The organism is Pseudomonas sp. CFBP13528 (genome assembly GCF_005233615.1).
Taxonomy (GTDB): domain Bacteria; phylum Pseudomonadota; class Gammaproteobacteria; order Pseudomonadales; family Pseudomonadaceae; genus Aquipseudomonas; species Aquipseudomonas fluorescens_AM.
In genome coordinates this window covers 576717-633748 of sequence record NZ_QGAJ01000003.1, presented here as the reverse complement: position 1 = coordinate 633748, position 57032 = coordinate 576717, and the positions used below count along the sequence as shown (strand labels likewise).

The 57032-nt window shown below is 62.5% G+C and carries 50 protein-coding genes (2 of these 50 cut by a window edge); 28 read left to right on the top strand and 22 right to left on the bottom strand.

What is annotated here, in order from left to right:
- Positions 1 to 794, bottom strand: partial view of a LysR family transcriptional regulator gene (locus tag PspCFBP13528_RS09450; RefSeq protein ID WP_101221022.1) — the 5' portion only. Its footprint begins 133 nt before the window's first position; only the first 794 of its 927 coding nucleotides appear in the window; it begins with the start codon at positions 792 to 794; its stop codon lies beyond the left edge, outside the window.
- Positions 795 to 911: 117 nt separating this feature from the next.
- Between PspCFBP13528_RS09450 and PspCFBP13528_RS09445 the strand changes: the two genes are divergently transcribed.
- From PspCFBP13528_RS09445 to PspCFBP13528_RS27580, 3 genes are all read left to right on the top strand, one after another.
- Positions 912 to 1205, top strand: coding sequence for a putative quinol monooxygenase (locus PspCFBP13528_RS09445; RefSeq protein ID WP_065886502.1), 294 nt, complete (start codon positions 912 to 914; stop codon positions 1203 to 1205).
- A gap of 67 nt (positions 1206 to 1272) precedes the next feature.
- Complete coding sequence (locus tag PspCFBP13528_RS09440) at positions 1273 to 2286, top strand: zinc-binding alcohol dehydrogenase family protein (RefSeq protein ID WP_065951404.1); 1014 nt, start codon at positions 1273 to 1275, stop codon at positions 2284 to 2286.
- A 145-nt stretch (positions 2287 to 2431) separates the two neighbouring features.
- Positions 2432 to 2605, top strand: a complete 174-nt coding sequence (locus tag PspCFBP13528_RS27580) for a hypothetical protein (RefSeq protein ID WP_164485079.1) — start codon at positions 2432 to 2434, stop codon at positions 2603 to 2605.
- Between the two features lie 7 nt (positions 2606 to 2612).
- On the opposite strand, the gene PspCFBP13528_RS09435 is transcribed toward PspCFBP13528_RS27580, so the two are convergent.
- Together PspCFBP13528_RS09435 and PspCFBP13528_RS09430 are read right to left on the bottom strand one after the other, a co-directional pair.
- Entirely contained in the window at positions 2613 to 3812 is a 1200-nt protein-coding gene (locus PspCFBP13528_RS09435; RefSeq protein WP_065951405.1) for a multidrug effflux MFS transporter, read from the bottom strand.
- An 85-nt stretch (positions 3813 to 3897) separates the two neighbouring features.
- Entirely contained in the window at positions 3898 to 4089 is a 192-nt protein-coding gene (locus PspCFBP13528_RS09430; protein ID WP_137200049.1) for a cation transporter, read from the bottom strand.
- Positions 4090 to 4235: 146 nt separating this feature from the next.
- Here PspCFBP13528_RS09430 and PspCFBP13528_RS09425 point away from each other — a divergent pair, with 146 nt between their 5' ends.
- The 3 genes from PspCFBP13528_RS09425 (at position 4236) to cueR (ending at position 7275) form a co-directional block, all read left to right on the top strand.
- Positions 4236 to 4604 carry a hypothetical protein gene (locus PspCFBP13528_RS09425; RefSeq protein ID WP_065951407.1) on the top strand — a complete coding sequence of 123 codons (369 nt, stop codon included), beginning with the start codon at positions 4236 to 4238 and terminating at the stop codon, positions 4602 to 4604.
- Between the two features lie 80 nt (positions 4605 to 4684).
- A complete protein-coding gene (locus PspCFBP13528_RS09420) occupies positions 4685 to 6877 on the top strand; it encodes a heavy metal translocating P-type ATPase (RefSeq protein ID WP_137200048.1) in 2193 nt (730 codons plus the stop codon).
- A complete protein-coding gene (gene cueR / locus PspCFBP13528_RS09415; protein ID WP_065951409.1) occupies positions 6874 to 7275 on the top strand; it encodes a Cu(I)-responsive transcriptional regulator in 402 nt (133 codons plus the stop codon). Before PspCFBP13528_RS09420 ends, cueR begins: the two co-directional genes overlap by 4 nt.
- A 544-nt stretch (positions 7276 to 7819) precedes the next feature.
- On the opposite strand, the gene PspCFBP13528_RS09410 is transcribed toward cueR, so the two are convergent.
- Both PspCFBP13528_RS09410 and PspCFBP13528_RS09405 read right to left on the bottom strand, forming a co-directional pair.
- Entirely contained in the window at positions 7820 to 8716 is an 897-nt protein-coding gene (locus PspCFBP13528_RS09410; protein ID WP_065894635.1) for a PA4780 family RIO1-like protein kinase, read from the bottom strand.
- A gap of 134 nt (positions 8717 to 8850) precedes the next feature.
- Entirely contained in the window at positions 8851 to 10128 is a 1278-nt protein-coding gene (locus PspCFBP13528_RS09405) for an acetyl-CoA C-acetyltransferase (RefSeq protein WP_065951410.1), read from the bottom strand.
- 105 nt (positions 10129 to 10233) lie between these two features.
- Between PspCFBP13528_RS09405 and PspCFBP13528_RS09400 the strand changes: the two genes are divergently transcribed.
- The 4 genes from PspCFBP13528_RS09400 to PspCFBP13528_RS09385 all read left to right on the top strand — a co-directional run bounded on the left by PspCFBP13528_RS09400 (position 10234) and on the right by PspCFBP13528_RS09385 (position 16229).
- A complete protein-coding gene (locus PspCFBP13528_RS09400) occupies positions 10234 to 11586 on the top strand; it encodes a 3-oxoacyl-ACP reductase (RefSeq protein ID WP_065951411.1) in 1353 nt (450 codons plus the stop codon).
- Positions 11587 to 11588: 2 nt separating this feature from the next.
- Positions 11589 to 12437, top strand: coding sequence for a MaoC/PaaZ C-terminal domain-containing protein (locus PspCFBP13528_RS09395; protein WP_137200047.1), 849 nt, complete (start codon positions 11589 to 11591; stop codon positions 12435 to 12437).
- A 302-nt stretch (positions 12438 to 12739) separates the two neighbouring features.
- The gene (locus PspCFBP13528_RS09390) at positions 12740 to 14425 is read left to right on the top strand and encodes a collagen-like triple helix repeat-containing protein (protein WP_137200046.1); all 1686 of its coding nucleotides are present in this window, start codon (positions 12740 to 12742) and stop codon (positions 14423 to 14425) included.
- Between the two features lie 121 nt (positions 14426 to 14546).
- A complete protein-coding gene (locus PspCFBP13528_RS09385; RefSeq protein ID WP_137200045.1) occupies positions 14547 to 16229 on the top strand; it encodes a POTRA domain-containing protein in 1683 nt (560 codons plus the stop codon).
- Between the two features lie 60 nt (positions 16230 to 16289).
- Here PspCFBP13528_RS09385 and PspCFBP13528_RS09380 read toward each other — a convergent pair whose 3' ends face one another.
- Together PspCFBP13528_RS09380 and PspCFBP13528_RS09375 are read right to left on the bottom strand one after the other, a co-directional pair.
- A complete protein-coding gene (locus PspCFBP13528_RS09380; RefSeq protein ID WP_137200044.1) occupies positions 16290 to 16703 on the bottom strand; it encodes a response regulator in 414 nt (137 codons plus the stop codon).
- A 31-nt stretch (positions 16704 to 16734) separates the two neighbouring features.
- Positions 16735 to 16926 carry a Flp family type IVb pilin gene (locus PspCFBP13528_RS09375; protein WP_101221013.1) on the bottom strand — a complete coding sequence of 64 codons (192 nt, stop codon included), beginning with the start codon at positions 16924 to 16926 and terminating at the stop codon, positions 16735 to 16737.
- 329 nt (positions 16927 to 17255) lie between these two features.
- Between PspCFBP13528_RS09375 and cpaB the strand changes: the two genes are divergently transcribed.
- Genes cpaB through PspCFBP13528_RS09335 form a run of 8 tightly spaced genes read left to right on the top strand, consistent with a single transcriptional unit; the run spans position 17256 to position 24671 of the window.
- Positions 17256 to 18185: a Flp pilus assembly protein CpaB gene (gene cpaB / locus PspCFBP13528_RS09370; RefSeq protein ID WP_101221012.1), complete on the top strand. Its 930-nt coding sequence runs from the start codon at positions 17256 to 17258 to the stop codon at positions 18183 to 18185.
- Positions 18186 to 18200: 15 nt separating this feature from the next.
- On the top strand, positions 18201 to 19421 hold the full coding sequence (locus PspCFBP13528_RS09365; RefSeq protein ID WP_101221011.1) for a type II and III secretion system protein family protein: 1221 nt from the start codon (positions 18201 to 18203) through the stop codon (positions 19419 to 19421).
- A complete protein-coding gene (locus tag PspCFBP13528_RS09360) occupies positions 19418 to 20614 on the top strand; it encodes a pilus assembly protein (protein WP_065951419.1) in 1197 nt (398 codons plus the stop codon). The genes PspCFBP13528_RS09365 and PspCFBP13528_RS09360 overlap by 4 nt, the downstream gene beginning before the upstream one ends.
- A complete protein-coding gene (locus PspCFBP13528_RS09355; protein WP_101221009.1) occupies positions 20611 to 21873 on the top strand; it encodes a CpaF family protein in 1263 nt (420 codons plus the stop codon). The genes PspCFBP13528_RS09360 and PspCFBP13528_RS09355 overlap by 4 nt, the downstream gene beginning before the upstream one ends.
- Before the next feature lie 19 nt (positions 21874 to 21892).
- Entirely contained in the window at positions 21893 to 22774 is an 882-nt protein-coding gene (locus PspCFBP13528_RS09350) for a type II secretion system F family protein (RefSeq protein WP_137200043.1), read from the top strand.
- A gap of 1 nt (position 22775) precedes the next feature.
- Positions 22776 to 23669 carry a type II secretion system F family protein gene (locus tag PspCFBP13528_RS09345; protein ID WP_083217989.1) on the top strand — a complete coding sequence of 298 codons (894 nt, stop codon included), beginning with the start codon at positions 22776 to 22778 and terminating at the stop codon, positions 23667 to 23669.
- 10 nt (positions 23670 to 23679) lie between these two features.
- Positions 23680 to 24399 carry a tetratricopeptide repeat protein gene (locus tag PspCFBP13528_RS09340; protein WP_101221007.1) on the top strand — a complete coding sequence of 240 codons (720 nt, stop codon included), beginning with the start codon at positions 23680 to 23682 and terminating at the stop codon, positions 24397 to 24399.
- A 2-nt stretch (positions 24400 to 24401) separates the two neighbouring features.
- Entirely contained in the window at positions 24402 to 24671 is a 270-nt protein-coding gene (locus PspCFBP13528_RS09335; protein ID WP_065951423.1) for a DUF3613 domain-containing protein, read from the top strand.
- 124 nt (positions 24672 to 24795) lie between these two features.
- On the opposite strand, the gene PspCFBP13528_RS09330 is transcribed toward PspCFBP13528_RS09335, so the two are convergent.
- Both PspCFBP13528_RS09330 and PspCFBP13528_RS09325 read right to left on the bottom strand, forming a co-directional pair.
- Positions 24796 to 25578 carry a response regulator transcription factor gene (locus PspCFBP13528_RS09330; protein WP_065951424.1) on the bottom strand — a complete coding sequence of 261 codons (783 nt, stop codon included), beginning with the start codon at positions 25576 to 25578 and terminating at the stop codon, positions 24796 to 24798.
- Positions 25579 to 25703: 125 nt separating this feature from the next.
- Positions 25704 to 26177, bottom strand: a complete 474-nt coding sequence (locus PspCFBP13528_RS09325) for a prepilin peptidase (protein WP_137200042.1) — start codon at positions 26175 to 26177, stop codon at positions 25704 to 25706.
- A gap of 72 nt (positions 26178 to 26249) precedes the next feature.
- Between PspCFBP13528_RS09325 and PspCFBP13528_RS09320 the strand changes: the two genes are divergently transcribed.
- On the top strand, positions 26250 to 26690 hold the full coding sequence (locus PspCFBP13528_RS09320) for a TadE family protein (protein WP_065951425.1): 441 nt from the start codon (positions 26250 to 26252) through the stop codon (positions 26688 to 26690).
- Positions 26687 to 29419 carry an ATP-binding protein gene (locus tag PspCFBP13528_RS09315; RefSeq protein ID WP_101221005.1) on the top strand — a complete coding sequence of 911 codons (2733 nt, stop codon included), beginning with the start codon at positions 26687 to 26689 and terminating at the stop codon, positions 29417 to 29419. Before PspCFBP13528_RS09320 ends, PspCFBP13528_RS09315 begins: the two co-directional genes overlap by 4 nt.
- On the opposite strand, the gene PspCFBP13528_RS09310 is transcribed toward PspCFBP13528_RS09315, so the two are convergent.
- The 3 genes from PspCFBP13528_RS09310 to PspCFBP13528_RS09300 all read right to left on the bottom strand — a co-directional run bounded on the left by PspCFBP13528_RS09310 (position 29416) and on the right by PspCFBP13528_RS09300 (position 33303).
- Positions 29416 to 31401 carry a pilus assembly protein TadG-related protein gene (locus tag PspCFBP13528_RS09310; protein WP_065951427.1) on the bottom strand — a complete coding sequence of 662 codons (1986 nt, stop codon included), beginning with the start codon at positions 31399 to 31401 and terminating at the stop codon, positions 29416 to 29418. The two genes, PspCFBP13528_RS09315 and PspCFBP13528_RS09310, sit on opposite strands and share 4 nt — an antisense overlap.
- Before the next feature lie 178 nt (positions 31402 to 31579).
- Positions 31580 to 32383, bottom strand: a complete 804-nt coding sequence (locus tag PspCFBP13528_RS09305; RefSeq protein ID WP_065951428.1) for an NAD(P)H-dependent oxidoreductase — start codon at positions 32381 to 32383, stop codon at positions 31580 to 31582.
- Positions 32380 to 33303: a DMT family transporter gene (locus PspCFBP13528_RS09300; protein WP_206666793.1), complete on the bottom strand. Its 924-nt coding sequence runs from the start codon at positions 33301 to 33303 to the stop codon at positions 32380 to 32382. Before PspCFBP13528_RS09300 ends, PspCFBP13528_RS09305 begins: the two co-directional genes overlap by 4 nt.
- Before the next feature lie 194 nt (positions 33304 to 33497).
- Between PspCFBP13528_RS09300 and PspCFBP13528_RS09295 the strand changes: the two genes are divergently transcribed.
- Complete coding sequence (locus PspCFBP13528_RS09295) at positions 33498 to 34415, top strand: LysR substrate-binding domain-containing protein (RefSeq protein ID WP_137200065.1); 918 nt, start codon at positions 33498 to 33500, stop codon at positions 34413 to 34415.
- A gap of 504 nt (positions 34416 to 34919) precedes the next feature.
- Here the strand turns inward: PspCFBP13528_RS09295 and PspCFBP13528_RS09290 are convergent.
- The 5 genes from PspCFBP13528_RS09290 to pbpC all read right to left on the bottom strand — a co-directional run bounded on the left by PspCFBP13528_RS09290 (position 34920) and on the right by pbpC (position 39690).
- Positions 34920 to 35477: a DUF4136 domain-containing protein gene (locus PspCFBP13528_RS09290; protein ID WP_065951430.1), complete on the bottom strand. Its 558-nt coding sequence runs from the start codon at positions 35475 to 35477 to the stop codon at positions 34920 to 34922.
- A 44-nt stretch (positions 35478 to 35521) separates the two neighbouring features.
- Positions 35522 to 36124, bottom strand: a complete 603-nt coding sequence (locus PspCFBP13528_RS09285; protein ID WP_137200040.1) for a DUF4136 domain-containing protein — start codon at positions 36122 to 36124, stop codon at positions 35522 to 35524.
- 24 nt (positions 36125 to 36148) lie between these two features.
- Complete coding sequence (locus PspCFBP13528_RS09280; protein ID WP_065951432.1) at positions 36149 to 36898, bottom strand: methyltransferase; 750 nt, start codon at positions 36896 to 36898, stop codon at positions 36149 to 36151.
- The gene (locus PspCFBP13528_RS09275) at positions 36891 to 37199 is read right to left on the bottom strand and encodes a MazG-like family protein (RefSeq protein WP_065951433.1); all 309 of its coding nucleotides are present in this window, start codon (positions 37197 to 37199) and stop codon (positions 36891 to 36893) included. Before PspCFBP13528_RS09275 ends, PspCFBP13528_RS09280 begins: the two co-directional genes overlap by 8 nt.
- 160 nt (positions 37200 to 37359) lie before the next feature.
- Positions 37360 to 39690: a peptidoglycan glycosyltransferase PbpC gene (pbpC, locus tag PspCFBP13528_RS09270; RefSeq protein ID WP_065951434.1), complete on the bottom strand. Its 2331-nt coding sequence runs from the start codon at positions 39688 to 39690 to the stop codon at positions 37360 to 37362.
- 90 nt (positions 39691 to 39780) lie between these two features.
- On the opposite strand from pbpC, the gene PspCFBP13528_RS09265 reads away from it, so the two are divergent.
- Positions 39781 to 40074, top strand: a complete 294-nt coding sequence (locus tag PspCFBP13528_RS09265) for a hypothetical protein (protein ID WP_065951435.1) — start codon at positions 39781 to 39783, stop codon at positions 40072 to 40074.
- Positions 40075 to 40150: 76 nt separating this feature from the next.
- Here the strand turns inward: PspCFBP13528_RS09265 and PspCFBP13528_RS09260 are convergent, their stop codons facing one another.
- Complete coding sequence (locus PspCFBP13528_RS09260; RefSeq protein WP_137200039.1) at positions 40151 to 45049, bottom strand: alpha-2-macroglobulin; 4899 nt, start codon at positions 45047 to 45049, stop codon at positions 40151 to 40153.
- Between the two features lie 546 nt (positions 45050 to 45595).
- Between PspCFBP13528_RS09260 and PspCFBP13528_RS09250 the strand changes: the two genes are divergently transcribed.
- A complete protein-coding gene (locus tag PspCFBP13528_RS09250) occupies positions 45596 to 46939 on the top strand; it encodes an MATE family efflux transporter (protein WP_137200038.1) in 1344 nt (447 codons plus the stop codon).
- Positions 46940 to 46987: 48 nt separating this feature from the next.
- Here PspCFBP13528_RS09250 and speA read toward each other — a convergent pair whose 3' ends face one another.
- The 4 genes from speA to PspCFBP13528_RS09230 all read right to left on the bottom strand — a co-directional run bounded on the left by speA (position 46988) and on the right by PspCFBP13528_RS09230 (position 51111).
- Positions 46988 to 48901, bottom strand: coding sequence for an arginine decarboxylase (gene speA / locus PspCFBP13528_RS09245; RefSeq protein ID WP_065883466.1), 1914 nt, complete (start codon positions 48899 to 48901; stop codon positions 46988 to 46990).
- Between the two features lie 143 nt (positions 48902 to 49044).
- Positions 49045 to 49416 carry a translation initiation factor Sui1 gene (locus PspCFBP13528_RS09240; protein ID WP_057724111.1) on the bottom strand — a complete coding sequence of 124 codons (372 nt, stop codon included), beginning with the start codon at positions 49414 to 49416 and terminating at the stop codon, positions 49045 to 49047.
- 88 nt (positions 49417 to 49504) lie between these two features.
- Positions 49505 to 50041, bottom strand: coding sequence for an NUDIX domain-containing protein (locus tag PspCFBP13528_RS09235; protein ID WP_065951438.1), 537 nt, complete (start codon positions 50039 to 50041; stop codon positions 49505 to 49507).
- A gap of 2 nt (positions 50042 to 50043) precedes the next feature.
- Entirely contained in the window at positions 50044 to 51111 is a 1068-nt protein-coding gene (locus tag PspCFBP13528_RS09230; RefSeq protein WP_065951439.1) for a DUF2333 family protein, read from the bottom strand.
- 299 nt (positions 51112 to 51410) lie between these two features.
- Here PspCFBP13528_RS09230 and PspCFBP13528_RS09225 point away from each other — a divergent pair, with 299 nt between their 5' ends.
- From PspCFBP13528_RS09225 to accC, 5 genes are all read left to right on the top strand, one after another.
- Positions 51411 to 53081 carry a PleD family two-component system response regulator gene (locus PspCFBP13528_RS09225; protein ID WP_065951440.1) on the top strand — a complete coding sequence of 557 codons (1671 nt, stop codon included), beginning with the start codon at positions 51411 to 51413 and terminating at the stop codon, positions 53079 to 53081.
- Between the two features lie 53 nt (positions 53082 to 53134).
- Positions 53135 to 55096, top strand: a complete 1962-nt coding sequence (locus PspCFBP13528_RS09220) for a methyl-accepting chemotaxis protein (RefSeq protein ID WP_101218858.1) — start codon at positions 53135 to 53137, stop codon at positions 55094 to 55096.
- A 232-nt stretch (positions 55097 to 55328) separates the two neighbouring features.
- The gene (aroQ, locus tag PspCFBP13528_RS09215; protein WP_065951442.1) at positions 55329 to 55784 is read left to right on the top strand and encodes a type II 3-dehydroquinate dehydratase; all 456 of its coding nucleotides are present in this window, start codon (positions 55329 to 55331) and stop codon (positions 55782 to 55784) included.
- A 24-nt stretch (positions 55785 to 55808) separates the two neighbouring features.
- Positions 55809 to 56270, top strand: a complete 462-nt coding sequence (accB, locus tag PspCFBP13528_RS09210; protein ID WP_065894602.1) for an acetyl-CoA carboxylase biotin carboxyl carrier protein — start codon at positions 55809 to 55811, stop codon at positions 56268 to 56270.
- Positions 56271 to 56287: 17 nt separating this feature from the next.
- Positions 56288 to 57032 carry the 5' portion of an acetyl-CoA carboxylase biotin carboxylase subunit gene (gene accC / locus PspCFBP13528_RS09205; RefSeq protein WP_003188188.1) on the top strand. It continues 617 nt past the right edge of the window, so 745 of the gene's 1362 nt are visible here — the first part of the coding sequence; its start codon is at positions 56288 to 56290; its stop codon lies beyond the right edge, outside the window.

Here is a 57032-nt window from a genome sequence, read left to right as displayed (position 1 = left end):
TCACCGCGCAGCTCCGGCAGGATCAAGCGCAGACGTCCGGCCACGACGTCGGTACTCACATCCAGCCAGGATTTGTAGGCAATGCCGACGCCCGCCACCGCCCAGCGGCGTACCACGTCGGCGTCGTCACTGACGCGATCGCCCGAAACCGTCAGGCTGACCTCGCGCTTGCCGTCATAGAAACGCCAATGGTCGTGTACACGGTCAGCGAGCATATAGAGCAGGCAATTGTGCTGGGCCAGTTGCTCCAGATGCCGCGGTTCGCCGTACCGGGCCAGATAACTGGGCGCCGCGCACAGCACCCGGACGTTTTCCGGGGCGATGGGCAGCGCAACCAGGCTGGAGTCCTCGGGTTCGCCATAACGCAAGGCGATGTCCACCGGCTGACGGTACAGGTCGGCAATGCGATCCCCCAGCAACAGGCGCACGCTCAGTTGCGGGTATTCACGCTGGAAATCATCCAGCCAGGGCAACAACTGATTGCGACCGAAATCCGAAGGCGCCGACAGTTGCAGCATGCCGCTGACATGGTCCTGCCCACTGGCCAGCAGGCGCCGCCCTTCATCCAATGAACTCAACGCGGCGCGGGCGTAGGTGAGAAAACCCTCACCTTCAGCGGTCAAGCGCAGACTGCGGGTGGAGCGTGCCAGCAGACGCGCGCCCAGCTGTTGTTCTATGCGCTTCAACGCAGCACTGGCCACCGCCGGGGACAGGTCCATCACCCGCGCGGCCGCCGACAGACTGCCCAGGTCCGCTGCCCGGACAAACAACTGCAAATCATCAAAGCGCAGCATCCATTTCTACCAATTATCAATTTTCTATTGAAACAGACCTTTGTTTTAGCCGCTTTTATCTGCGCTGGAAATAGCCAATCATCTGGCCATCCCGTTCCCTATCGACCCGGAGTTGATATGTCCACCGCCTTTAACGTCATCGCCACGCTGATCGCCAAGCCCGGCCAACAGGCCACCCTGGAAACCCTGCTGCGCGGTCTGCTCGAACCGACGCGCCTGGAAGCCGGTTGTGAACAGTACGACCTGCATCAGGATCTGCAACATCCCGAGACTTTCTACATGCTCGAGCGCTGGAGCGACGACGCGGCCCTGGCCGACCACGACCAGAGTGCGCATATCCAGGCGTTCCGGACCAAGGCCGCCGACGTGATCGAACACTTCGAACTCAAGCGCCTGAAGTTTCTCGCCTGACCACGCCCCTTTTTTGTAGGCGCGAGCTTGCTCGCGCCTACATTGACCGCATTTACTTGGAGAAATCATGAAAGCCATCGCCTATTACACCTCCCTGCCCATCAGCGACGTGAACGCCCTGCAAGACATCGAACTGCCCGAACCCGTCGCCGGGCCGCGTGACCTGCTGGTGGAAGTCAAAGCCATCTCGGTCAACCCGGTGGACACCAAGGTGCGCCAGAACGTCGCCCCGGAAAACGGCGCCGCCAAGGTGCTCGGCTGGGACGTGGCCGGCGTGGTCAAGGCGGTCGGTAGCGAAGTGACGCTGTTCAAGGCCGGTGACAAGGTGTTCTACGCCGGCTCCCTGGTTCGCCCGGGCGGCAACAGCCAATTGCACACCGTGGATGAACGCATCGTCGGCCATATGCCCAAGAGCCTGGGCTTTGCCGAAGCCGCGGCGCTGCCGTTGACCGCCATCACCGCCTGGGAGCTGCTGTTCGAACGTTTGCAAATACCCGAGGGCAAACAGGACCAGGGCCAGAGCCTGTTGATCGTCGGCGCAGCGGGTGGCGTGGGTTCGATCCTGACCCAACTGGCCAGCCAGCTCACCGCGCTGAAAGTCATCGGCACCGCTTCGCGCCCGCAGACCCAGGAATGGGCCAAGGCTCTGGGCGCCGACCTGGTGATCGACCATAGCCAGCCGCTGAGCGAGGCGCTCAAACACGCCGGTCACCCGCAAGTGACCCACGTCGCCAGCCTGACCCAGACCGACCTTCACCTGGACCAGTTGGTAGAAGCCCTGCAGCCCCAGGGCAAGCTGGCGTTGATCGACGACCCCAAGGCGCTGGACGTGAGCTCGCTCAAGCGCAAGAGCCTGTCGCTGCACTGGGAGTTCATGTACACCCGCTCGATGTTCGAGACCCCGGACATGATCGAGCAGCACAACTTGCTCAACCGCGTGGCCGCGCTGATCGACGCCGGCACCCTGAAAACCACACTCGGCGAGCACTTCGGCGTGATCAATGCGGCGAACCTGCGCCGTGCCCACGCGCTGCTGGAAAGCGGCAAGGCCAAGGGCAAGATCGTGTTAGAGGGGTTCTAGAAAACGGCTGTCAGTGTCGTCTGTTACTTATGTAGGTAATGGACGACACCATTAGTCCGAGAGTTGACCTTTGTCATCTCTGGGAGCGCATACGGGTTTATATTGGCCGCCTTTGCCACGATTCTTTTACGTGAGGAAGTCAGCAATGAAGATCCTGATAAAAGCGTTAGCAAAAAAATCCCAATGGGAGGTCCGCCTGGACCAGCGGTCGATTATTTTTCACACCGAAGCCGAGGCCCGTGCCTTTGTCGACACCTTGCAAGCCCGCATCCAGGCCCCCCACCGTTTTCCACTCAGCCAGCAACGCGCCGCCGGCTGATCGCCCTTCAGACCTGCGCCTGCGCCTGCGCGGCCCTTGCCCGTTGCAGGCGCAAGGTCGCCATCGCAATCGTCACCGCCAGCACCCCGCACAGGCTGATGACCATGGCCATCGGCATCGCCGTGCCGTCGTGCAACACCCCGACCAACGATGCCGCCCCCGCCGCCACACCGAATTGAATGCAACCGAGCAACGCCGAGGCGCTGCCGGCGCGCGCGCCTTGCCCATTCATGGCGCACGCCGAAGTGTTGGGCAGAATGCAACCCAGGCTGGCGATACAGATAAACAGCGGCACCAGCAACGGCCAGAGGGCTTCGGTGCGCAGTGCTGCAATCCCCAGCAGCGTCAGCGCCGCCGCCACGTAGACCCACACCGTACGCGAGAGCAAAAACGCCGGGCCGCGTTTGGCGAGTAACCGCGCATTCAACTGCGCCACCAGGATAAAACCGGCCGCGTTGGAGCCGAACAGCCAGCCATAATGCTCGGCGGGCACGCCATACAGTTTGATGAACACGAACGGTGAACCGGCGATATAGGCAAACATCCCGGCAATCGAGATGCCACCGGTCAGGGCGTAGCCCAGGTAAACCCGGTCCGACAACAGCGCGCCGTAACGGCGCAACGAGCCGGACAACGGCTGACGCGGCTGATGCGCCGGAAAGGTTTCCGGCAAGCCCACCGCCACCGCAATGGCTGCCATCACGCTGAACAGCGACAGCGCCAGGAAAATCGACTGCCAGCCCCACAGCCCCACCATCAGCCCACCCGCCAGCGGCGCGAGGATCGGCGCCAGGCCGGTGACCAGCATCAGTTGCGAATACACCTTGGCCGAGCCCACGGCGTCGCACTTGTCACTCACCACCGCCCGCGAGATCACCATGCCCGCGCAACCGCCGAGAGCCTGCACGAAGCGCGCACCGATCAGCCATTCCAGGGACGGCGCATAGGCACAGGCGAAGGACGCGAGGGTAAACAGTGTGACACCGCTGAGCAGCGGCACGCGCCGGCCAAAGCGGTCGGCCAGCGGGCCGTAGATCAATTGGCCGATGGCTAACCCACCGAAATACACCGCCAGGGTCAGCTGGACGTGTTTTTCGTCGGTCGCAAAAGCGCTCGCGATGGCCGGGAAGCCCGGCAGGTAAAAGTCGATCGCCAACGGCGCGAAGGCGCTCAAGGCGCCGAGGATCAGAATTATGCGAAGGTTCATCAGGCACCCAAGTGAGTCGGCAGCCTGACAGTCTAGCCGCGCTTGGGTACCTTGAACATTAAGATAGCTCGCTAACTATTAAAAATCAGACCACGGTGTAGCCTTCTTCCTTGATCAACTGTGCGATGGCTTCGCGCCCCAGCTGGCTTTGCACCCTGACCTGCTTCGCCGCAAGATCGACCGTCACCTCGGCATCTGCATCCTGGCTCCGCACCGCCTGGGTCACCGCCCGAACGCAATGGCCGCAGGTCATTCCTTCAACATTGAATATTTGCATGACATGACTCCTTGGATGAGGTTGAACCCAGTCTCGACCTTGCCATGATGGTAAGGTCAAGTTTAAGAAACGTCGGCCGGGCTGGTATTCGGCGGCGACGTCGGCCAAGCTTGAACTTTATCGATGTGACCCACGGAGCATTCGCCATGCGCTGGTCGTTTCTTGCCCTTGCCGGCCTGATGAGTTTTTCTGCCGTTGCCCCCGCTCAAGACTATGCGGTGCTGATCATTTCCCGGGAGCGCCTGGAAGTGCCGACCACCTGTGAAATCGGCTTGTATATCCAGGATCAACTGGCCGGCCGCCTGTTTCAGGAAGAGTCCACTTCATTCAACCTGCCTGCCGGCAATGTGTCACTGCGCCTGAAACTGCTGCCGGGGCAATCGCCAGGCTGTCTGCCCGGCATGCTCGCCCCGCCCGCCCAGAACATCACGCTCAAGGCCGGTGACGTGCGCAAGCTGCGTATCGCCCAGGGCCCGGATGGGATGTACCTCAAAGCCGCCGAGTTGGGATATTAAGCTGGGAAACCAAAGGCACTTGACCTTACCCACAGGTCAAGGTTGATCCTAGGGGGCACTGTCTTCTGGAGGACTGCCCCATGAATGGAACCACCACCTTTGACCTGCCCATCGGCGGCATGACCTGCGCCAGTTGCGCCGGCCGCGTGGAGCGTGCGCTGGGCAAGGTGCCGGGGGTGCAACGTGTCAGCGTCAACCTGGCCAACGAGCGTGCCCATATTGAAGCAGTCGGCCAGATGGATCCCGGCGTCCTGATCGCCGCCGTCGACAAAGCCGGCTACACCGCAAGCCTCCCCCAAGCTGAAACCACCACCCAGGCCGATCAAGCCCGGCGCCTGCATCGCGAACGCTGGGCGCTGATGCTGGCGATCGTGCTGGCGTTGCCCCTGGTGCTGCCGATGCTGGTCGAACCCTTCGGCCTGCACTGGATGCTCCCCGCCTGGGTCCAGTTCGCCCTGGCGACGCCGGTGCAATTCATAATCGGTGCGCGTTTTTACCGTGCGGCGTGGAAATCCCTGCGCGCCGGCGCGGGCAATATGGACCTGCTGGTGGCGATCGGCACCAGTGCCGGTTACGGCCTGAGCGTCTATCAATGGCTCACCAGGCCCGCCCCGCATTTGTATTTCGAAGCTTCGGCCGTGGTGATCGCGCTGGTGCTGCTGGGTAAATACCTGGAGAGCCGCGCCAAGCGCCAGACCGCCAGCGCCATTCGTGCCCTCGAAGCGTTGCGCCCCGAGCGGGCAGTCCGTGTACGCGAGGGGCGCGAGGAAGAGGTCGCCATCACCGCGCTCACGCTCGGTGACCTGGTCATGGTCAAGCCAGGCGAACGCTTCCCGGTGGATGGCGAAGTCGTCGATGGCCAGAGCCATGCCGATGAGGCGCTGATCAGCGGCGAAAGCCTGCCGGTGCCGAAACAACCGGGCGACCGGGTCACCGGCGGCGCGATCAACGGTGAAGGTCGCCTGTTGGTGCGTACCCAGGCCCTGGGCGCGGAAAGCGTGCTGGCCCGGATCATCCGCCTGGTCGAGGACGCCCAGGCCGCCAAGGCACCGCTTCAGAAACTGGTGGATAAAGTCAGCCAGGTGTTCGTCCCGACGGTGCTGGTAGTGGCATTGCTCACCCTGGCGGGCTGGTGGCTGTACGGCGCGCCCTTGGAGAGCGCAATCATCAACGCGGTCGCGGTCCTGGTGATCGCCTGCCCGTGCGCTCTGGGCCTGGCGACGCCGACGGCGATCATGGCCGGCACCGGCGTCGCCGCGCGCCACGGCATTCTGATCAAGGACGCCGAGGCGCTGGAGCATGCTCATGCGGTGAGCGCCGTGGTGTTCGACAAGACCGGCACCCTCACCTCTGGCGCGCCGAAAATCGCCCATCTGGCGGCGGTGGACGGCAACACGTCGCTGCTGCTGCAACAGGCGGGAGCCCTGCAGCGTGGCAGCGAGCACCCGCTGGCCAAGGCTGTGCTGGAGGCCTGTGACGAACAGGGTCTGGACCTGGCTGATGTCAGTGCCAGCCAGTCCCTGACCGGACGTGGCATCGCCGGCACCCTTGACGGTCGGCAACTGGCCCTGGGCAATCGACGCCTGCTCGAAGAAACCGGCCTTGACGCCGGCCCGCTGAGTCAGCGCGCGACGGATTGGGAAGCCGAAGGTCGCACCCTGTCCTGGCTGATCGAACAAGGCGCACATCCCCGCGTGCTGGGCCTGTTCGCGTTTGGCGACACACTCAAGCCCGGCGCACTGCACGCCGTGCAGCAACTCAAGGCGCAGCACATCAGCAGCCACCTGCTCACCGGCGATAATCGCGGCAGCGCGCGGGTGGTCGCAGAGGCTCTGGGCATCGACGACGTACACGCCGAAGTGCTGCCCGCCGACAAAGCCGCCACTGTGACCGCGCTGAAGAAAACCGGCGTGGTGGCCATGGTCGGCGACGGCATCAACGACGCACCGGCCCTGGCCGCAGCCGATATTGGCATCGCCATGGGCGGCGGCACCGACGTGGCCATGCACGCGGCCGGCATCACCCTGATGCGCGGCGACCCGCGCCTGGTGCCGGCGGCCCTGGAGATCAGCCGCAAGACCTACGCAAAGATCCGCCAGAACCTATTCTGGGCCTTTGTGTATAACCTAATCGGCATCCCGCTGGCGGCCTTCGGCCTGCTCAACCCGGTGCTGGCAGGCGCGGCGATGGCGTTGTCCAGCGTCAGTGTGGTGAGCAATGCGCTGCTGCTGAAAACCTGGAAACCCAAGGACCTGGAGGATCTACGCCCATGAATATCGGCCAAGCCGCTCGCCAAAGCGGGCTGAGCGCGAAGATGATTCGCTACTACGAATCCATCGGCCTGCTCAAGGCAGCCCACCGCACCGAGAGCGGTTATCGCATCTATGGCGCCGAAGACCTGCACACCCTGGCGTTTATCAAACGCTCGCGGGACCTGGGGTTTTCGCTGGAAGAAGTCGGCAAGCTGCTGACCTTGTGGCAGGACCGGCAGCGCGCCAGCGCCGACGTGAAAGCCCTGGCGCGCCAGCATATCGAGGAGCTGAATCAGAAGATTCGCGAGTTTGAGCAACTGCGCGATACGTTGCAGGACCTGGTGGAACACTGCCACGGCGACCACCGGCCGGATTGCCCGATTCTCAAGGAGCTGGCTTCAGGCAAGTGCTGCACCTGACTGGCTGCACACAAATCCAATGTGGGAGGAGCTGGCAGTTTGTCAGTCAGGCATGCGTTGACTGATACACCGCCATCGGGGGCAAGCCCCCTCCCACATTTTGATCTTCATCTACCCGAACGTTACTGCATCCAGGGGCGAGCATTGGCCGGATTGTCCAATTTCTCAAGGAGCTGGCTTCAGGCAAGTGCTGCACCTGACTGGCTGCACACAAAACCAATGTGGGAGGGGGCTGGCCCCCGATGCAGTGGTTCAGTCAACACATACAGTGACTGACACATCGCTATCGGGAGCAAGCCCCCTCCCACATTTTGATCTTCATCTACCCGAACGTTACTGCATCCAGGGGCGAGCATTGGCCGGTTTGTCCAATTCCTCAAGGAGCGGGCTTCAGGCAAATGCTGCACCTGACTGGCTGCACACAAAACCAATGTGGGAGGGGGCTTGCCCCCGATGCAGTGGTTCAGTCAACACATACAGTGACTGACACATCGCCATCGGGAGCAAGCCCCCTCCCACATTTTGATCTTCATCGACCCGAAGTTCACTGCATCCAGGGCGGCGGCGGTTCTTCTGCCGTCTTGGTCGATGGCGCATCATCCGCCGCGCGAATCGCTTGCTTGCGCTCTTCATCCAGCCGCGCCGCTTCAATCTCGCGGATCACACCGCCCACGTCCGCCAGTTCTTCCGGCTCGTCGAACTCACCGGTGAGGATACTGGCCGGGTGCAAGGTGCCGGCTTCGTACAACGCCCACATTTCCTTGGCGTACTTGGTCTTCTTCAGCTCCGGGGCAAAGCGCCCGAAGTAGGAGGCCATGTTGCCCACGTCCCTCTCCAGCATATTGAACGCATGATTGTTACCCGCCGCATCCACCGCCTGGGGCAGGTCGATGATCACAGGGCCCGTCGGCGTGAGCAGTACGTTGAACTCGGACAGGTCACCGTGCACCAGCCCGGTACACAGCATCAGCACAATCTGGGATATCAGGAAGGCGTGGTATTCGCGCGCCTGGTCCGGCTCCAGCGTCACATCGTTCAGACGCGGCGCCGCATCGCCGTACTCATCGGCCACCAGCTCCATCAACAGCACGCCTTCAAGAAAGTCGTACGGCTTGGGCACGCGAACGCCCGCCCCGGCCAGGCGGAACAACGCCGCCACTTCGGCGTTCTGCCAGGCATCTTCGGTTTCTTTCTTGCCGAACTTGGAGCCCTTGGCCATGGCCCGGGCCTGGCGGCTGTTACGGACCTTGCGGCCTTCCTGGTATTCGGACGCCTGACGAAAACTTCGTTTATTCGCCTCCTTGTAAACCTTGGCGCAACGCAATTCGTTGCCGCAGCGCACCACATAAACAGCTGCTTCTTTACCACTCATGAGTGGGCGCAGCACTTCGTCGACCAGACCGTCTTCGATCAGGGGTTCAATGCGTTTAGGAGTCTTCATCAGCTTTTATTGTGGGTCCTGTATTACCAAACACGCGTGTGGCACTCGTTATACGGCAATCGGCGCGCCGGTGGGAGAGGCTACCGACCTCTGGCCCTCGAAGAATGCATTCAATAGGCCAATTTTTCTGACGCTCAGCGCTCGATAATCGCCGTCACGCCCTGGCCCCCCGCCGCGCAGATCGAAATCAAGCCACGCCCTTTGCCCGCCGCATCCAGCAACTTGGCCAGGTTGGCGACAATACGCCCACCGGTAGCCGCAAACGGATGCCCGGCGGCCAGTGAACTGCCCTTGACGTTGAGACGGCTGCGGTCGATGGCGCCCAGCGGCGCCTCCAGGCCCAGGCGCGTCCTGCAGTAATCGGCATCTTCCCAGGCCTTGAGTGTGCACAACACCTGGGCAGCGAACGCTTCGTGGATCTCGTAGTAGTCGAAGTCCTGCAACGTCAGGCCATTCCTGGCCAACAGACGCGGTACGGCGTACACCGGCGCCATCAGCAGGCCTTCGGCACCGTTGACGAAATCCACCGCCGCCGCTTCGCCATCGCGCAGGTACGCGAGGATCGGCAAACCGCGCTCCCTGGCCCATGCCTCGCTGCCCAACAGCACCAGCGATGCGCCATCGGTCAGCGGCGTGGAGTTGCCGGCGGTGAGCGTGCCTTTTTCACTGCGTTCGAACGCGGGCTTGAGCGCTGCGAGCTTTTCCAGGCTCAGGTCGGGGCGCAGGTTGTTGTCGCGGGTAAGGCCCAGAAACGGCGTGAGCAAATCGTTGTGCCAGCCTTCGGCGTAGGCAGCGGCCATTTTCTGGTGGCTCTCAAGTGCAAGCTGGTCCTGCTCGGCGCGAGGGATCTGCCAGGTCTGCGCCATCAGCTCGCAGTGCTGGCCCATGGACAACCCGGTGCGCGGTTCACCGTTGCGCGGCAGCTGCGGCTTGAGGTGATGCGGACGAAGTTGTAACAGGACTTTAAGCTTATCTGCCATGGACTTGCTGCGGTTGGCTTGCAGCAACAGCTTGCGCAAGCCTTCATTGACCCCAATCGGCGCATCGGAGGTGGTGTCCACCCCACCGGCAATGCCGCACTCGATCTGGCCCAGGGCAATCTTGTTGGCCACCAGCAAGGCCGCCTCCAGCCCGGTACCGCAGGCTTGCTGCACGTCGTAGGCCGGGGTTTGCGGCGACAGGCGCGAGCCGAGCACGCATTCGCGGGTGAGATTGAAGTCGCGGGAATGCTTGAGCACCGCGCCCGCCGCCACCTCGCCGATGCGCAGACCGTGCAGGTTGAAACGTTCGATCAGGCCTTCCAGGGCGGCGGTGAGCATCGCCTGGTTACTGGCGGTGGCGTATGGACCATTGGAGCGGGCGAAGGGAATGCGATTACCGCCAATGATCGCCACACGGCGCAATTGAGTCATGGAAAGCTCCTTCTGTCTGTTATGGGCTAGATCACTGAGCCTAGTCGAACGCCTGCTACCCTGGGATGGTCAACCCTTTGAACCCCAGTCTTCGGAGAGCGTTCCATGTCTGACCGTTATATCGACTTCGCCAACTCCAGCCTCGGCCATCGCCTGGTCGCCGCCCTTGGCCTGCCGTCACCGGTGCGCCTGGAACGCTGGCAAGCCGGGCGCCTGCGCCCGGTGCAAGGTGCGCTGCTGCTGGGCGGTGGCGCGCTGGCGAGTAAAGTCTTGCCGTTTGCCAACAAACTCACCGATGCGCTGTACAGCTATGGCGCCCAAACGCTGGACGCGCCGGCGTGGATTCCCGGGCACGGTCCCAAACTCAAGGCCGTGGTGTTCGACGCCAGTACCTTGCAACACACCGACCAGCTCAAGCAACTGCGCGAATTTTTCCAGCCATTGCTGAAAAACCTCGATCACAGCGCACACCTGGTGATTCTTGGCCGGGCGCCGGAAAGCCTCAGCGACCCGTTCGCCGCCAGCGCCCAGCGCGCCCTGGAAGGGTTCAGCCGTTCCCTGGCCAAGGAGCTGCGCAGCGGCGGTGTGTTGCAGTTGCTGTACGTGGGCGAGGGTGCCGAAGATCAGCTGGAGGGCGCGTTGCGGTTTTTCCTGTCCCCCAAGAGCGCCTATATCTCAGGGCAAGTGATTCGCCTGGAGGCCTGCACCACGCCGGTCGAGGACTGGACGCGCCCGCTGGCCGGGCGCAGGGCGCTGGTGACCGGCGCCGCCCGTGGTATTGGCGCCTCCATCGCTGAAACCCTGGTGCGCGATGGCGCCGAGGTGATCCTGCTGGATGTGCCCCAAGCCAGGGCCGACCTCGACGCCCTGGCCGCACGCTTGAACGCCCGCACCCTCACGCTGGATATCTGCGCCGAGGACGCCGCCGCGCAGTTGATCGAACACGTGCCCGACGGCCTCGATATTCTGGTGCACAACGCCGGTATCACTCGCGACAAGACCCTGGCCAACATGACCCCGGAATACTGGGACGCCGTGCTGGCGGTCAATCTCAATGCGCCGCAGGTGCTGACCCAGGCGCTGCTCGACAGCGGCACCCTGCACGACAATGCACGCGTGGTGCTGCTGGCCTCCATCAGTGGCGTCGCCGGCAATCGCGGGCAAACCAACTACGCCGCGAGCAAGGCCGGGCTGATCGGATTGGCCCAGGCATGGGCACCGCTGTTGAAAACCCGTGGGATCAGCATCAATGCCGTCGCACCCGGCTTTATCGAAACACAGATGACCGCGCATATCCCGTTCGCCCTGCGCGAGGCCGGCCGGCGCATGAGCTCGCTGGGCCAGGGCGGCGTGCCGCAGGATGTGGCCGAAGCCGTGGCCTGGCTGAGTCAGCCGGGGTCGGGCGCCGTCAGCGGCCAGGCACTGCGGGTGTGCGGGCAAAGTCTTCTGGGAGCGTGACTATGCAATGGCAGACAGTGGACAGCACACCGTTTCTACCGCCGCTGTACTGGCGCGCGGCACTCAAGCGCAAGATCACCGGCAGCGCACTGCCCGAACATGGCTTGCGTTGCCAGGTGCGCGTCGATCCCAAGGCTGTCGCGGCGTACCGCAAGGTCTGCGGGTTTGCCGACAGCCCGATGCTGCCGCCGACCTATCCGCATATCCTGGCGTTCGGCCTGCAGATGCAGCTGCTGACCGACAAGACCTTTCCATTCCCGTTGCTGGGGCTGATCCACTTGAGCAACCGCATTCGCGTGCATCGGCCTCTGGGCGGTGTGAGTGAGCTGACCGTCGGCGTGTATACGTGCAATCTCAAGCCCCACGCCAAGGGCGCGACCTTCGATGTGGTGACCGTGGTCGAGGACGCCTTGGGGTTGCTCTGGGAAGCTGAAAGCACAATGTTATGCCGTGGTGTGAAGCTTGCGGGCGAGACCGTGGATCATGGGTTGTCTGTGCACGCCCCCCTCAGCGAGCTGACCCGTTGGAAAGCCCCCGCCGATATCGGCCGACGCTATGCCCGCGTGTCCGGCGATTACAACCCGATTCATCTCAGCGCACCGACGGCCAAGCTGTTCGGCTTCCCCCAGGCCATCGCTCACGGGCTGTGGAACAAGGCACGCACCCTGGCGGCGATGGGCGAGCAACTGCCGCTCGCCAATGTCGACATTGAAGTTGAATTCAAAAAACCCGTGCGCCTGCCCGGCGAAGTGATACTGATGACCAGTGGCGCCGGTTCAAGTGGCGAGTGGGTGTTGAACGGCGCAGGGGCTATTGAGCATATGCTCGGAAAGTGGCAACCGATTGCCTGAAGCGCACTGTTTAATTGTATATATACATCTTAAGTTATAGCGGACCCTACAGGGTCCGCTTTTTTTACTTAACTCATTGAATAACATGAAATAAAATCTCTGAACTTCTCGACTTTATACCGTTCGCATTAGCGCTTAAGCCGACTAAAACCTTATGTATATAAATCGTTAATACCAAGTTGAGCGTTGCGAGAAAACCGGCCCGGGTCTGTGATTAATCACACGGACAAACGTATCGCTAGCCGAAGAAACAGCGAACGTTTGAAACAACCAAGGTTGTACCAGGTGCAAGGAACTCAATCATGAAAACTCAAGTGGTGTTCTGGAAAGCAAGTACCGCACTGGTGGTGATTCTGGCAATGAGCCTCGGCGGCTGCAGCAGCGGTGGTGGCGGGCACAAATCAAGCGTGGCGGCGTCATCGCCGGATGCCGGCGCAGGTGCCGGTGGCGGTACGGGTGGTGGCACCGGCGACGGCACTGGCGGTGGGGCCGGTGGTGGCACTGGCGGCGGTACCGGTGGTGGTACAGGCGATGGCACTGGCGGTGGGACCGGTGGTGGTACAGGCGATGGCACCGGCGGTGGTACAGGCGATGGCACTAGCGGTGGGACCGGTGGCGGTACAGGCGATGGTACTGGTGGTGGCACCGGCGGCGGTACAGGCGGTGGCACCGGCGGTGGTACTGGTGGCGGTACCGGCGGCGGCACCGGTGGCGGTACCGGTGGTGGCACTGGCGGCGGAACAGGTTCGACAGCCACCCCGCTCGTCACTGGCCAAATCGTCGGCACCCTCGGCACCACGGTGGGCAATGTAGGCGCAGCGGTGGGTGATCTCGGTTCGACCTTGGACGGTGTCCCCATTGTCGGCACGACGGCAGGCGGCCTGGTCACCTCGGCCGGCACCGCCGTCACCAGCATTGGCACGGGCGTCACCGATGGCCTGGGCTCCCTGGGCACCAACCGCAACTCGCTGGGCATCACTGTCGCGGGTGTCGGCAACGGCGTGTCCGATTTGGGCAGCGGCCTGTCGACCACCGGCAGATCGCTGTCGACCACCCTCGGCGGTGTCCCCGTTGTCGGCGGTTTGACAGGCGGCGTGGGCGGCGCAGCCGGTGGCGTGGTGGATAACGTGGGCACTACGGTGACGATGCTCGGCGATACCCTCAGCACCGCCAGCACCACCGGTCCATTGGGCTCCATGACCGGCACCCTGAACCGCAGAGTACTGGTGCCGGTGGTTTCGCTGGCGGAAAACACCACCGGCAACCTCGGCAATGCGACCGGTCTGGGTACACCTGTCAACGGCCTGGTGGACAAAGTGGGCGCCGCCGTCACTGGCCTCGGCACCCAGGTCGCCAGTACCGGCGGTACAGGCAACCCTGTGACCACTCTCGTCGCCAGCGTGCTGACGGGCGTAGGCGGCACGCTCGACACGTCCGGCGGCTATGTCGCGCCCACCGGCGGCGCCGCAGCCCCCGGTATACCGGAGCTGGTAGGTGGCCTGGTGAACAACGCAGGCACCGGCCTCAACGTCGGCAACACCAACGGCACCGTCAGTGCAGCCGGTGTGACCGGCGGCGCATTGGGCAACACCATTGCCTCGGTGGGCACCGTACTGGGTGGCACGGGTGTCGCCAACACCGGCGCCACCGCCCCGGTCGCAACCGTGGCCACCAACGTCGGCGCAGCCTTGAACCCAGTGACATCCGGCGTCACCACACTGACGCAAAACATCGGCACCACCACCGGCGTCGGCGCTCCGGTCGATGGCCTGGTGACTCAAGTCGGCGGCGCCGTCAGCAGCCTGGGCACTAACCTGAGCACAGCCAGCGCCAACCCGGTCACCACGACCCTGGGCACCACCGTAACCGCCGTGGGCAATACGGTAGGCTCAGTGGGCGGCCTGGTCACAGGCGGCAACGGCGGCACCGGCGGCACTGCAGCAACCGGAGGCCTGGGCGGTTTGGTGAACGGCCTGACCGGCAGATAGAAAATGCACCTGGCCGATTAGACGGTCTCCCCCGCGGCGCCTACGCTTGGTTGAGACGAGAGACACGGAGTCAGTCTCTCGTCTTTTTGATGGGCTGCCGCAGTTGACCATGGAGTGTCCTATGCGCGTGTTCACCCCGTTGTTCCTGCTGACCCTCAGTGCTTACGCCCAGGCCGAGACCCTTCCCAACTTCCTCAACAGCAATGACACCATCCGCACCTTGCCGGTACCCAACCTGCCCGCCGACGCCTATCGACCGGCCACGCCGCAAACCCAGGTGCCTGAAGCACAGCCCACCGCCGGCCAGCCCCTGTTGATGGACACCAGGGTGACCATCCGCAAACTGCAGATCGAAGGCGGCACGATCTATCCGCTCACCGAGACGGCCCAGGTCTATGCACCACTGATTGGCCATGAGACCAATCTTGCGCAATTGATCGAAGCCACCCGGGGCATCACCCGTCGCTACCAGCAGGACGGCTACCTGTTGTCCTACGCGTTCCTGCCGCAACAGACCTTCGAAAACGGCCTGGTCCGCGTGGTGCTGGTGGAAGGCTACATCAAGGATTACCAGCAGACCGGCGACATCGGTGCGGTGTCGGTCTATGTCGACAAACTGGCGCAAAAACTCCTGGCCGAACGCCCACTCACGCGCAAGACCTTCGAGCGCTACACCACCCTGATGAGCCGCATCCCCGGCCTCACCGTACAGGCGCAAGTGCCGCCGCCGGGCACCACCGATGGCGCCACGCACATGCAGATCCAGGCCAGCCGAAAACCCTTCACCACCAGCATGAGCCTGGTGCAGAAAAGCCGTGGCGGCACCCAAGCGTTGCTCAGCGCCACCAGCAATGCGCAAACCTCCCTGGGTGAACAACTGAGCCTCAGTGGCCTGTTCCCGCCGGGCGAGGACAAAGAGCATTACTACCGCGTGGACTACAGCCAGTTCATCAATGCCGAGGGCACCCAATGGGCACTCGCCGCGGAGCGTTATCGCGCCGATCCCCACAGCCGTGTGCAACTGGACGGCGGCTTCGAACTCAAACCCCATCAGTCGATCGATCGCTACTCCATCGGCCTGAGCCACCCCTTCATTGCCTCGCCCACCGAGTCACTCACCCTGGGCACGCGCCTGTACGCGGTGGACCAGACCACTCGCTATAAACTGGTGGGCTACCCGCTGCGCTTCGATATCGAATCCAACCTGCGTGCCCTGGCGTTCGAGGGCGACTGGCGCAAGGCCGACGCGCGACAGCTGCGCATCCTCACCGGCGGCCTGTATCAAGGCATCGACGGTTTGGGCGCCAAGGCGCGCAGTGACCTGGACGTGGCCAAACCGGACCTCGACTTCTTCCGCCTGCGCCTGTCCGGCGTACAAAGCGACAAGTTCTTCGACAACTGGCAAGGCGTGCTTTCAGGCGCACTCTACTGGAGCGACAACACCCTGCCCGACAGCGAGCGCGCCACGTTTGGCGGGCAGAACTTCGGCCGTGGCTACCCCGACGACCAAGGCTCGGGCGACAAGGGATGGGGCGTGGCGTACGAGGTCAACTACAGTTTCAACCGGTCCGGCGACTGGGTGAAGGTGCTGCAACCCTATGTGGTGCTCGACCGCGCCAAGACCTGGTTCAACGACCTGCCGGTCAAGGCCAGCGACATGTCCTCGGCGGCCGTGGGTTTGCGCTTTGGCGATAACAAGTACTACAACATCGCCCTGGAAGCCGCCAAGCCGATGTCGGACATCGCTTTGGACAGCTTCAACCGACGTGCGCGGTATACGCTGAGCTTCAGTTATCAGCTCTGACGAGAGCCTCAAGCTCCAAGCCTTGAGCTGCAAGCGGGAATACGGAAACCCACATGCCGCTTAAGGCTTGAAGCTTGTAGCTGCTGTCAGGGGAAACAAACTGTTGAGCGTATCGATCAGCCGCACCAGATAGATGGGCTTGCGAAACAAGTCCAGTACCTGCAGGCGCAGCATATCGCTGACGTCGTCCATCTCGGCATGGCCGGACATCACGATAACCGGCAGGTGGTAACGCGAGGTGTGCTCGCGCAGGCGTTTGATCAAGGAGATACCGCTTTCCTCGGGCATGCGCAGGTCGGTGATGACCAGGGCGATATCGGGGTGCAGGGTGAGCTCCTGCAGGGCGAACGTCACGGAGGTGGCGGTAAAGCAAACGAAGCCCTCGTTCTCCAGCGACTCCGCCAGTTCAACGAGGGCATCCTCTTCGTCGTCCACCAACAGGATTTGCTGGCGGGGAGATACAGCAGCATTCATGGGCACGACCTGACCAATCAACAACGGGAACTCACGGAGTAATTGCTGTACCGATCCTGGTAAAGAAGGCAGTGATCTGTGGCCCCAGCGTTGTCCCGGCGGCGAGTATCACCAGCGCTACAATCGCCACAAGTATGAGGTATTCGATTGCTGTCGCGCCGTCTTTACGATGAAACAACAATTGGAGTTGAACGTAAAGCTTCATCAGCAGAGCAAGGACCATAACACTTCTCCTCAGGCGATTGGCGCCTTAATTCTGGTACCGCACGGTAATCGCGATGTGCCACTTCAGCATTGTCAACAAAGCCCGCCTTCACAACTGTAAGAACTGATTAGTCATAAAGTAATAGGTGCATTTCTGACCTCTTAAACAGGTGTTTTCAAAGGAATCGCCCTACATCCTGAAGAAATCTTTCTGCCAGTAATGGCATTTCGTCCTAGCTGAACTACCGTCAAATAGCGAAATAGTTAGTCACCGTTCATCGCTGCCAAGTTGCGAAATTTGCCTGTTGGATATGCGGGCCGTCGTGCAACAGGAAAAGGAGAGCCGTCATGAACACGCGTCTGAGCATGGTACTGGCCGGTGTGTTACTGGTCGGTGCGCTGTTTGCCGGTTACTGGGGATTGGTCCTCAGCCGTGAGCCCGCTCCGGCGCCGCCACCGCCACCAGCGGCTGCTCCCGTCGAACAGGCCGTCGCCGTGGTGGAGGACCAGACCCGTCAGTCGGTAGTCGTACTGGCCCACGATGTGCCCCCCTTCGTCCCCCTGGTTGCGGCTGATCTGAGCATCGAAAAACTGCGCACGGCACCGGCCGGCAGCATGAGCAGTGTCGACCAGGCCATCGGCCGTACACCGTGGCGCGCACTCAGCGCCGGCAGTTGGCTGAACGATGACAGCTTCACCCCCGGCGGGCCGCTGGCGCGCATGATCCGTGCGGATGAACGCGCCCTGGCGGTCGCCGTCGACGAAGTGATTGGCGCCGCCGGTCAATTGAGCCCTGGCGACTATGTGGACGCGCTGCTGTACCTGCGCCAGGACGCCGCCAACCTTGAACAATCGGCCCAAGTAGTGATCCCCGCCATGCGCCTGCTCAGTGTCGGCGACCAGATGGGCCTGACCAACGACGGCACCCCCGCCTCACCTCCCGCGCTCAGCGCCGAACAGAAAGCCCAACGCCAGGCCCCCTCGCGCACGGTGGTGCTGGCCGTGCCCGAACAGCTGTTGAGCCGGTTGATGCTGGCCACCCAGGCCGGCACCTTGCGCCTGGCCGTGCGCAGCGCCGACGAACACTTGCTGAGCCGCTACTGGGCCGGCGAAGGCGATGCGCCGGGCAACCTGCAGAACGCTAACCGCGACCTTTATCAGTTCACGCAACTGGCCTTCGCCCAGGCCCCCAGGAAAGTGGCCCAGAGCAGCGCCCCACGCCGGGCCGGTGTCGAGGTGATCCGTGGCATTCAAGCAACCCAACAAACACCCGACTGAACAAGGATGCTGTGCATGAACCGACGTTTCATACCGGTGTTCACGCGGAAAATCGCCTGTGCCCTGTTGCTGTCGCAGCTGTCCATGAGCCTGGCCGTGGCCGCTCCGGGCAATTGCGCCAGCCTTGGACAACTGCCCGCCGCGTTGTCGGTCGGCGAGGGCCTGCAACAGCAATTGCAATCGCCGGTAGCGATCACGCGCCTGGCCATTGGCGATCCGAAAATCGCCGACGTTCATCTCAATGGCGACCGGGCCTTCCTGCTCACCGGCGTCGGCTCGGGCACCACCAGCCTGATGGTCTGGACCGCCTGCTCGACCACGCCACGCCAGAGCATGGTCTTCGTCAAGGGCAAGGCCAACACCGCCTTGACCAGCCTGTCGCTGTCGCCGGCCGATGATCCGCTGCTGCCCAGCCAGGTACAGACCGATATCCGCTTCGTCGAAGTCAGCCGTACCAAACTCAAGGAGGCAAGCACCAAGATCCTCGGCATCGGCAACAACTTTTTCCTGGGCAGCCCGAACTTGCTGTTCCCCACACCCAGCACCTTCAAACTGCCGGTGAGCGCGGACACCTTCAATATCGGCTTTGGCGGTGGTCGCGTCTCGGCGATGATCAACGCCCTGGAAAGCAGCGGCTTCGCCTACACCCTTGCCCGGCCAAGCCTGGTTGCCATGAGCGGGCAAAGCGCAACCTTTCTCGCCGGTGGGGAAATACCGGTGCCGGTGCCGAGCAGCGGCAGCGATAGCATCTCGATTGAATACAAGGAGTTCGGCATCCGTCTGACCCTCACCCCGACCGTGGTCGACCGAAATCGCATTTCCCTCAAGGTGGCGCCGGAGGTCAGCGAGCTGGATTACACCAACGCCGTGGTCATCGAAAATATCCGCGTGCCGGCCCTGACCATCCGCCGTACCGATACCAGCGTGTCCCTGGCCGACGGCGAAAGCTTTGTGATCAGCGGCCTGATCAGCAGCAACACCACCACCAACATCGGCAAGTTTCCCGGCCTGGGTGACATCCCGATCCTGGGGGCGTTCTTTCGCGATTCTTCGGTCAGGCGCGAAGACAAGGAGCTGCTGATGATCGTCACGCCGCACCTGGTGCAACCGCTGGCGGCCAATGCCCGGCTGCCGTCGTTGCCCGGTGAGAAAATGCGCAACTACGACCCGAACTGGTACCGCCTGTTCTTCCTGGAAAACGGCAATTTCGACCGTCTCAACGGGTTGTCTCAATGAGCGATAACCTGAGCCAGACGTTCCTGGCAATCACCCGCAACACCACCGACCTGGAGTGGCTGCAGGGCGCGCTGGCGCCCCTTGGCCAAGTGGTCAGCGCCGGCAGCGGCACCCTCGATGAATTGCTCGCCCTGGTCGATGTAACCTTCGCCAACCTGGTCTTCATCGGCCTTGACCGCGAGCACCTGGTGGCCCAGAGCGCGCTGATCGAGGGCGCGCTGGAAGCCAAGCCGATGCTGGCCATCGTCGCCCTCGGGGACGGCATGGACAACCAGTTGGTGCTCAATGCCATGCGCGCCGGGGCGCGGGACTTCGTCGCCTACGGCTCGCGTTCCAGCGAAGTCGCAGGCCTTGTACGCCGCCTGAGCAAGCGCCTGCCCCCGGTCGCAACCAACACGCAACTGGGGGGCCTCTCGGTGCTCTACGGCACCCAGAGCAGTTCCGACGGCGCACTGCTCACCAGCCACTTGGCATTGGTGGTGCAAAAGAGCGGCCAGCAGACGTTGTTGCTCGACCTGGGCCTGCCACGCGGTGACAGCCTGGCGCTGCTGGGCCTGGAAAGCTCGTTCAACTTCGGCGATGCCTTGCGCCACCTGAGGCGACTGGACACCACCCTGATCAACAGCGCCTTTACCTCGGCCGAAGGCGGCCTGCGCATTCTCGCCTATGCGCCCAACGACGAGCCCCTGGAGCGCACCAGCGCCGCCGAGCTCTACATGCTGCTCAGTGCGCTGCGCCATCACTTCCAGCACATTGTGGTGAACCTTGCCGGCCAGCCGGACAGCGAGGCCCTGCGCACCTTTGTCAGCCATTGCGACAAACTGCTGTGGTACACCGATCAGAGCGTACTGGACTGCCGGCGCAACCTCGCCGTACTGAATCTGTGGCGCGAGAAAGGCATGAAGCTCGACCATGCCGGACTGCTGATTGATCGCTACATCAAAAGCTGTGCGCCGCACGCCGAAGCCTTGAGCAAAAGCTTCGGCCTGGAAGTGATTGCCGTGTTGCCACTGAGCCCGGAGGTCCGGCTGAACGCCAAGAACCAGGGGCAGACCCTGTTTGCCTTGACACCGCGCGAAGCCCTGACTCAGGCGCTCAAAACCCTGGGCGAGCGCTTGGCGAAACGTTCGCAAGACGCCAACCGGAAATCACCCAGCCGCTGGCTGGATCGCTTGTTGGGAGCCGATAAATGACCAGCGAAAAACTCTTCGGCGCCCCCGCACGGGGCCTGGGTGGCACCACCGACCACGACGGCCTGAAACTGGTGCTGCACCGCTACATCATCGATGCCATCGAAGAGTCGGGGAAAAACCTGCTGGAAGGCTCGCGCCAATCCCTGGCGCAATTTGTCATCGACAAAGTCGCCGAGTACATCAACCGCATGCACCTGGCGATCTCGCGCTACGAGATGGAGCGCCTGGCCGAAGAAATCGTCGACGAACTGACCGGTTTCGGCCCGCTGGAAGTGCTGTTGCGCGACCCCTGCGTCACCGAAATCCTGGTCAATGGCCCGCACCGGGTGTTTATCGAGCGTGACGGTCTGCTGCACCAGAGCGACCTGCGCTTTATCGACGCGCACCATGTGGAACGTGTCATGCAACGCATCCTCGCGCCGCTGGGGCGGCGCCTGGATGAGTCGTCGCCGATGGTCGACGCACGCATGCCCGATGGTAGCCGGGTCAATGCGATCATCCCGCCGATTGCCCTGGACGGGCCGTGCCTGTCGATTCGAAAATTTCGCAAGGACATGCTCAAAAGCAGCGACCTGGTGGCCATGCAGACCATTGACCAGAACATTTTCGACTTCTTCCAGGAGGCCGTGGGCAAGCGCTGCAATATCCTCATCAGCGGCGGGACCGGCACCGGCAAAACCACGCTGCTGAATATTCTCAGCCAGTTGATCAACCCCCATGAACGCCTCGTCACCATCGAGGACGTAGCCGAATTGCAACTGGGCCATCCCCACGTGGTGCGCCTGGAAACCCGTCCGCCCAATGCCGAGGGCCATGGCGAGGTCAAGGCCAGCGACCTGATCCGCAACGCCCTGCGCATGCGCCCCGACCGCATCATCCTGGGCGAAATTCGCGGCGTGGAAGTGCTCGATGTCCTCACCGCGATGAACACCGGCCACGACGGCTCCATGAGCACCGTGCACGCCAACAATGCCGCCGATGCCCTGCTGCGTCTGGAAACCCTGGTGGGCCTGACCGGTCGCGTGGTCGCGGAAAAAACCCTGCGCCAGATGATCTGCGCGGCATTGGATGTGGTGGTCCAATTGACCCGCCTGCCGGACGGTCGTCGTTGCGTCAGCGAAGTGGTCGAGGTGGTGGGCATCCGCGAAGACGTGTACGTGACCAACACCCTGTTTCGCCATGACCGGCGTACCGGCTTCGGCTTCGTGCGCGAGGCGCTCAACCCGGCTGGCGAAAAACTGCGCCGCGAAGCGGTCTAGCCCTGGAGAGGAATCGAGCATGACAGGGGCCATCCTGCTACTCATCTGCGTGATGCTTATCGGCCTGTCAATCTGCTCATTCCAGAACGGCGTGCGCCGCGCCCGGACCGAACGCGTACTGGACCGCCTCGCCGAAGGCCAGCCGCAGCTCGTCGAAGAGAGCGTGTCCTGGAGTGGCGTGGAACGCATGTTCCTGCGCGCCGGCCTGGGCAAACCCAGTGACAGCCTGGGGCTGTGGCTGACCGCCTGGGGCCTGGGCGCGGTGCTGGGGTTGATGCTCGCCGGCTGGCTCGGCCTGCTGGTGATGCTGATGTTGCCTCCCGTGCTGCTGCGCCTGTACATCGCCTGGCGTTATCAACGCCGGATCAAGCGCATGATCGAACAATTGCCGCAGTTGCTCGACCACACCGTGCGCAGCCTCAAGGCCGGACGCACCCTGGCCGACGCAGTGCTGGGCGGTATCGAAGTGACCGAAGACCCGCTGAAAAAAGCCATGGGCCGAGTCCGGCGCAACGTGCAACTGGGCGTCAGCCTGCCGGAGTCCGCCCACGATTTCGCCGAATTCTACGAACGCGACGAGTTCCGTCTGTTCGCCCTGGGCTTGAAGGTCAATCACCGCTACGGCGGCAATGCCAGCGAGCTGTTGGAAAACCTGATCAAGATGATCCGCGGGCGCGAGCAAGCCGCGCGCCAGCTTCGCGCCCTGACCGGCGAAACCCGGGTGACCGCCTACGTGCTCACCGCGTTGCCCATCTCGATGGTGGGCTATTTCCTGGCGGTCAACCCGGCCTACCTGATGACCATGTGGAACGACGGCACCGGTCGCCTGCTGTTATTCGTCGCCCTGACCATGCAGGTGCTCGGTTGCTTCACCCTGTGGCGCATGTTGCGGAGCGTGTGAGATGGCCATTTCGTTGCTGATCAGCGCCATGTTGTTTCTGGCCGCCCTGGCGCTGGTGCTGGCCAACCTGATCAGACATCGGCGTGGTCAGCGCCTGGTTGCCCAGCGCCTGCAAGGCCGGATGGGCCGCGAACACCGCCTCGGTGCGATGATGCGGCAGTTGGGCAACAGCCCGCTCGCGCAACGTTCGGTCAGCCTGGACAACGAAACCCAGACGCTGCTCAACCGCGTGGGTTGGCGCAAAGCCAGCCAACGCTCGATGTTCGCTGCCTTCCAGATCGGCACGCCGGTGCTGCTGTTGATCGTGACCCTGATCACTCAGCAGGTGCTGGTGCCCAAGGGTGATTCGCCGTGGCTGGTGCCCCTGATCGCGCTCGGCATCGGCTACCTGTTGCCCAAGCGCATCCTGGCCAGCTTGGCCAAGACCCGTCAGCAGCGCATCTCCCAGGAAGTCTCGACGTTCATTCCACTGCTGCGCATCCTGTTCGAATCGGGCATGGCGGTCGAACAGGCGCTGCGTGTATTGAGCATCGACGCGCAACGCCTGCTGCCGGCGCTGACCCATGAATTGCGGCTGATCCTGAACCGGGTCGACTCCGGCCTTGAGCTCAGTGAAGAGCTGGGCAAGACCGCCAGGCTGCTGGCCGTGGATGAGTTCACCGACACCTGCATCATCCTTCAGCAACTGGTGCATCAGGGCGCCGGCGCGATGAAGTCGTTGCTGGCGCTCAAGCAATTGCTCGACGACCGACGCCTGACCCGCATCCAGGAATTTGTGTCGAAGATGTCGGCGAAGATGTCGGTGGTGATGATGGTGTTTCTGTTTCCCGCCTTGCTGATCGTGCTCGGGGGGCCGGCATTCATCGGCATCACCCGGGCCTTGAGTAACTTATGAGGAATGCTCGATGAAAGCCTTGATCGCCGGTTTGAGCCTGTTGCTGCTCGGTGGTTGCGCCACGTATGGCCAAACCCCCTGGAGCGCCCTGACGGCCCCCGGCAGTTGCCCCAAGCCCGACGCCGAACAGACGCTGTCGTTGAACCTGGCCGATGAAATGGCCAACGACGGCAAACTGCACGCCAGCCTGGCCAACCTGCACACCCTGCCGGCCAGTTTGCCCCAGGTGCGCCTGCGCCAGGCCAAGGCGTATCGCTTGCTCGGGCGCAGCGCCGAGCCCCTGTACCGCAGCCTGCTCGGCACCTGCATGGCCGCCGAAGGCGAACACGGCCTGGGGCAAATGGCAGTGGCCAAAGGCGACAACAGCCTGGCCATGGCCCATTTGCAGCGCGCGGCGCGGCTGGCGCCCACCGACGAGAAAATCCGCAATGACCTGGGCGTGGTGTACCTCAACCAACTGCGCCTGGAAGACGCCCGTTTTGAATTCATGACCGCCATGGAGCTCAAGCAGAGCGACCCACTGGCGGCCATCAACCTGGTGACGCTGCTGATCTATCAAGACAACTGGAAGCAGGCCGCGCAGGTGGTCAGCCAGACAGGCCTGGACCCCGAACAAGTCACCCAGGCCCAGGCCCGCGCCGAGAAACTCAAGGCCTCAAGCGCCCCGGCCGTCAAGGCCAAGCGGCAGATCGCCACGGTCACTGAAGCCAACAGCAACCCGAGGAATTGACGATGAAACTGCCCTGTCTCGCCAGCCTGGCCGCGCTGGCCCTGCCCCTCAGCGTCATGGCCATCGAGCCTGGCCCCTCTTCCCCGCAGCAGGCCGCCACGGAAAACTGGCTGGCGTTGCAGGTCAGTGGCCAAGCGGCATCAACCACGCCACAGGCAGCCTCCGCCACCGAACGCGACCTGGCCGCGCAGCGCTGGCTGGAAAGCTTCAAGCATGAGATTCCGGAGTTCTTCGAGCAGAAAATCGGCGGCGAAACGGAGGGCGGCAACTGAGCAATGCAGGAGCGAGCTTGCTCGCGAAAAACGTCAACGATAACGCGTGCTTTCTGAATGAACGCGGCGCCTGTGAGTTTTTCGCGAGCAAGCTCGCTCCTACATCATCATCGACCGTCGTTTTTCAGTGCGCCGTCACCCGCTGGCGCATCGCCGAGTTGGTAGGCGACAACGCCAAGGCCAACTGCGTGCGGTTGTGCATATGCGTCAGCCGCAGCACCTGTGACACATACAGTTTGACGGTGTTCTCGGTGATGCCCAGTTCGCAGGCGATCTGATAGTTGGTCTGGCCCTTTCCGACCAGCCTGGCCACGTCCCACTGGCGCGGTGACAGCTGGTTGAAAATCGCGGGGATTTCGACCGGGCCCGTATCTTGCGTCGAGGCCTCTTCACCGTCCGGGCCAGCCGGACTGCGGCGCACTTTATCGAGGTCCTGGTACAGGTCGTTGATGGTTTCGGAGAGAAATTGCAGCTTCTGGTTCAGGTTGCCCAGTTGCAGGTCTTTCCTGCGCTCTTGCAACGCCGCTTCCTGGCGCTGCACGCCTTCGAGCAATTCATCCAGATTGATCGGCTTCTGGTAGTAGTCCGCAATCCCGGCGCGCAGGGCCTTGATTACGTCCTGTTTGTCGGCGCGCCCGGTCAGCATGATCGACTCAAACACCCGCTGCCTGCCGGCAATCTTTTGCAGAGCCTGGACCAACTCGATGCCGTCCATGTCCGGCATATGCAGATCACACAACACCAGGCCGATGTCGCTGTCTTCGCCAAAGCGCTGCAAGGCTTGCTCACTGGACTCACAGGGGACACAACGGAACCCGCTGCTTTCAAGAAATTCACACAGCTCTTCCACGATCAGCGGCTGATCGTCGACCACGAGCACTTTTACCGCAGAGGTAAGCTTGTTCACGCGCTACTCCATGCCTGGCAAGCCAAAGATTGAACCATCCTTAACCACGAAAATTCCTGTACAACGCTTTAGTAAACGTAGACGTACTTCCCGACTCTGTACATAGCGTCTAACCCCTGCGACGCTCAACGGGCCCAGAACCACACAAGGGTAAATCCCACCAGCAGGAAGGGGGCAAACGGCAGTTTTTTTGACGGTTCGGCTGCCAGGTGCCCGAGGCAATCTGTAAGCCTTTGACTCATAAGCGGCCAGAGCTTTGGCGCCAGTAAAAGCCAGAGCACACTCGCCCCGGCAGCGCCAATAAACGCGCCCAATACATACTCGGCATCCGACACCAATGCCAAGGCTGCGAGCAGCTTCACATCCCCGGCGCCGAGACGGCTCAGGGCGTAACCCGGCAAGGTCAACAGCAGCGCCAGGACAAACGCCCACAGGCCCTGGCCGACTGAGGCACCGAGCCAGGTGCTGCCGGTCCAGAACAGGTAGATCCCCGCCAGCAACGCAACCCCCAGCGTCAGACGGTTGGCGAGCAATCGCTGCCGCGTGTCCTGCACGGCACACACCATCAACCACAACAGCACCACCACACTCTGGATCACGTAAAAAACCTGCCTTTTCGCCGATTGATTCTATGCTGATATCAAGTAGTAGCCGTCAGGGTAGACGCGGTGATGAAAACTAGCCTCCCCCACCAGCAGAAAGGCACGGCCGCGATCGAGTTCGTGGCCGTCTTCGTGATTTTTTTCGCGGTGTTCTATGGCATGGTCAGCTATAGCCTGCCGCTGCTGTTACTGCAGTCGTTCAACCAGGCTACCGCCGAAGCGGTGCGCCTTAGTGTAGGGCTCGACCCGGCGATGCAGGGCTACAGCACCGCCGTGCAAACCACCGCCAGAAGCGCAGTCACCGACCGCCTGCGGTGGATCCCCAGCGCCTTCAATTTCAATGCAGCGACACACGTCAACACCACCTTCGTGGGTGGCCTGCTGTCGGTGCAGATCAACTATCCGTCTGCCAATCTGCACGCGGTAATGCCCTTCATTGTGCTGCCCGGCATTGGCAGCGTGCCGCGATTGCCGGTGACGCTGCAGGCCCAGTCGAGCCTGCAGTTTTGACCTCGGGGGACAAACTGCTCGGGCGTCTGCTTGGCCGTGGCCGCGCGCTGGCGATCGCGCCTGCTGCGCCGCCTTCGGCCGGTTTGCAGGTGCAACTGGATGCGCAAGGCCAGGTGCTCGGTATCAGCGGCACACTGCGCTCACAGCTGGCGCCCCATGCCGAGGCGGCGCCGCTGCGCGCCTTGCTGCGCGCCCATAGCGCGCTGGCGGTGGAGGGCGTTCCCGCCGACTGGCAGCGCCATAGCCTTGACCTGGATTTCCAGGGCATCGACGGGCAGGTGCTGCACACTCGTGGCACCCTCGAGCCGCACGACTCTGGGTGGCGTCTGCACGCGGTGGATATCGGCGATCTGCTCAACGGCCGCCGATTGGCCGAGCAGCGTGAACAGAATCAGCATGTGACCAGCCAGGTCAGCGAGCAATTGCGCGTGTGCAGCCTCAGCCGATTGCCCGATGTATTCAACGAACAATTGTGCAGCGTGGCGCAGCGCTGGCGAATCCCGTGTATCGCCCTGGCGCTGCATGATCAAGAGGACCAGGGCTGGGTGATCTACAGCCAGTACGCCTACCATGACGCGCCGCTGTTCTGGCACACCGGGCAGCGCCTCGGGACGTGCCTGGACGGCCTCGAAGGCACCGCCCCCTTGAGCCTGCAAACCCTCTACGGTCGCGGTGAACACCCGCGCTTGCACAGCGTGTTCGGCAATGCCGACGGTTTCCTGGTGCCCTACCGCGATGGCCAGGGCGTCGCCGCGTGGCTGCTGTGCGCAGCCTTCAGCGGTGAAGCCGACACACGCGAGCGCGACTGGCTGAACCTCGCCGCCGCCCTCGCCGCCCCGCTGCTCAGCCGTCTGCGTGAACAGCACCACCATCTGCAACTGGAACGCCAGGAAGCCCTGCAGGGCTTGCTGGGCACCGGCTGGTGGGAATTGCTGCCCGCCAACAGCGAGATCCAGCTCGCGGCGCAATTGATGCGCAACCTGGGCTGCGAAGAAAGCCCTGCCCGCCTAATCCTGGAAACCTGGCTGAACCTCATCCACCCCGCCGATCGCCAGGAACTGCACAGCCGCCTGCGCGACTTGCAGACCCTCGGCAAACCCTTGCTCGCCAGCGTGCGCCTGAACCGTGGCGACAGCGACCAGCCACCCACCTGGTACCGCGTGCAGGGCCAGGTTCTGGGCGCCGGTGAGCAGCGCCGCTGGATTGGCTTCATGCTCGACATCAGCGACATCAAGAACCAGCAACTGCAAGCCGACGCCGCCCACGCCCGCCTGGACAACCTGATCGCCAGCTCGCCGGCGGTGATCTATGTGCAGCGCTACGTGAAAGGCGCCCTGCAGCCGGTGTTTTTCAGCGACAGCCTGCTGCCGCTGCTGGGCCGCACGCTCGCCGAATGCAGCCACGACAGCCTGGTGCAATGGGTCCACCCGGATGACCGCGACCTGTACTTCCAGCGTACGCGCCAACTGCTGCGCGAAGGCAGTGTGCGCAGCCGCTACCGGGTCCAGGATAAACACGGCGACTACCACTGGCTGCTCGACGAAGCCAAGTTGCTGCGCGACGACCTCGGCCTGCCGGTGGAGGCGGTCGGCCTGTGGCTGGACGTCACCGAGGCCACGCTGGCGGCGCAACAGGTCAAGGACAGCGAGGAGCGCTACCGCATCCTCGTGGAAGACTCCCCGGCGATGATCTGCCGCTACCGTCCGGACCTGACCCTGACCTTTGGCAACACCCCCCTGGCCAACTACCTGGAGTGCCTGCCCGGCCAATTGCCGGGGCTGAACCTGGGGCACTGGTTATCGGCCGAGCAACGCGCGGCGTTTGTGCAGCGCATCGAGCAACTGACGCCGGAGTTTCCCGTGAGCACCGCGGAGATCAGCCTGCAACTGCCGGGGCGCGAGCACGCCTGGTGGGTGTGGTCGGACCGTGGTGTGTTCGACGAGCACGGCAATCTGCTCGAAGTGCAGGCCGTGGGCCGCGACAACACCGAAGTGCGGCGCTCCCAGCAGCAACTGACGCAAAGCGCGAAAATGGCCACCCTCGGCGAAATGGCCACCGGCCTGGCCCATGAGATCAACCAGCCGCTGAACGTGATGCGCATGGCCATCGTCAACGTACTCAAGCGCCTGGGCAATGGCGACGTGCAGATCGACTACCTGACGGAGAAACTCCAGCGCATTGACGCGCAGGTACAACGCGCGGCGCGGGTGGTGGACCACATGCGCGTATTCGGCCGCCGCTCGGAAGTCGAGCAGCAGCCCTTCGACCCGGCGCAGGCGGTGGAAGGCACCCTGTCACTGCTCAGCGAAGGCCTGCGCGGCAAAGGCGTGGAGATCAAACTGACCCAGGCGGATATTGCGGTGCAGGTCACAGGCTACGCCGACCAGCTGGAGCAAGTGCTGATCAACCTGATGGTCAATGCCCGCGATGCGCTGTTGGGCTTGAAGGAAAAACAACCGGACCTGCGCCCATGGATCGCCGTACAGACCGAACACGACAGCCGCCACGTGCGCATCTGGGTCGAAGATAACGGCGGCGGCATTGACCCGCGTTTGCTGGAGCGCATCTTCGAGCCGTTCTTCACCACCAAGCCGATTGGCGTGGGCACCGGGCTGGGCCTGTCGGTCAGCTATGGCATCGTTGAAAACATGGGCGGACGCCTCAGCGTCAGCAACGGCGAACACGGCGCGCGGTTCTGCGTGGAACTGCCCAGGGCCACCGACGCTTAAATCACCAGATACGCCTCGCCGGCCTGGCCGCAGCTCAGGTTGGCGCCCACAGTCACGCTCGCCAGGTTGATGCCCAAGCTGCTCAACAGGTTGTTGAGGATCGGATTGAGCAACGGGCCCAGGGCGTTATTCAACACTGGCGTGAGGAGCGCGCTGACGCCGCTGAGCAGCGACACTGTGCTTGCGATCACGCCCCCCAAGGGGTTGCTCCCTACCGGTTGATAAGCGGTAATGCCGACGCCATTGAGGGCGGCGGAAAGGCCGCTCACCACGTTGGTGGCTGGCGTGGCCGTTTGATAGCTGGGGGCAAGCCCTACATCAGCGGGCATGGCAAATGGCGTGGTGCTGGAAAACACCAGGTTCTGGTTACTGTTGCTGCCCACGATCGGGCTTTGCACCTTGATCCCGACGCCGCCCCCCGCAAACGGAATGCGAGGTCCGCAACTGCCGATGCCGAGGATCTTATGGCACGTCTTGATACCGAAATCGATCAGGGCCAACGGCGCCACGGTCATCGGCTGTGTAGAGGAAAACGCATTGGTGATATTACCCACGTTCAGCGATGCCGCCGAGGTGGTGGTATAGGCCGTCAAGCTCTTGGTGCCCGCGCCTCCCGCCGGGCAGCTATAGGCGGTGACATAGCTGCTGGCGCCGCCGGCATCCAACACAATCTGCAGCGGCAGGTTGCCCGGCAGTGCCAGCACGTCCAATTGTTGGCAACCGGCGCCCAACAGGCAAAGCGTCGAGTTAATCGTGGTCACCAGGTTCAAGCTCAACAGGCTGCTGATGACCGGTGTCAGTGGCCCCACCAGGTCATTCACCGCTGTGGTCAAGCCGGACAGGCTGCCGAGCACCGGCAAACTCACGGTTATCTGCGTGCGCAGTTGGGCGGTGCGCACATAAATTTTATTCGGGCCCAACGGGTTGGCCGCCGCCAGCATCGGATTGCCGATGGCCGATAACTGCGGCGGCTCCATGACTTTGATCTGAGTGGTGATATTGGCCAGACCCAACAGGCTCACGGGCAGTGTCACCGCCGCCGCGCTCTGGTTGCCGGCCAGTTGCACCACGCCTTGAACCAGTTGAAAGAGTTGCAGATCGGCATTGAGCGCGGCGGCGGTGATGCCCGTCTGCAATTGCAGGATTTTGCCCAGTGTGAGCGGCAATGGATTGTTGATCGTCGCCCCTTTGATAGCGCCCAGCGCGGTGACTGCATCCAGCGTCAACGGGTCGCTGCCCAGCACGGTGATTGCCGCCTGAACCAATTGCGAGGCGCTCACCGTGGTGCTTAACAGTTGGGTGTAGTCGCCGGCGGTGACATGCAGGTCGACGGCCAATTGATCAAGGTAACTGAGCATATTGATATCGCTGTTGAGCAGGCCGTTCCAGCCGAGCACAGAAACATTGACCCCACCACCGAGCAGCCCGCTGAACACCGCGTTCAGCATGCTGGCACTGGCGGTATCAACGTTGACCAACGTGCTCCTGATGCTCAACTGCGCGATCGGCGGGGTAGGTTTGGCCGCCACTGCCGTCGCGCTCAATCGGGTATCGAGGCTGACCGAGTTACCCGACATCATCGACCAGATGCCACCGGCCACGCTGGTGGGCACGGTTTTGCCGACCACCACCTCAATGGCTGACGACAGCGCCGGGTTGGCAGCGAACACCCGTCGGCCGGAAGCCGCAGTGGTTACCGCACCGCAGCGGGTGACCAGGGTATTACCGTTACCCACGACAAAGTGATTGCGTGCCACGCTTTGCGCCGCATACGCCGCCGCGCTCAAACCCGCCGCACAGGTGCCGTTGCGGCTGACCGCTTCCAGCGCTGCCGTGTCCGCCACTCCCTGCAGCCGGCGCTTCTCCAGGTAAAGCCGCCCGCTGTCCACGGCCAGCAAGGTAAACGCCAGCACCAGCGCCAACACACCAACGGCCATCAGGCCGATAGCGCCACGTTGCTTGCCATGAAATCGGGGAGACATCGAGCACTCCTGTGCCGGCGAGTCGCCGAGCGCTTACTCTCCTGAGGGTATGGATGAGTGTAGACAAGAGTGGCGGCTGGCAATGGTCAATGTGGAAGAGGGTTTGAACGGGTGCAGTCATTTCGGACATTCTCTTCGGCTGTCACGCCGCCAGCTTTTCTGCCGCTTCCTGCCGACGTCAGGTTGTGGACTTTGGATGCCCTGAAAAACGGGATGCAGCCTGTTCAAAACGTTGTTGTGCACGGGGATTCCACTGCACACCCGAGCGGGCCTCAATCCCGGGTTTGAGTTGCTGGTTGTCGTCATAGTCTTCACGAGGGTGAAAAAACAGCGGCTGCACCGCTTCCAGGTTGCGCAAGTAGTCGGCATATGAATTCAGATAGTGCTGACGTTCGTCAGCGCTGAGCTGCGCCGGCGCCCATGCAGCAAACGGGGGAAGCACGGTGAATCCGGTATAGGCCAGAATGCCGTTATGGATAGGCCAGAGTATGTGATGCAAGTCACCATCAATGCCCGCAGGTGTGTAAAGACTGCTTGCGGTGCCCGTGGTGAGACAAAGCATGGCCTTCTTTCCCTTGAGAAGTCCCGATCCATACTTGTGCCCTGATGAGTATGCGAACCCCCGGCTCAACACCCGGTCTACCCAGCCCTTGAGAATGGCGGGCATCGAAAACCACCACACAGGAAACTGAAAAATCACCAGGTCAGCCCACATGACCTTCGATTGCTCAGCCTTGACGTCGTCGGTGTGGGAATCGTTTGCAACCGCATGTTCTTGCTCGCGGGAAAGATCGAGATAGTCAGGATCGGCGCGATTATCGGGGAAGTCATCGATACCCAGCTCAGCCTTCCAATTCATCGCGTAGAGATCGCTCACCTGAACCTGGTGACCGAGTTCGCGCAGCGTTTTGACAGCTTCGTTCTTTAAAGCAGCGTTGAAAGAGCGTGGTTCCGGGTGCGCCAACACGATTAACGTTTTCATGACTGCATCTTCTCCTTGGGATTTTTGGATGTTGGGTAACTGTCGCCCCGAGTCTGTCCCACCGCTTTGCTGAGGTTCACCACGAGCAGGCCGACAATCGTCAGGCTTGCGCCCAGCAAAAATCCGAAGCTCGTCTGCTCTGCGAGCCACAGATAACCCATCAGTACGCCAAACAGCGGACTCATGAAGGCCAGCACTCCAAGGCGAGCCGCGAGGTAGCGACGAAGCATCCAGAACCAGATCAAGTAGCTTGCTACTGACACGATTAATGTCTGGAACACCAGGCTGGCCACTGCACCGTTTGAAAAGGTCATTGAGCTTTGGCCCGCTAGCAGGCTCAACGGCAGCAGAAGGAGAAAGGCACCTGCCAGTTGGTAAAACAGGGTCTGGGTTGCGGGAGCTTCACTCAGGCGACTGGTACGCACCGCTACCGTCGTAAATCCCCACGTAGCGCCCGCGCACAAGCCCAGCAGGTCACCCAGGAGACTGTTGGCGTTGGTGGTTTGAATGGCTGACCCAGCGCGTGGCATGAGAAAGGTGATGGCAATCCCTGCGAACGCCAGAGACATACCCAACCACTGAATCGCGCCAAGACGCTCCTCCGGCAAACGCAGGTGCAGACCAATGGCGGCGAACAAGGGAGCCGTATAGAGAAAAACCGCCATATGCGAAGCACTAGTCCAGCGTAACCCTTGCGCGATGAACAGAAATTCACCCGCGAACAGAACAGCCACGACCATTCCGGAGCGGTACCAGACGCCTGTCAACCACACCTCCCGCATGAGCCATTTTCCGATTAGCCAGACCAGGGCTGCAGCGACTCCGGAGCGAACAGCGACTTGCATCACAGGTGCTATGTCACCAGCAACGGCCTTCATTGCCACCTGCTGCGCCCCCCAAATAAGACACAGCAGCACCATGATCGCCGTGGCAGCGCCATCTACTGACTTCCTCACTTATTGGCACCTTTTATCATTGATAGAGACAACCATTTATTCCTCACTTGGCCTGCCAGACAGCCGACCACCCGTTGCCCCATCAGCAGCTGCAACAGGATTCGTTGTGCGCTGTGGTGGAATTCGATTGTGGGAAAGTACGCAAGCCGCTACAAATCATGTGTTTTCAGTCTATAAGAGAGAAAAACTACGCCATGAGAGCTGATACGCCCCTCAGGGCCATCGCTTGCTTTGACGCGGTCATGCGCACCGGCAGTGTCAGCCTTGCTGCAAGCCAACTGTTCGTTACGCCGGGAGCGGTAGGGCAACAGATCCGCAAGCTGGAAGACTGGCTGGGAACGCCCCTGTTTGTACGCAGTGTGCGCAGGCTGCAGCCAACGGCTCAAGCGCTGAGCTACTGGGAGCAGGTAAAGCCAGCTCTTCGCCAGCTGGAGACCGCCAACCTGGCCGTCCGGGGTCTTCGAGACAGGCAGGTACGGTTAAGCCTGCCGCCGGCGTTCGCCAGTTCCTGGTTCGCCAAGCGAATGCCATTGTTCACGGAGCGTCATCCAGAGGTGCAACTGCACCTGAGCGCCTCCACCGATACCGTGGATTTCAATGACGCTACCTGCGACCTGGCGGTGCGGCATTTCGATGGATATGGCAGTGATGTGGACGCAGAACTGCTCCTGCCGGACGAGGTGAGGGTCTATTCCAGCCCGGCTTACCGCGAACGGCTCCAGTTGCACAGCCTTGATTGTTTGCCGGGAGCAACCTTGCTCTATACGACGTCCCATGCTCACTGGTCTCAATGGCTATCATCGGTCGGTATCTCCCCCGATAGCTTCTCCAGCAGCCTCAAATTCGATCAGTCTGAGCTGGCCATCGACGCGGCGCGCCGCAATCAGGGTTTAGTGCTCACCAGCCCATGGCTGGTGGAAGAAGACGTACAACGAGGCCTTCTCGTACCGGTCTTTGACGCTGTAGTGAAGACTGGCAAGGGCTATTATTTGGTGCAGGCCAAGGATGTGGTGCTAGGTGAGGCAGCCCAGTTGCTGCGCCGCTGGCTTTGCGACGTAGCGCAGCATTCGGCCTGATCCAACCTGCTGGCAGGATGCCATCAGGCATAGATATCACACAACGCTGCAGCGCCCAAACGTAACCACGATGCGAAGCGAGCCGCTCTTGATCCTGATCTTGACCTTGATCTGGCTTTTGATCTCAGGCGCCCCGTTAAACCACGCTGGCCGAACGCAGGCTTGAATCCGTGGGTAACCCGGCAGGACGCCGGGTTAGCCGCCCCGCGCCATGGATGGCGCGTGGCGGCGGCCCACGGATTCAAGCCTGCGTTCGGGCACACCGAGCCTGGGCGAGGTGCCGAGTGGTGGGGCGAGGACCTTTTGGTTACTTTTGGGTCCGTCCAAAAGTGACCCGCTGTAAGAGCGGAACCGCCAGCCGCCGTTACCGCAGGAATGGATATGTACTCGATCTGCCCCAGCATCCTGGTCGGCCCAGAGGCCGCCATCGGGAGCAAGCCCCCTCCCACATTATGACCGAGGAGGCCGGAAGGCCGTCACCGGAGCAGGTCCCTTTCCCCAACATCAGCGCGGCGGATAATTGGCGAGGATCTTCGCCACCGTGCTGCGGATGGCATTACTACGGTCCTGCGGGTTCGGCGAACTGGCCATGATCTGCTCATCACTGCCACGCCACACCAACTTGCCGTCCCTGCCATCGAGCAAATCAATCTGCAGCGTCGCCACCTTGTAGGAGATGCTGCGCGTTTCGTTGTACATCGGCGCGCCCCAGTAGCCATTCCACGGCCCGCCCCAGGCGCCGCCGTAATTGGTGGTGACCTGTTGCTGGCGGTCCTCGACGATCAGATAGGCCTGCACAGAAAGGTCGGCCTTACTGCCGGGCCCGGCGGGGCGCAGACCGCGCTGGTCAAGCTGCTCGCCCACAGCCTGACGAATGCGCTGCTCGGTGAGGTCGCTCTTGATACGCGGGTCATCCGGGCGGTATTGCAGCGCCGGCTCTTTCCAGGCCCAGTTACGGTAGGCGCCAAAGTCGCGGCTGGCGTCAAAGTCATGGTTGACCTGATTACTCTGGCAACCGCCCAGCAGCAGGACAACGGCAAGCGTAGCGATACGACGAAACATGAGGGTTCTCCGATGATCGGTCCGGCTTCAGTTGAGAATAGCGGTTAAAGCGGAGGATACGCCGTCATTGCCTTCTGCACCGCCTGGCGCAACGCATCGGCGCGCTCGCTGAGGCTGCCCTGGCTGCCCGTTTCGGCACTGGCGCTCCACACCGGCTGGCCGCTGCGGGCGTCGAACAGATTGACTCGCACCACCACGACCTGCACTTCATAGGTACGCACCACCGGCACCGAGTTGTACATGCCGTAGCCATTGCCATAGCGGTTGTAGCCGCCATAACCGTAGCCATAATCGTCCTGGACCTGGCGCAGGCGCTTCTCCAGGCGCACGTCGGCGCTGACCAGCAGGTCCGGCGCACGCGTGTCATGCACGGGGCGCAGGCCACGCTGGTCCAGCGCCCCGCTCACGGCTTCGGCGACCTGGGCCGAATCCGCCCAGGCGGTCCCCGCCGGCAACTGGCCATTGCGCCAGGCCCAATTGCGGTAGGCGCCATAGTCGCGCACCGGCGCCGGGTAAGCGCTGGCGTCAAAGGTACTGGCTGCCTGGGCCGGCGCCGGCGGCATCGGCGCCGACGCGGCCACGTACGGGTTAGGGCTGGAGCAAGCACTCAGCCCAAGAGACAACAGGATCAAACAGAGACGACGCATTTCGACCTCCGCAGACTGGGCCGCTTAGACCGGACGGCAAACCCAGTGCAAATAACGCCCAAGTCCGGCAAAGCTTGGGTGACGACGGTGAGCGAGCTCCATCTCCAACAGATCCTGCAGCTCGGCGCGCGCCTGGAATTCCACCGGCATATAGTCGTGGAACACGCGCACGCCACTTTGGCTTTCGACCTGCCACAGCCCTTCGAGTTGCGCCGCCAATTCCCGAGGGTCCAGCGGCTGTTGCGGCGTGAGGCTCTGTTTTTCGCCGGCCATATCGTTCTTGCGCATCTTGCGAAAGTGGCCCTTGAGCAGGTTGCGATAGATCAGCGCATCGCGGTTATAGAATGCCAGGGACAACCAACCGCCGGGCAGCGTCAATTGATGCAGTACCGGCAGGATCGCATGGGGTTCGGCCAGCCATTCCAGCACGGCGTGGCACAGCACCAGGTCGTAGGGCTCGGTGAGCTGGCCAAGCAAGTCTTGCCAGGGCGCATGGATGAACGTGGCGCTCTGCCCGGCGTCGGCGAACCGCTGGCGCGCGCCTTCGAGCATGGGCGCGGCGGGCTCGGCCAGGGTCACCTGATGGCCGCGTTCGGCCAGCCACAACGCCATATGCCCCAACCCCGCGCCGATATCCAGCACGCGCAACGGGCGATCCGGCAACGCCTCGGTGAGATCGGCCTGCAACACCGCCAGGCGAATCGCGCCCTTGGCGCCGCCGTAGATTTTCTCGGCGAAGCGCGTGGCCAACTGATCGAAATGCCGGTCACTCATGGGCAAACCGCCGTTCGCTGTCGGCCAGTTTGGCGCGCACCACCTCGTTCATGTCCAGGCCCAGCTCACTGCACAGCAATAGCAGGTACAGCACGATATCGCCGACTTCCTGGCCGGCATGCGCGAGTTTATCGGCCGGCAATTGGCGCGACTGGTCTTCGGTCAGCCATTGGAAAATCTCGACCAGTTCGGCCATTTCCACACTGGCGGCCATGGCCAGGTTTTTCGGGCTGTGGAACGGCTTCCAGTCGTTGGCATCGCGGATGCGGTGCAGGCGTTCGGTGAGGTGTTCGAGGTTCATTGGGGGCTCCTGAGTGTGTATAGCTTCAGGGGGATGGGGAGTGAAGGCAAGTGAATAGCGGTGTGGATCTTGAGGGCCTCATCGGGGGCAAGCCCCCTCCCACAATTTTGAGCTGTGAACACTGTTCAAATGTGGGAGGGGGCTTGCCCCCGATAAGGCCCTAATCAACGACGCTGAACTCAAGCCTGGCAGTCTGCCCGGCCTCATCCAACACACTGAGCTGATAGCGCCCCAAGCGCTCAAAGCTGGCATTGATGCTGTCCTGATTGGCGCTATCGCCCAACGGCGCACCATTGAGGAACCACCACCGCCGCCCGCTACCGCCCAGCGCGGAGATTTTCAGGCGCAGGGCCTGTTGACTGGCAGCGGGCAAACGCAGTTGATCGCCCTCGCGCACGCCCACTATGGACAACGGCGAAGCGGCGGCCAGTGCCGGTGGCGGACAATCCGGGTCGGCGGCCGGGATGCGTGCTTCACGGCGCTCCACCCTGGGCAGCCAGGGCTCCAGCGGCGCCGGCCACAGGGCGATAGGCTTCGGTTCGGCGCCAGGGCAATGGGCGTCCACGCGCAAGCCCTTGGCGTTGATCCAGAGGTTTTCCATCAACCCCACGCTCAACGGCTGATCCAATGCCTGCAAAGTCGGCGGTGTGGTGTTGTCCAGTGTCCAGGCAAAACGCTGGCGACGACAATTGGGGTCGCTGCGATTCATCGGCTGGCCCAGCGGCCAACAGATTGCCGCCACGCCCACATTGGCCGGCACGGCCTTGACGGGCGCGCTGATGCCGCGCTGGCTGTCGCGGTTGGTCAACACGTCATGCACCTGCAACATCAACGGCGCGGCCGACGCCAGGCCAAACTGCCCCGGCACCGGCGTGCCGTCCGGCCGGCCGATCCAGACGCCGATCAGATAACGCGGACCGACGCCAATCGCCCAGGCATCACGAAAGCCATAGCTGGTGCCGGTCTTCCAGGCCAGCGTCGGGCGTTGCACCAGCTCGGCCCGTGGGTCGCGATCGGGGCGCGCCTGGCCACTGAGGATGCGTCGCACGATCCAGGCTGCCCCTGGCGACAGTAATGGGCGCTCGCGCAGCGCGTCATCCGGCTGCAGGCGCAGGGTGGCGCTCTTGCCGTCGCGGGCGAATGCACTGTAGCCGCTGACCAGCTCTTCCAGGCGGCTGCCCGCACCGCCCAGGATCAACGCCAGGTTCGGCTCGGCCAACGCCGGCAAGGCCAGCGGCATGCCGCCGATGCGCATCTGCGCGGCAAAGCGTTTCGGCCCGTAGGCTTCCAACAATTGCACCGCCGGCAGGTTCAGCGAGCTGGACAGCGCCGTACTCGCCGGCACCGCCCCGGTAAACCCCATGGAGAAATTGCCCGGCCGGTAATCGCCATAGCGTCGCGGCACGTCCTGCAGCAGGGACTCGGAATGAATCAGGCCGTCATCCAGGGCCATGCCATAGAGGAAGGGTTTCAAGGTGGACCCGGGCGAGCGCAGCGCGTTGATCATGTCCACATGGCCGAAGCGCTTGGCGTCATTGATATCCACAGAGCCTAGGTAGGCGCGTACGGCCATGGTTTCCTCCTCCACCACCAGGATCGCCGCCGAGGTGTGCTCAGGCAAACGCGCACGCCATCCCAGCAGCAGGTCTTCAAGGCGGCGTTGCAGGGTGGCGTCCACCGTGGTGCGGATCAATGGCGGGCTGTCCGGCCGGTTCAGGCGGCGCGCGAGCAAGGGGGCAAGGCTCGGTTCCAGGCGCGGCGCGAGCAGCAGCGGTTCTTCCAGGGCCTCATCGACCGCCGATTGCGGCCATACCTGGAACTCGGCAAGGCGCCGTAGCACTTTGTCCCGGGCCTGCTGGGCGCGTTGCGGGTGACGGTCCGGGCGCAAGCGACTGGGTGCCTGGGGCAGTACTGCGAGCAGCGCGGCTTCGGCGTGGGTCAGCTGCGCCGGGGATTTGCCCAGATAGGCCCAACTGGCCGCCGCCACGCCCTGCAACGTACCGCCGAATGGCGCACGGTTGAGGTACAGGTTGAGGATTTCGTCCTTGGACAGGTGCCACTCCAATTGCGCGGTACGCCAGAGTTGGCGCAACTTGCCATGCAGGGTGCGTGAATGCGGGTCGAGCAATCGCGCCACCTGCATCGACAAGGTGCTGCCGCCCGACACCACCCGTGCGCCGCTCAGGTTCTGCCACGTCGCCCGCACCAGCGCCAACGGATTTACCCCGGGGTGCCGATAGAACCAACGATCTTCGTAGGTCAGCAACGCGTCCAGGTAATACGGCGAGACCTCACTGGTGTGCACCGGATAGCGCCACACGCCGTTGGCATCGGCAAAGCGCCACAATGGCGTGCCATCCTCGGCCAGCACTACCCGGGCCAGGTCGTCCTGGGGCAGGGGCAACGGCCAGATACGGTCGGCCAGCCATAGCAGGGCGATGACCAACAACAGGCTCACCAGTGTCCAGCGGGCAACAAAACGCAAATTCAACCGGGCAAACCTCTATGCTTGTAGGGAACTCGCCCGTCGCAACAACGACCAAAGGCACAGTTACGCCCACCTTCTTATCAGGACACGCACATGCAGGTAGAAAGCTTTTTCGAGTGGTTGGGCCAGGCGCTCGGCTCCGTCATCCGCTTTATCGTCGACGGTCTGAGCGGCTTGTTCGGAGCCTTGACCCATGCCGGCGGCAACTTTATCGATGGCTTGTCGCGCACCCTGGGCATGGACACCTCGATCATCAGCATCATCACCCTGATCGTCGGGTTGCTCCTGCTGTACTCGGCGGTACGCGCCTTTATGCGGGCCTCGGTCATTATCGGGATCATCTGGCTGGTGCTGGGGCTGTGGTTGTTGAGCTGGGTCGTGCACTGATCCCACACACACCGCACAATCCCTGTGGGAGGGGGCTTGCCCCCTCCCACATTGATCCCCATTTCAACTTCAGCGATCAGCGGCCCTTGATCACCATATCCGCCGGAGTGTCACCCACCGCCTGCCAGTTCGGCCGATACATCGACTCCACCTGCGGCGGCGGCACGCGGTAGGTGCCCGGTGTCACGGCCCGTGCCAGGTACAGCAAGTGCGTCGTGCCGCCGTAACCGTCCAGGTTCATCGCCGCCACGTAGCGGTCATCACGAAACTCCTGATGCTTGAGCGACGCGTTCTGCATCGACTCGCGCCACTCCTTCACCTGGCTGCTGGCGTTCTCCAGGCTGGCCGCGCTTTGGGCCAGGTTCTGGTTTTCCAGTTCGAGGCCGGCGGGCAGCAGGTCGACCACCAGGGCATCCGGCACGCGTTGCTTGGCGCTGACCGCCAAATGCACCAGCACCAGATCCCCGCTGTTGAGGCTACGCAGGTTCAGCGGTTGGCCGTTCATGCCCAGGTACTCACGACGGATGCTCAGGTTTTCACCGCCCGCTGCCGGTGGCACTTGTGGATAACCGGAAATCGTCAGTTGCTGGTACACCGGCGTTTGCCCCTGATTGCTCAGGCTCAAGTCGCTGGTCAGCAGCTTGTCATCCAGTTGCAGCGTCGATTGCTGGTTGTTCAGTTCACGCACACCGCCACTGCCGGTCAGCGACACCTGCCAGTTCGCCTCTGGCTGGGCGAGCCCGAGCCGCCCGGCGAGGAACAGCGAATTACGCTCCTGGGTCGACAGATACGGGCTGGCCGCCAACTGGTCCGAGAGTGTGAACAGGCGTTCCTCGCGCTTGCCCTTGGCCAAGTCATTTTCTTCCAGCAACGCCAGGATCATCGCCTGATCGCGCAACGGGCTGCCGTAGTCGGCCAGCCATTCCTTGGCGCTGCGCTGCGCCGCCAGGCCGGCGAGCAACGCCTGGTCCGCACGCGGCTGGTCGCCCATTTTCTGCAGGGCGATGGCCAACTGCACCAAGGGCAAGCCGGAACGCGCATCGCTGCGTCGCTCGAAAATACTGCGCAAGGCCCCCAGCGGCGCTTGCTGACTGCGCGCCAGGACCATGCCGGCGTAGGCCTGCACGGCAAAACGGGTGTGTTCGGCGTTGTCGCTGTAGTCGACTTCGATCAGGTTGCGCTCCTGCACATAGCGCAGCAGACGCTCACTGGCTTTCTTCAGCGCCTCGGCCGGTACCGCAAAACCCTGGTCGCGGGCGCGCAGCAGGAAATCGGTGACATAGGCGGTCAGCCAATATTCTTCCTCGCCGTCGGCGCCCCACAAACCGAAGCTGCCGTTGTAGCGCTGCATGCCCAGAAGGCGTTCGATACCCAGCTCGATCTTGCGTTTACGCTCGGCATCCGGCTCGCCCTTGATGCTCAGGCGTTTAAGCAACGCGTCATCGGCATACAGCGATGGGTACAGGCCGCTGGCGGTTTGCTCAAGGCAGCCGTAGGGATAAGCCTTGAGGGCACTGATCTGCGCGCCGAGGTTCAACGGCGGTCGGCTGGACAGGCTCAACAACGCCTCGCTGCCAGCGCTGTCGAACTGCTCCAGCGTGCCCGCAGGCAAGCTCCACGGCTGGTCCTTGAGCACGGCGCGGTAATGCTTGAGCAACGCAGGGTAGGCAGGGCGCACACCCAGGGTCCATTCACGGCTGAACGGCGGCAGGTTTTCACCGGGCAGATCCAGACCGTTTACCGTCACCTTGACCTTGCCGTTGCCCAGGCCGCCCCAGGCTTTTACCGGGATGCGCAGCGTGGTGCGCTGGCCTTGTTTCAACTCGACGCTGTGTGCGCCGCCGTTGACCAGCTCCAACTGCCCTTCGGCGCTCAGTTGCACCTCCAGCTTCTGCGCCTTGCCCGAGAGGTTGGACAGGTCCAGCGCCAACGTCGTCTCGTCACCACCGGCCAGGAAGCGCGGTGCCGACAGCTCGGCAATCAGCGGCGCGGCGATCACTGTCTTGGCTTCGGCCATGCCGTAGCGGTCATCGCTCCAGGCCTGGGCCATCAGGCGCAGCTCGCCGTTGAAGTCCGGAATATTGACGCTGACTTCGCCCTCGCCCTGCTCGTTGAGCGTGACCGGCGCGCTTTGCAGGGCGACGATGGTCACGCTGGTGTCCGGGCGCTTGCCGCCCTTGGCCAGTGCCGCATCGCCCCCGAACGCAAGGCTAGCCAGACGGCCCTGTCCGGCTTCGATCAACTGGCCGTAGATGTCGAACTGGTCCACGCCGTAGGCCTTGCGGCCGAACAGGCTGGAGTACGGATCGGGTGTCGGGTATTCGGTGATATTGAGAATGCCCACGTCCACCGCGGCCACCAGCACATGCACCTGTTTGGGCACGCTGCCGTCGGCGTTTTTGGCGGCGATCTTCACCGTCAACGGCTGTTTGGGGCGCATTTTTTCCGGCGCCGTCAGCGTCAGGCCGAGCTTGCGCTGGGTACGGTCCAGCGGCAGATGCAGCAGGCCCACCGCACGTTTGGGGGTGATATTGGCTTTGCGCTCGCCGGGACGGATCACCAGCGCACTCACGTACAGGTCATGCCGCGACCATTTCGGGTCAAGCTTCACGGCAAAGCTTTTGCCCTCGGCCGGCACGTCGATTTCCTGCCACCACAGCGGGCCCTCGGCGGACTCCACCAGCAGGTAGCCTTTACCGGCCGCCGGCGGCGTGACGGTGACGTTGGCGGTGTCGCCATCGGCATAGGCGGGTTTATCCAAGGCCAGCTTGACCTGATCGGGGCGCACGGCGCCGCCTTCGGTGTTGTCCTGGGCCTGGTAGCCGGCCCAGAAGCGCAGGCTGCTGATCAAACCGGTCTGCGGGTCTTCGACCTCGACGCGGTAAGGGCCCCACTCCACCTGGAAGCTGACCTTGGCGGTGTCGCCGGCCTTGATGTCGAGGGTTTGTTCGTCGAGGTTGAGGAATTTCTCGTTGTAGTGATAGCTCCAGCCATCATTGTCCGAGTAGTTCCAGTAATAGTCGCGGCGCTCACGCACCAGACGCACCTTGAGGTTCTGCGCGGCAAGTTTCTGACCGTCCTGGTTGGCCACCAGCACTTCGAATTCCGCCGGGCCGTCGCCGTTGGTTTCAGTGCCATCAAACAGCCCGCGCAGGCCCGGCAATTGCTCGGCCGGCCAGATCGGCTGTACCAGGCGCCGGGTGATCGGCCGCCCACCCGACTCTTGCAGGCTGGCTTGCACGATCAGTTGCAGCGGCGACTTGGCCTCGGCCCATTTGCTTTCCAGGGTCAGCGCTTCCTGGCCCTTGGCGTCCAGCGTGCTCTCGTCCAGTTCGAAATCCTGGCTCAGCTCTTCTTCGGTGACCGAGCCGAACTGGTAGCCCGGCAAGTTTTTTACCGCCTCGCGCAGCGGGCGCACATAGACCTGCCCGCTGACCCGATTGCCCGAAGCCGGCGCGCCGTACAGATAACGGCCATTGACCTGGATAACCGCGTCATCCGCCGGGCTCAGTGGCGTGTCACTGCCCTTGAGCTCCAGCGCCAGGCGCTCGGGCAGGAAGTCTTCGACGAGGAACTCATACAGCTGCGGCTTGCCGTCGCCCAGGTCGAATACCAGCTGCCAGCGCCCGGTCGGTGCTTCGCCGGCCAGTTGCAGCGGGTATTGATAGAGACCGGAGGCGTCGGCCTCCCACACGAATTTGCGGCTGACCTGTTCATCGGGGCGCCGTACTTCGACACTGACCGGCTGCGGCTTGACGGCGTTGCCATCCTTGTCGCGCAACAGGGCATTGAGCAGCACGGTTTCACCGGGGCGATACAGGTCACGCGGGCCGAATACAAAGAATTGCAACGGATGGGACGGCTGGCCACCGATATCGAACTCGGCCAGATCCAGCGCGGCACTGTCCAGGCGCAACAAACTGGTTTGTTCACCCTGCTTGGCGAGCAACACCTGGGCTTTTTTCGGCAGCGGCAACTCGGCGTGGCCACCGTCTTCGGTCTTGCCCTGGCCGAGCACACGGCCTTCGGCATCGAGGATTTCCAGTTCGACGCCATTCAACGCCTTGCCGCCCTCCAGCGCCTGGGTAAACACATCCAGGCGATTGGCGTAGCGGTGCACCGACAGGCCGATATCACTCAAGGTAAACAGGGTGGCCGGTTGCGAATAGTTGTAGGTACCCGAAGCACGCATCACCGCCAAATATACGCCGGGCTGCTGCAGTTGCTTGAGGCCGGCGATCGGCAGCAACAGGGTTTCCCGGGTGTTGCGCGCCGGGTTCAGGTCGAAACGCCCGCCGTAGACCAGATCGGCCATGGGCAGCAATTCACGGGATTCGTAACTCTGCAGACTGGTATTGCGCCCCCACTGCGCCAGGAATGCCGGCAGGGACTCGGCCTTGATGCGGAAGAACTCGACGTCGATCTTGTCGACGTTCAGCGCGATCACCGGCAGGCCCTCGGCCAGGCGCGTCGGCAACAGCGTGCCGCGGCTGGCAAAACCCACGGTGGCTTGCAGGTCGCGGGTTTCCAGGCGAGCGGTGTATTCGGCGGCGAGCGTGTTGGCGTTGACTGCCTTGACCCCGGCGTCCACCGTCAGCACCAACTTGCGCTGCGGCTCCAGGTGGCGCAGGCGCAACTCCATCAGGTTATCCGAGAGCTCCCAGGCGCCGTCGACCTTGCCCGACTTGCTGTCGACCAAATGGACTTTGTCGGCGAACTTCTGCTCCGGGTCCAGGGGAATGGAAAAACTCACCGACAAGGTGCTGGCCCCATCCAACTGCACCTCGGACACATCCACCACGCTTAACTCACGCCCGGCGTAACGCTGCTTCAACGCCGCCACATCCACCGCCGCCTTGGCCGGCTTGGGCGCCACGCTCGCCGCCGGGGCAGATGGCGCGGACGGTTTATCGGAAGAATCGCAGGCGCTCAGCAGGGCCAGCGCACAGGCCAGGAACAATCCTTTGTTAAGCATGGGGCACTCATAGTCAGAGGAAACCGAGGGTGAACTATATATCAGCGCCGACCAACCCGCTGTGGCGCCGATCACATTGACCGACGGAGGGTGGATTGGTTCTTGGAGGGACTCAAGCTCCAGCTAAATCCCACAGCCGCTGGAGACCAGAATGTGGGAGGGGGCTTGCCCCCGATAGCGGTACATCAGCAACAAATCAGTTGCCTGACGTATCTACCCAACTCTGTAGCACCACCGTAACCACGATGCGAAGCGAGCCGCTCTTGATCTTGATCTGCTTTTGATCTTGATCTCAGGCGCCCCGTTAAACCACGCTGGCCGAACGCAGGCTTGAATCCGTGGGTAACCCGGCAGGACGCCGGGTTAGCCGCACTGGGCCATGGATGGCCCATTGCGGCGGCCCACGGATTCAAGCCCACATTTGGACCGGGATCGACACAACATCCTGGTCGGCCCAGAGGCCGCCATCGGGGGCAAGCCCCTCCCACATTGGATCTGCGGTGTGGTTAATGGACGGTTACAATACCGCTCCACCAAGGAGCCTTCATGTCCACCCTGCTCGCCGACTGGCGCCACCGCCCCACCCATCGCCGTGTCTGGGCCCTGGCCGCGCCGATGATCCTGTCGAATATTTCCGTGCCGCTGGTGGCCCTGGTCGACAGCATGGTCATCGGTCATCTGCCCCACGCCCACCAACTGGGTGCCGTGGCCGTCGGCGCCAGCCTGTATACCTTCCTCGCCTGGGCCATGGGCTTCTTGCGCATGGGCTCCACCGGCTTTGCCGCCCAGGCTGCCGGGCGCAATGACGGCGCGGCTTTGCGCCAGGTGCTGCTGCAAGGCCTGCTGCTGGCGCTGGGGCTGGCGATGTTGCTGGGCACCGTGGGTATTCCGCTCAGCCATCTGGCGCTGGAGTGGATGCAGCCCTCGGCCGAACTGAACCAACTGACCCGGGAATTCTTCCATACGCGCCTGTTCGGGCTGCCTGCCGCGCTTGCCAGCTACGCGCTGGTCGGCTGGTTCCTCGGCACCCAGAACGCCCGTGCGCCGTTGGCCATCCTGCTGACCACCAACCTGGTCAATATCGCGCTGAACCTGTGGTTCGTTCTGGGCCTGGATTGGGACGTGGTCGGCTCGGCCCGCGCCTCGGTGATCGCGGAGTGGACCGGCGCCCTGCTCGGCCTGGCCCTTACGCAAAAAGCCCTGCGCGCCTATCCCGGGCATATCGCCTGGGCCGCACTGAAGCAATGGCAAAGCTGGCGCCCGCTGCTGGCGGTGAATCGCGATATCTTTATCCGCAGCCTGGCGTTGCAGTCGGTGTTTTTCATGATCACCGTACAAGGCGCGCGCCTGGGGGACGCCACAGTCGCAGCCAATGCCCTGTTACTCAATGGCCTGTTACTGACGGCACATGCCCTGGATGGCCTGGCCCACGCGGTCGAGGCCCTGTGCGGCCACGCCATTGGCGCACGTGACCGCCAGGCGTTAAGGCGATCATTGGTGGTTGCCTGTGGATGGTCGCTGATCGCCAGCGTCGGGTTCGCCCTGCTGTTCACCTTCGGCGGCCATCTGTTTATCGCCATGCAAACAGACATTCCCAGCGTGCGCGAAACCGCCGACATCTACCTGCCCTACCTCGCGGTATTGCCGTTGATTGCAGTGTGGAGTTATTTGCTCGATGGGCTGTTTATCGGCGCCACGCGGGCGCGGGAAATGCGCAATGGGATGTTGCTGACGGTGCTGCTGATACTGCCAATTGCGTGGGCATTGCAGGGGTTGGGCAACCACGGGTTGTGGATCACCTTTCTGTTGTTCATGGCGGTGCGCAGTTTGACCCTGTGGGCAATTGCCTGGCGGCTGAATCGGCAAGGGCTGTGGCTGGGCGCCAACTGAACAAAGGCAATCCAAATGTGGGAGGGGGTAAGCCCCCTCCCACATGTTTTACGAGGACAGGTAGGAAGAACGGGTCAGGCCCAGGCGCAACGCGTCCAGGAACTGGGTGCGTTCCGACGCGGAGATCTTCGCGCTGGCACACTTGTCGCGGTAATGCGTCATCAATTCCTCCGGCGACAAGTGCACATAGCGCAGCATGTCTTCGATGGTGTCGTGAGTCTCGATCCCGGCGCTGTACACCGAACCGTCTTCACGCTGGTAGATGTTCACCGAATCGGTGTCGCCGAACAGGTTGTGCATATCGCCGAGGATTTCCTGATACGCGCCGACCAGGAAGATGCCCAGCAGGTAGTCTTCGCCCTCGTTCAAGGCATGGACCGGCAGGCTGGTCTCGATGCTCTGCTCGTCGACGTACTGCTTGATCTTGCCGTCGGAGTCACAGGTCAGGTCTTGCAGCACGGCGCGGCGCAGCGGCTCTTCGTCGAGGCGATGCAGCGGCAGAATAGGCAGTACCTGGCCGATGGCCCAGGTGTCCGGCAGGCTCTGGAACACCGAGAAGTTGCAGATGTACTTGTCGGCCAGCTTGTCGTTGAGTTCGTCCAGCACCTGGCGGTGCGAGCGCTGGCGGGCCTTGAGCGAGTTGTGCAGGCGACGGCACACCGCGAAGTAGCACTGCTCGGCCAGGGCTTTCTCGGCCAGGGTCAGCTTGCCGTCGGCATACTGGGTGGCCACGTCGCTCATGTAGTGAGTGGCGCGCCAGTAGGTTTCGGTGACCATCTCGATATCGGTCGGGCCGAGCAGGTCCACCAGCCATTGCACGGTTTCCGGCAGGCTTTCCTTGTTTTCGATGGTCGGGATTTCGTCGTTGTGTTTCTCGACGTCGGTCACCTGCACCACCAGCATGGCGTGGTGGGCCGTCAGGGAACGGCCACTCTCGGAGAAGATGTGCGGGTGCGGCAGGCTCTGCGCGTCGCAGAACTCCTTGAGCATGCCCACCACCACGCCGGCGTAGTCGTCCATGTCGTAGTTGATCGAGCTGGCGTTGCGCGAGTGGGTACCGTCGTAGTCCACGCCCAGGCCGCCGCCCACATCGATGTGGTCCACCGGCAGGCCGAGGTTGCGCAGTTCGCCGTAGTAACGAATGGCTTCCTTGAACCCGTGCTGGTAGTCGGCCAGGTTGGCGATCTGCGAGCCCATATGGAAGTGCAGCAGGCGGATGCCCTGGTCCAGGCCGGCCGCGCGAAAACGCTCGACCACCGACAGCAGCTGCGCCGCCGACAAACCGAACTTGGACTTCTCGCCACCGGTGTCCGCCCACTTGCTCGAGGCCAGGGACGACAGGCGCACACGCAAGCCCACCTGCGGCTTGACCTTGAGGCTGGCGGCCTCTTCGATCACCAGTTCAACTTCGGATTCTTTCTCGATCACGATGAACACGTTGTGGCCGAGCTTCTGGCCCATCAGCGCCAGGCGGATGAATTCACGGTCTTTGTAGCCGTTGCAGACAATGGTGCCGCCCTTCGGTGCCAGGGCCAGCACGGCCAGCAGCTCCGGCTTGGAGCCGGCTTCCAGGCCGATGGAGACGTTCTGGGTGGCGATGATGTTCTCGATCACCGCTTCCTGCTGGTTCACCTTGATCGGGTACAGCGCGGTGTACTGGCTCTGGTATTCCAGGCGCTCGATGTTCGAATCGAAGGCACCGGTGAGCTGGCGCACACGGTCTTGCAGGATATCGGGGAAGCGCACCAGCAGCGGCAACGACAGGCCGCTTTTGCGCAGCTCGTCGACTTGCTCGTACAGATCGACAGGCGTGCTGTTCGGACCGTTCGGACGGACTTCTACGCGACCGGCTTCATTGATCGCGAAATAACCGGCCCCCCAATGGCGAATCCCGTAAACACTGCGGCTGTCCGCAACTGTCCATTGGCTGCCATCGTCTTTGCGTGTGCGTCGTACGGACATCGAAGTCCCCTATAAATGAAGGCGAAGGCACCACCTCAAGCGGAGGCTGGCGCAGTCTAAAGAATGAAAATGACGATTTGCCTGTTAAGGGAGGTAGACCTCGCTCGCAGGACAGAGTTTAGACACAGGTTGGGAAGAGGCTTTCAGCCGCCGGACTTCTTGGCCTTGTAACCGAGCTTGATCAGCTCGGCCAACAGCAGTTCGACATGCTCGCCCTGGATCTCGATGACCCCGTCTTTCAACGCGCCACCGGTGCCGCAGCGCTTTTTCAGCGTGGTGGCAAGTTCCTTGAGCGCCTCTTCGGCCAGCGGCACGCCGGTGATGGTGGTCACCGTCTTGCCGCCACGGCCTTTGCTCTCGCGGCGTACGCGGGCAATGCCGTCGCCTTCGGGAATCAGGGTTTGTTTGCAGGTGCACGAATCCACGGGCTGACGGCAGTCCGGGCAGTGTCGACCTGCATCGGTGGAAAATACCAGGCCACCCAAGGCGGCGAAGGATGCGGCTTTCTTGGCCACCGGCAATCCTCTAGGGGATGAAAAGTGGCGCAGTGTAACGGCAAAAAGCCAAGTTGCTAAGGGCCAAATGGCGCCATTTCATGCAACTTTAGCGACGCAACGCCAGATAGCGCCGCAGGCCTTCTTGCGCGTCCGGGCAGTAAGGCTTGTGTTTGGCCTCGCTCAACACCGTTTCAATCGGCAGGAAGCGCGCTTCCATGACTTCTTCGGGCTGCAGGCACAGGGGCCCGTCCCATACCGCCGAGTAGGAGGTGCACCAAAGCCTGCTGTCGCCGTCTTCGAAATAGAAATGGTCATGTTCGATCAATTCCACGCCGCTGACGCCAAGCTCTTCTGCAAGTTCACGGGCCGCCGAATCGGCATAGGTTTCCCCTGCCGCTACCATCCCGCCCGCTGCCGTGTCCCAGAAACCGGGATACAACGCTTTGCTCAGGGTACGCCGATGCACACACAGCTCGCCCCTGGAGTTGAACAGGAAGATAAAGGTGCAACGGCCAATCAGCCCGCGCTGGCGCAGGTCGGACCTTACGAGGGTACCGAGCGGGTTGTCGTGTTCGTCAACCCACTGGATCAGTTCAGCATCGGAGGCTACCCGGTGGGCGGCCTCCTTTTGAGTAGCGTCCATCATCAACCCTGGTTGAGGAGCTGACGCAAATCGATCACTGCAGCGTTGGCCCGGGAAATGTAGTTGGCCATCACCAGCGAGTGGTTCGCCAGTACGCCGAAGCCACTGCCATTGAGAATCATGGGGCTCCACACCGGCTCCTGCGAGGCCTCCAGCTCACGAATGATCTGGCGCACGCTGACCGTGGCGTTTTTCTTGGCCAGCACGTCGGCAAAGTCGACCTCGATGGCGCGCAGCAGATGGGACAGCGCCCACGCCTGGCCACGGGCCTCATAGAACACGTTGTCGATCTGCATCCATGGGGTCTCGACCACTTCTTCATCGACCTGGGGCACTTCACCCGGCGCCAGCGCTTCGGTTTTCAGCGCGGTGTTCAGCTTGACCCGGCCCACGCTGGCCGACAGACGCTGCGACAGCGAACCCAGACGGGTGGCGACATCGCCCAGCCAGTTGTTCAGGTTGTCGGCGCGGGCATAGAACAGCGCACCCTTCTGATTCGGGTCGGACAGGCGTGCTTCGTAGCGACTCAGGGAATTGATGCCTTCCTGGTATTCCGACTCGCTGGACGGCAGCACCCAGCTCTTGTTGTCAAAGTTGAAACGCGGCTCGGCCTTGGCCAGGTCAGCGTCTTCAGCCGACTGCGACTGGGAACGGGCGAAATCCTTGCGCAGGGCGCGGGTCAGGTCGCGTACCTGCACCAGCACGCCGTACTCCCAGCTCGGCATGTTGTCCATCCACAGGCCTGGCGGGAAGCGATCATTGGAAATGTAGCCACCGGGCTTGTCCAGCAAGGTACCCACTACGTTTTTCAGGGTTTCGACCGTGGTGTAGCCGATCACCATCTGCTTGCCTTCCTTCTCGGCGGCAAGCTGGGCGTTTTGCTGGACCGGAAACAAGGCCGGCTCCTGGCTCCAATACCAACCCAGGCCACCGGTGACCAGAAGGTACAAGCAGATCACGCTGAGCAAGGCGCGGCTCATCAGCAGGTTGCGAACGTAGCTGCGGTTGGCCGACTTGGGCTCAGGGGCGGGGCCTTTGGCACTGCCTTCACGGTTTTTCCAGTCCAGCATGGCGATATCCTTTCAATCACTTGAGTTCATGCACATCAATTGTCCGGGTGCGGTCAAACACTCCGACCACAACCCTACCCCATCGTGCCCATCGGTGCGGCGCTTTTAAACCAAACTGGCGCATACCCGAGGGTGGACTATAAAGGATGCACGCCTTTTACACAGCGCGACCACAAGGTCAAAAAATGAATACCGCAGACGCGTACTTAATTGACGTATGACACTCATGCAATAGAAAAAGAGATGCTAGCATAGGGCCACTAGTCGACCTCAGCATGCACCTTCACAGTAGTCAGGATATGACCGAGTCAGAAGACCCCAGCCGCGAGCGTCTCAAGCAGCATTTTGCCCAGCGGGTAATTCATCAGGCACGTCAAATTCTTGAGATCTGGCAGCGCCTGCAGCGCAGCGAATGGTCGAACGCCGACTTCTCCGAGCTCAGCGAAGCCACTCTGCGCCTGCTGCGCTTTGCCGAGCGTTTCGAACAGCCCGAGCACCGCCAACTGGCCCAGCACATTGGCGAGTCCCTCAAGGCCGTGGACGAAAACCGTGGCCGCCTGAGCAGTCACCTGATCACCGAGCTCAACCGTTTGATGCAGCGCCTGTCGCGTACCGGGCTGCGTCAGGGCGATCAGCTTGAGCAAACCCAGCTGCCGCCGATGCGCAAGCCGATCTACGTGATGCTGGCCGACCACGACCGCGCCGAACGCCTGGCCAAGCAGCTGGAATTTTTTGGCATGAGCGCGCAGTCCCTGGACAGCGTCGCAGCGTTTCGCGCCTCCATGGCCGAGCGCCTGCCGTCGGCCATCGTGATGGACGTCGACTTCTGCGGCACCGGGCTGGGGCTAAAACTGGCCGCCGAAGCCCAGCAGGGCCTGGAGCAAAAGCTGCCGCTGCTGTTTTTCAGCCTGCATGAGACCGACACGCCGACGCGTCTGGCCGCCGTGCGCGCCGGTGGCGAAGAATTCCTCACTGGCACGCTGGAAGCCTCGAGCCTGCTGGAAAAGATCGAAGTGCTGACCTGCGTCGCTCAATATGAGCCGTATAAGGTGCTGATCATTGACGACTCCCGCGCCCAGGCGTTGCACACCGAGCGCCTGCTCAACAGCGCCGGCATCGTCACCCGCACCTTGATCGAGCCGATCCAGGCCATGGCCGAGCTGGCGGACTTCCAGCCCGACCTGATCATCCTCGACATGTACATGCCCGCCTGCACCGGCACCGAGCTGGCCAAGGTGATTCGCCACAACGACCGCTATGTCAGCGTGCCGATCATCTACCTGTCGGCCGAAGATGACCTGGACAAGCAGCTCGATGCGATGAGCGAAGGCGGTGACGACTTCCTGACCAAGCCGATCAAGCCGCGCCATCTGATCACCACCGTGCGCAACCGCGCGGCGCGCGCGCGCAATTTGAAGGCGCGGATGGTGCGCGACAGCCTGACCGGGCTGTACAACCACACGCATATCCTGCAATTGCTCGAAGACTGCAGCTTCCGCGCCCGTCGCGAAAACAAGCCGCTGAGCTTCGCCATGCTGGATATCGATCACTTCAAGCGGGTCAATGACAGCCACGGTCACCCCATGGGCGATCGCGTCATCAAGAGCCTGGCCTTGTTCCTCAAGCAGCGCCTGCGCAAGACCGATTACATCGGCCGCTATGGTGGTGAGGAATTTGCCATCGTGATGCCCGACACCGACCTCGAATCGGCCTGCAAAGTACTGGACGACATTCGTGGGCGCTTTGCGGAAATCCACTACCCGGCTCAGCCACAGGACTTATGGTGCACCTTCAGTGCCGGGCTGGTGGAACTGTGCGACGGCTCCGACAGCCTGATGATGGCCGCCCAGGCCGACGAGGCGCTGTACCGTGCCAAGCATGCGGGACGCAACCGCGTGCAGGCGGCTCGCCCATCAAAGCAAAGTGCCATCTTTTCACCGGAATTCACTGATTCGGTCATAACGTTGTAATGGAAACGCAATAACTTCAGGCACCTATCTTTTGCTGTCGGTTGAAACCACGCATGCGCCTGAAGCTGCTGACCAATCTCAATACCCTTCTTCTGGTTGCCGTGTGCCTGGCACTTGGCGCGACGCTATGGTGGTCGCAACGGGCGCTGGAGCGCCCGTACCTGTTGATGGAGCGCTATCTGGGGCTGTCCCAGGTCTTTGAGAACCAGGCCGCACGCAATATCGACGACTACCTGGCCAGCGGCGATGCCCTGCGGTTGAGCAGCGCCGGCCAGAGCCTGGAAAGCCTGTTGCAGCAGCTCGACTCACTGCCGCCCGAGTTGGCGCAAAGCCTGCGCCCCAGCCTCGCGGACCTGGATGCCTTCAGCAAAACCGACCTGCTCGCCGCCGGTAAGCTGGCCGGGGACCCGCAAGCCCTGCTGCTGCAAGCCGAACGCGAACTGGGGGCGAACCTGGAGCAACTGAGCCAGTACGCCGGCACGGTCGATTCTGCGGAGGCAGCGCGCTACCTGCCGCCGCTGCTGGCCGCCTCGCAACACCTGGGCAAACTGTCACTGGCGCGCGACAAACTGGTCAGCAGCGGGCGCGCCGAGCTGGCCGATGACGTCGAGCGTGAAATCGCCAACATCCGCAGCCAGGCCGACCTGTTGGCCCAGCTGCCTTTACTGGGCGTAAAGGCCAGCGCCGAATCCAGCACCGACGATTTTTCCGCCTTGATGGGGCTGCAAAACACTGAAAAAACCGAAGCGCTGGACACCGGCGTTGACCTCAAGCGTGAACTCAACGGCCTGTTGACCCGCTACCCCGCCGAACTCAAGCGCACCCGCGAACAGATCCAACAGCGCGCCGACCTTGCCGCCGCCACACACACCAAGATCACCGGTGTGCGCCAGGCCATCGCCGGCCTGGAGCCGGTGGTGCGCGCGCAACACGCCAGGATCCAGGGCGAAGTGCGCCTGATACAAGGGCTGATGATTGGCCTGATCCTGCTGATCGCCCTGTTGATCGACACCTTGCAGCGTCGCCTGGCGCGGGTGCTGACCGCCCTTGCTCCGGCGCTGTCCACTTGGGCCGAAGGCAACTTCAGCCAGCCGATCGCCTTGGGCAGGACCAACCGCGAACTGCACGATATCCAAGCCTCGCTCAACCGCCTGCGCGCTTATCTGGTGGACCTCGTCGGCACGATTCGCGGCAACGCCGAAGAAGTCGCCGGCAGCAGCCGCGCCCTTGCCGAACTGAGCAACGGCCTGCACCACGGCGCCGAACGCCAGGCCGGGGATACGGCGCAGATCCGTGACTCCCTCGGCGAACTGGAAGCGACCATCCAGCAAGTGGCGGGCGATGCCAGCCAGGCCGCTGGCGCCAGTCGCAGTGCAGGCATCGCCGTGGAACAAGGCCAGCGGGTCATCGGCCTGAGCCTGACCGGGTTGCACGCCCTGGTGGGTGAAGTGCAGCAAAACGCGCAAATGATCGAGAAACTTGCCGAAGAGTCCGCCACCATCGGCGGCGTACTCACGGTGATCCGCTCGATCGCCGAGCAGACCAACCTGCTGGCGCTCAATGCAGCCATCGAAGCCGCCCGCGCCGGTGAGGCCGGCCGAGGGTTTGCCGTGGTCGCCGATGAAGTGCGCACCCTGGCCCAACGCACAGCCGGCGCCACTGCCGAAATCCAGGGTTTGATCAGCAGCCTGCAAACCGCCGCCCACCAATCGGTGCAAGGCATGCGTGCACAAGTCGAACACGCCGAAGCCACCGCCGAGCAAGCCCAGGCCGCCGATGGCGCGCTGGACGAAATCGTCGGGGCGATCCAGACCATTTCCCAAACGGCGGTGCGCATCGCTGATGTGACGGCGCAGCAAAGCGGGGCCGTCAGTGAAATTCGCGATAACAGCGAACGCATTCACCAGCTGGGTGAGGATAACCTGCTGCGTATCGGCCAAGGGCGCAGCCAGAGCGAACACCTGCTGGTGCTGGGTGGGCAGCTCAACACGGCGGTGCAAGCCTTCCGCGTCTGACCTCCCATCCGGTGAAGATCAAAAGGTGGGAGGGGGCTTGCCCCCCTCCCACATGGGATCTCCCGCGATTTCATGACTGTATTGCCCATGACCGGATCCCAAGTCACAGTCACAAATTTTGCGCTATCCTCGCTAATCGTGCTGGCTACTGCATAGAACTGGACAGTCACAAAGGCTTTGCGGCATAGTCGCCGGGTTCTGCAGCACCTCAATCAATAACAAGGAACAGCCGATGGCGACCTTACTGGTTCTTCACGGACCCAACCTGAACCTGCTCGGCACCCGTGAACCGGGCGTGTACGGGGCAGTGACGCTGGATCAGATCAACCTCGATCTGGAACAGAGGGCCCGTGTTGCCGGCCACCATTTGCTCTACCTGCAAAGCAATGCCGAGTATGAATTGATTGATCGCATCCATGCCGCGCGCGGCGAAGGCGTGGACTTTATTCTGATCAATCCCGCCGCTTTCACGCATACAAGCGTTGCATTACGTGACGCGCTGCTGGCGGTGAGCATCCCATTCATCGAAGTGCATTTATCGAACGTGCACAAACGCGAAGCTTTCCGCCATCACTCTTACTTCTCCGATGTAGCGGTAGGAGTGATCTGCGGCCTTGGCGCCAGCGGTTACCGACTGGCCCTGGAGGCCGCCCTGGAACACGTTGAAGAACAGGCTAAACGCCCCTGACCGACCCTTGGGAGTTGATGATTCATGGATATCCGTAAAGTTAAGAAACTGATCGAACTGCTGGAAGAATCCGGTATCGACGAGCTGGAAATCAAGGAAGGCGAAGAGTCCGTACGGATCAGCCGTCACAGCAAGACCCCGGCCCAACAGTTCTACGCACCCCAGATGCAAGCACCGGCGCCAGCGGCTGCCGCCCCTGCCGCCGCCGCTCCAGCCGCAGCGCCTGCGGCCCCGGCAGCCCCGGAGCTGAACGGTTTCGTGGTCAAGTCGCCAATGGTCGGTACCTTCTACCGCACCCCGGCACCGACCTCGCCGGCCTTTGTTGAAGTGGGCAAGACCGTGAAAGTGGGCGACACCATCTGCATCGTTGAAGCGATGAAGATGATGAACCACATCACCGCCGAAAAAGCCGGCGTCATTGAATCCATCCTGGTAGAAAACGGTCAGCCGGTTGAGTACGACCAGCCGCTGTTCACCATCGTTTGAACCGCGGAGCACCTTCGATGTTGAAACCTGCGAAGAAACTGCAAAAAGTCCTGATCGCCAACCGCGGCGAAATCGCGCTGCGGATCCTGCGCGCCTGTAAGGAAGAGGGCATCAAGACCGTCGCTGTTTACTCGACGGCCGATACCGAATTGATGCACGTGAAACTGGCGGACGAAAGCATCTGCATCGGCCCGCCACTGGCCACCAACTCTTACCTGAAAGTCTCGAACATCATCGCAGCCGCTGAAGTGACTGGCGCTGATGGCATCCACCCGGGCTACGGCTTCCTCGCGGAAAACGCCGACTTCGCCGAACAGGTGGAGAAATCCGGGTTTGCCTTCATCGGCCCGAAAGCCGAAACCATTCGCCTGATGGGCGACAAGGTCTCGGCCAAGGACGCCATGATCGCAGCCGGCGTGCCTACCGTTCCCGGCTCCGACGGCCCACTGCCGGAAGACGAGGAGACCGCGCTGCGCATTGGTCGCGAAGTCGGCTACCCGGTGATCATCAAGGCCGCCGGTGGCGGTGGTGGTCGCGGCATGCGCGTGGTGCACAAGGAAGAAGACCTGATCGAGGCCGCCAAGCAGACCCGTTCCGAAGCGGGCGCCTGGTTCGGTAACCCGATGGTCTACCTGGAGAAGTACCTGACCAACCCACGTCACGTGGAAGTGCAGGTACTGTCCGACGGCCAGGGCCACGCGATCCACCTGGGTGACCGCGATTGCTCGCTGCAACGTCGCCACCAGAAGGTACTCGAAGAAG

Coding starts and splice junctions, on each gene's coding strand:
- PspCFBP13528_RS09265 (WP_065951435.1), top strand. CDS start 39,781: ATGCAGGTAGAAAGCTTTTTCGAGTGGTTGGGCCAGGCGCTCGGCTCC.
- PspCFBP13528_RS09310 (WP_065951427.1), bottom strand. CDS start 31,401: ATGTCTCCCCGATTTCATGGCAAGCAACGTGGCGCTATCGGCCTGATG.
- PspCFBP13528_RS09380 (WP_137200044.1), bottom strand. CDS start 16,703: ATGAATGCTGCTGTATCTCCCCGCCAGCAAATCCTGTTGGTGGACGAC.
- PspCFBP13528_RS09230 (WP_065951439.1), bottom strand. CDS start 51,111: ATGCTGGACTGGAAAAACCGTGAAGGCAGTGCCAAAGGCCCCGCCCCT.
- PspCFBP13528_RS09290 (WP_065951430.1), bottom strand. CDS start 35,477: ATGTTTCGTCGTATCGCTACGCTTGCCGTTGTCCTGCTGCTGGGCGGT.
- PspCFBP13528_RS09345 (WP_083217989.1), top strand. CDS start 22,776: ATGGCCATTTCGTTGCTGATCAGCGCCATGTTGTTTCTGGCCGCCCTG.
- PspCFBP13528_RS09355 (WP_101221009.1), top strand. CDS start 20,611: ATGACCAGCGAAAAACTCTTCGGCGCCCCCGCACGGGGCCTGGGTGGC.
- PspCFBP13528_RS09375 (WP_101221013.1), bottom strand. CDS start 16,926: ATGGTCCTTGCTCTGCTGATGAAGCTTTACGTTCAACTCCAATTGTTG.
- cueR (WP_065951409.1), top strand. CDS start 6,874: ATGAATATCGGCCAAGCCGCTCGCCAAAGCGGGCTGAGCGCGAAGATG.
- PspCFBP13528_RS09390 (WP_137200046.1), top strand. CDS start 12,740: ATGAAAACTCAAGTGGTGTTCTGGAAAGCAAGTACCGCACTGGTGGTG.
- PspCFBP13528_RS27580 (WP_164485079.1), top strand. CDS start 2,432: ATGAAGATCCTGATAAAAGCGTTAGCAAAAAAATCCCAATGGGAGGTC.
- PspCFBP13528_RS09405 (WP_065951410.1), bottom strand. CDS start 10,128: ATGACTCAATTGCGCCGTGTGGCGATCATTGGCGGTAATCGCATTCCC.
- PspCFBP13528_RS09365 (WP_101221011.1), top strand. CDS start 18,201: ATGAACCGACGTTTCATACCGGTGTTCACGCGGAAAATCGCCTGTGCC.
- cpaB (WP_101221012.1), top strand. CDS start 17,256: ATGAACACGCGTCTGAGCATGGTACTGGCCGGTGTGTTACTGGTCGGT.
- accB (WP_065894602.1), top strand. CDS start 55,809: ATGGATATCCGTAAAGTTAAGAAACTGATCGAACTGCTGGAAGAATCC.
- speA (WP_065883466.1), bottom strand. CDS start 48,901: ATGTCCGTACGACGCACACGCAAAGACGATGGCAGCCAATGGACAGTT.
- PspCFBP13528_RS09385 (WP_137200045.1), top strand. CDS start 14,547: ATGCGCGTGTTCACCCCGTTGTTCCTGCTGACCCTCAGTGCTTACGCC.
- PspCFBP13528_RS09285 (WP_137200040.1), bottom strand. CDS start 36,124: ATGCGTCGTCTCTGTTTGATCCTGTTGTCTCTTGGGCTGAGTGCTTGC.
- PspCFBP13528_RS09430 (WP_137200049.1), bottom strand. CDS start 4,089: ATGCAAATATTCAATGTTGAAGGAATGACCTGCGGCCATTGCGTTCGG.
- PspCFBP13528_RS09350 (WP_137200043.1), top strand. CDS start 21,893: ATGACAGGGGCCATCCTGCTACTCATCTGCGTGATGCTTATCGGCCTG.
- PspCFBP13528_RS09280 (WP_065951432.1), bottom strand. CDS start 36,898: ATGAGTGACCGGCATTTCGATCAGTTGGCCACGCGCTTCGCCGAGAAA.
- PspCFBP13528_RS09400 (WP_065951411.1), top strand. CDS start 10,234: ATGTCTGACCGTTATATCGACTTCGCCAACTCCAGCCTCGGCCATCGC.
- PspCFBP13528_RS09300 (WP_206666793.1), bottom strand. CDS start 33,303: ATGGTGCTGCTGTGTCTTATTTGGGGGGCGCAGCAGGTGGCAATGAAG.
- PspCFBP13528_RS09295 (WP_137200065.1), top strand. CDS start 33,498: ATGTGTTTTCAGTCTATAAGAGAGAAAAACTACGCCATGAGAGCTGAT.
- PspCFBP13528_RS09360 (WP_065951419.1), top strand. CDS start 19,418: ATGAGCGATAACCTGAGCCAGACGTTCCTGGCAATCACCCGCAACACC.
- PspCFBP13528_RS09435 (WP_065951405.1), bottom strand. CDS start 3,812: ATGAACCTTCGCATAATTCTGATCCTCGGCGCCTTGAGCGCCTTCGCG.
- PspCFBP13528_RS09220 (WP_101218858.1), top strand. CDS start 53,135: ATGCGCCTGAAGCTGCTGACCAATCTCAATACCCTTCTTCTGGTTGCC.
- PspCFBP13528_RS09445 (WP_065886502.1), top strand. CDS start 912: ATGTCCACCGCCTTTAACGTCATCGCCACGCTGATCGCCAAGCCCGGC.
- PspCFBP13528_RS09340 (WP_101221007.1), top strand. CDS start 23,680: ATGAAAGCCTTGATCGCCGGTTTGAGCCTGTTGCTGCTCGGTGGTTGC.
- PspCFBP13528_RS09420 (WP_137200048.1), top strand. CDS start 4,685: ATGAATGGAACCACCACCTTTGACCTGCCCATCGGCGGCATGACCTGC.
- PspCFBP13528_RS09305 (WP_065951428.1), bottom strand. CDS start 32,383: ATGAAAACGTTAATCGTGTTGGCGCACCCGGAACCACGCTCTTTCAAC.
- aroQ (WP_065951442.1), top strand. CDS start 55,329: ATGGCGACCTTACTGGTTCTTCACGGACCCAACCTGAACCTGCTCGGC.
- PspCFBP13528_RS09250 (WP_137200038.1), top strand. CDS start 45,596: ATGTCCACCCTGCTCGCCGACTGGCGCCACCGCCCCACCCATCGCCGT.
- PspCFBP13528_RS09440 (WP_065951404.1), top strand. CDS start 1,273: ATGAAAGCCATCGCCTATTACACCTCCCTGCCCATCAGCGACGTGAAC.
- PspCFBP13528_RS09410 (WP_065894635.1), bottom strand. CDS start 8,716: ATGAAGACTCCTAAACGCATTGAACCCCTGATCGAAGACGGTCTGGTC.
- PspCFBP13528_RS09335 (WP_065951423.1), top strand. CDS start 24,402: ATGAAACTGCCCTGTCTCGCCAGCCTGGCCGCGCTGGCCCTGCCCCTC.
- PspCFBP13528_RS09235 (WP_065951438.1), bottom strand. CDS start 50,041: ATGGACGCTACTCAAAAGGAGGCCGCCCACCGGGTAGCCTCCGATGCT.
- PspCFBP13528_RS09395 (WP_137200047.1), top strand. CDS start 11,589: ATGCAATGGCAGACAGTGGACAGCACACCGTTTCTACCGCCGCTGTAC.
- PspCFBP13528_RS09225 (WP_065951440.1), top strand. CDS start 51,411: ATGACCGAGTCAGAAGACCCCAGCCGCGAGCGTCTCAAGCAGCATTTT.
- PspCFBP13528_RS09260 (WP_137200039.1), bottom strand. CDS start 45,049: ATGCTTAACAAAGGATTGTTCCTGGCCTGTGCGCTGGCCCTGCTGAGC.
- PspCFBP13528_RS09320 (WP_065951425.1), top strand. CDS start 26,250: ATGAAAACTAGCCTCCCCCACCAGCAGAAAGGCACGGCCGCGATCGAG.
- PspCFBP13528_RS09425 (WP_065951407.1), top strand. CDS start 4,236: ATGCGCTGGTCGTTTCTTGCCCTTGCCGGCCTGATGAGTTTTTCTGCC.
- PspCFBP13528_RS09275 (WP_065951433.1), bottom strand. CDS start 37,199: ATGAACCTCGAACACCTCACCGAACGCCTGCACCGCATCCGCGATGCC.